Source organism: Methylocystis sp. (assembly GCF_021731785.1).
Classification (GTDB): domain Bacteria; phylum Pseudomonadota; class Alphaproteobacteria; order Rhizobiales; family Beijerinckiaceae; genus Methylocystis.
In genome coordinates this window covers 1-56,557 of the sequence record NZ_JAKFWS010000125.1, presented here as the reverse complement: position 1 = coordinate 56,557, position 56,557 = coordinate 1, and the positions used below count along the sequence as shown (strand labels likewise).

Sequence of the window (56,557 nt, the reverse complement as noted above, 5' to 3'; positions counted from 1 at the left end):
CCGTCATTGGCTTCGCGAGTCAGGCCCTCGGGGCCATTATCGACATCGAGAAGGATTGCGTCATAAATCGAGCGGCCAGACCGGATCAGGCATCCAACGTCTTCTTCCTCGATGCTGACGCGCGGATCCGTCAGGCTGGCGCCGAAGACTTCCGCCATCGGACCGCGCGCCCAGGCCACGACCGCAGGAATGAGTTCGGCGACAACGATCCGCGCTTTCACGCCAAGGACAGTGAGCGCGGAGCGCAGAGTGAAGCCCATCCCTAGCCCGCCGATCAGAACGCGCGGCTGTGGGCGCGCCTGAATTCTCTCGCAAGAGAGCGTGGCGAGCGCCTCCTCCGAACCACTGAGGCGACTGTTCATCAGTTCGATATTGCCCAACGTGATCGAGAATTCTGCGCCGCGACGCTTGAGGCGGAGGTCGCCCTCGCTGCCGGGTATCGGCGCTGTGTCGAGCAGGGTCCAGGGAATCACTAATAAGTCTCCGTTTCGTTGGGTAGCTCTTCATGCGCACGACATGCGGTGACCTAAATGCGCTAAATTCTGCAGTCCGCGCAGAGGCTGCAAAGCGCCAGAAATGGACCTTCCAGTCAGCGCCATAGCGGGACGTTCTAACCATTTTGATGGCAGATGTCAGAGCCGATTATCAATCGCCCATTTTGAGGACTCCGCTAAGCTGCGCTGATTTTGATAACATCGTCGTCCCACTCAAGACCTACTCCGGCTACAGCGGGTATATGCAGCTTGCCATCGGCGATATCATATGGCTGCTTCAGGATTGGATTGACCCAGTTCTGCCACTCGAGCCAATGTGACGTTTCGGAAACTCGCATGACGTGGGCGCCGACCTCTGGATAGAGGTGCGTAGAGATGGGCACCCCCGATGCCGCCGCAATGGCTGCCGATTTTAGCCAGCCGGTTACGCCCCCGATCCTCATGAAATCTGGCATTACGAGGTCGCACGCCTTCATTTGAATCGCACGGTGCAGATCCCGATGACCGTAGAAATTTTCTCCTATCTGCAACGGGGTTTTCAATTGCGAAGCGAGGCGCGCATATCCATCCAGATTGTCATAAACGATGGGTTCCTCGATCCAATCCAGGCCGAGAGCGTCGATCGATTGGCACCTCACTAGCGCTTCAGCAAGATCGAGCCCTTGATTGAAATCCGCCATCAAATGAACGTCGGCGCCGACCGCCGCGCGCACCGCCTCGATCGCCCGCAAATCCTGATCTGCGGTTGCGCGGCCTAGCCGGATCTTCAGTCCGGCAAATCCTCCTTCTTGGATTAGTCTCGCTGCTTCCTCCCCTAATTGCGCTGGATCAGTCAGCCAAAGACCGTTGCTGTTGTATGCCTTCACCGGCCCAACCGTGCCTCCAAGGAGCACGCACAACGGTAGATTCGCGGCCTTCGCCAAGGCGTCCCACGCCGCCATATCGAGCCCCGAAACGGCGATCATACTCAAACCTTGGTAGCCAACGAAATGGAGAGACTTGAGGGTTAGCTCGAATATCTCGGTCGGCGCGACGGTATGACCATCGAGAAGCTCGCCAAAATCCTCCAAGGCGGCAACGATGTATTTCATCGCCTTCGCGGTGTACGGTTCGAGGTAGCTTCGCCCAACGATTCCTTCGTTTGTGAACAGATCGATGAGGATCACAGGCCAGTCGGAGATCGTCGCTATTCTGGCGACGATCGGGCGTTCCAATTTGAGCAGTAAGGGTCGAGCCCTGATGCTCTTGATTGTCAGTCGATCAATCGCCATTCCAAGGGCTCACATTTCGGCGTATTGCGCTTCGCCGTTCCCGAACGACCAGTTCTCCTTGGGAACCTCGACGAGGCTGATGAAAACGTCCTCAACGCGAAGTCCCAGACGGGAATGAAGTTCTTTCGACACCGCTCGATAAAAGGATTTTTTCTGCTCGACCGACCGCCCTGCATTGAGCGTGATCTGGATGAACACGCAGTCCTGCGTGCGTTTGATTCCAAGGTAATTCTCGTCGGCAATGAGGTAGCGTTCTGGATGTTCGGCGATCACCTGGAAGCAGTCGTCCTTGGGAACCTTCAAGACCTCGATCATCGCGTGATAGACGACGTCGCCGATGGCGCGACAATATTCGACAGGTTTGCCTTCGATGAGATCGATACGCACGAGAGGCATTTGATCTCTCCTATTTTTGGCGATGCGAATCGGGCGCGCGCTTCAATGCGGATCGCTTCTTGGAAACGCCCCGATGGTTCGTCGGGAAGCACGCCCTCGCCGCAGGCGCGCTTGTCAGGCCGCGTCCTCGATCTGGTCCAGCAGTTGAACGAGACGCATCACCTGTTGCAGCAAAATTCCGCCGACACCAAGGGCAAACCATACGCCGGTGACGAAGCCCCAGTGAATCGGCGCCGCGAAGAACTCCTCCCGAAACCAGAAGGTGTGGCCCCACTCGTTAAATCCTACACTAACGAAGATCATGAACGGACCGACGACCGCAAGCGTCAGAGGGAGGGAAATCCCCTCGGCGTAAAGCGGCAGGCGCGTCCTCGCGTACAGCCACGCTGAGCCGCCCATCAGGATGTAGAAGGGAAAGTTGAAGTAGAATTCGATGATGTGGTTGGCGGTGAAAGGCGTGTCGCGGACCGAAACCTGATGCCAGGAATTGTCCTGCTCCGCAAAATAGCTGCCGGCCCAATAAACCGCGAATGTGTAGATACTGATCCACATCGTCAGCGTGAAGTAGCGCGTAATCTCCTCCTTTGGCGTAATCTTGTCAAGGTTTCGATCGCGGGTGAACCAAAGATAGCCCCACAGCGACGGGAACACGATCAACAGAAATGCGCCTTCGAGGTAGAGCAATCGCATCCAATGAACGTCGAACGCAGGATCGGAAGAGTCTAGGCCGGTCGAAATAGCATAAGCGCCCTGATACATTCTAAAACCGACGTAGATGACGGTCATCACGGCGAAGGTCAGGAGATACTTCGGCAGGTCTCTCAGATACCAGGGCAGATTGAAAGGCGCCCGCGGCGTGGTTCCGGAGATTGTTTGCGCGGTGATGTTCATGGCCGCTCCTTTGGCTGGCTTGAATTGTTTTCGCGCGCGCGACGCTCTTTGATCCGCCGCGCGCGATTGTCAGTAGAATTTCGGGATGACCGGAGCCGATACGCTGGAGACGTAGCGTTGGCCCGCGTTGTCATAGAGGAAGAGTAAGCCTCCCATCCGCGTATCCGCGTCGCGGATCAGGCCGTCGAGCCTCTCGCGCTGCCAAAGCGAATCCTCGGCCGTGATGCGGATCGTTCTCGTCTCGCCCGGCGCGATGGGATCGGCCGTGTCGACGCTCAGGCCTTCGCGTGCAGCCAAAGTGGCGCCTTCGCCCTGTGGCGGTTGGATAACCGCGGGGTTGAGGAAGCGCACATTCGCGGTCGCGAACTCGCCAACCCGGACGGGATGCTCGGAGCCGTTATGAAGCAGGGCGGTCATGATCATTGCACGAGCAGGCACATTGTATTCGGCGCGCTGAATCTTGACCTGCACCGCTCCAACGTCGACGGCAGGCGGAAGCGGATCGATCTGATCCATTGCGGCTTGCAGCGGGATGGCGTTTGGATATTTTAGATCCGTTACGAAGTTCGCGCCGAATACGATCATCGGAACTGCGAAGATGATCGCCGCCCCAATCATCCGGTCGAGCGGGGAGACAAGGCTCGCCTCCTGGCCGGCATGCAGCATTTTATAGCGTGGAATAAACAGCGGACGTCTGACCCACCAAAGCAGCCACGCCGAACCGAGCGCAATCCAGATGCCGTGCCAGGCGACGCCATTCGCGAGCCCGTATGTCTCCATGTCGATAACGCTGCCATCGAGCGTCTTGATCCGGTTGGTGAACGCGGACGCATCGCCCTCGACTTCCATCCATTGGCCCGGGCCCACGACGGAGCCCGCATCATGCAGATTGAAGAACGGATGAAGATGAAAGCGACCAGGCACCCTGGCCTTCATCACGATCTTGAAGTCATAGTCGCCGCCGAGCTTCAAAGCGGAGGAGCTGACGGACGATTGTCCGTTGAGGTAACGCTCGGTTCGAATGAAGACGGGCCCCGGAGCGGAGACATTCAAATATGTCGCGTCCGGTTGCGCCACCCCCCGCGGCCAGTCCGCGTTGACGTGGAACTTACCGGTGATGACAACCTCCTCATTGACATTGAGCTTTGCCTTCGACCATGCCACATCGTACCATTGGATCGTACGCATGCGGACGAAAGGTTCCAGGGCCTTTTCGCCATGGGCGAGCGCCGCTTCGGGAGCAAGCGCTCCGGCGCATAAGCCGAGGCAAACGGCACTGAAGAGCGTCTTGAGTAACTTTTTCATCTCGTTGTCTCTCCCTCAGATATTCTGGACGTATTTTGTCGTCGCAAATGCTTTTCCCAGATACCACCAGAGCGGATACATCAGGGTGCAAAGCAGCGCCGAACAAAACGCCGACAACGGCGTCGCATATTGGCCGTAGGTTCGCAGCGTTCCGCGCTCGATGATGCGAAGATATTCAGGCGTCCCCGCGCGGATGTATTGAAAGCCGAAGAGGTCGGCCACGGTGAGTTGCGCGCCGCCATACTCCACCGGCACATGAAACATGCCGAAAATCGGCCAGTTGGTCGGATAGAAAAGCAGGGCGAAGGCCATGCCGCCAAAGATGCTCGTGACAGTCAGACTGTTGCTCAACATTAAAATTGCGTCGAGGACGAGCGCGCTCGGCAACATCGTGGCTGGCAAGACTTCGTTTATCGGGAAAAAGTTCCACATGTGATAGGCGAAGAAGCGCGTGATCCATGTGCCGATCAGCAAGCATGAAATGCAAAGCGTCGCCCCAAACGGCAACCTGAAGTTTGGCCATAGAACTGCCTGTACCGCCGCGGGGAACGTGATCATCATCAGGGGCGTGATCAGGGGCCACCATTGCCGGTCTTTCCAGTCTTGCCAGAAGTCCCAGTCACCGACCGTCAGAGCGACGTGCAGGTGGAAGGAGCCAATGAAAAGGAACAACGCCAGCACCAGGATGAGATAATCATAGGCACGGCTCAGTCTCGCCTTTTCCCCTGTATAGGGTTGTGCTGGAAGGTCGAGGGATTTGCCTGTCATGCGGTCCTCCACGAAGCTTGGCTCTCTGTGCGCTCTTTCCCGACGGGGGCCAGATTGGCGAACGGCGAGACGGCGCAACTTTCGGGAAGTTAGGCGAGGCTCAGCGGCGCGTGAAATGGCGAGTTTTGATAGGCCTATGAATAGAAATCACAGGCGCACATCGTCGGGCTGGGCAAGAGAGGTGATGAGGCTAAACGGTGACTGAGCTGCATAATTTCGACCTCAACCTGCTCGTGGCGTTCGATCTCCTCATGGAGGAGAAGAACGTGTCGCGCGCCGCCGAACGCATGTTCGTCACGCAGTCGGCGATGAGCCATACCTTGCAGCGGCTAAGACAGCAGTTGGACGATCCGCTACTCGTCAAGACCCCTGCAGGCATGAAGCCGACAGATCGCGCGTTGTCCCTGGTCGACCCGGTGAAGGCCGTCCTGCGCGACGTCAAGCGCCTGATCCGCGCCCCCGAGGAATTTGATCCCTCGCAGAGCAGGCGGCGGTTTGTGATCGCCGCAACGGATTATATTGACCTGCTGGTGCTCCCTCCGCTCGTCGAGCGCATTGCTTTGGCGGCTCCGGGCATCGACATTCATGTCAAGCGGACCGAGTCGTCATTTCCCGAAGCAGACCTTGAGCACAACGATATCGATGTCGTCCTGGGTTTCGATGCGGTACTGAAGCCGCCTGCCTATTTGAGCAGAACGAAACTTTTCGACGACCGCATGGCCTGCGTCGTCGGCAGGCAGCATTCGGTCAGTAAGAACGGGCAGCTGACGCTCGAAGAATATGTCTCGTGCAAGCACATGCTGATCTCCCGCACCGGCACACGTGTTGGATTGATCGACGAGTGGCTCGCCGAGAGAGGGCTGACGCGCCGCATCGCGTTGATCGTGCCTCACTTCCTCTCGGCTCCGTTTATTGTGGCGAAGACCGACATGATCTTGTCCCTGCCGGAGCGAATTGCCAACGAGTTCGTCGGCCGGGCGCCTCTGAACATCCTGCCGCTCCCGATCGAATTGCCAGCCTATGATCTCGTTATGGTCTGGCACCCGCTCCGGAACCCAGACCCCGCCCATCGCTGGTTGCGTGATCAGATCGTGGAAGTTTGCCGGAAGTTGACATGCCCCTTGCGGCCCGTTTAGCGTCCCGTTAGCCCTGCGGCAAAAGCTTTTACCTCAACCAGAAGGTAGGGCGCCTTAGACAGCCTCTCTCCGCCATTCAAAGTCGCTGAGCGATGCAATTGGTTCACGACTGCATAGAGCTTGCCGCCAGGTCCGAAGCTGAAGGAGTCGACCCACGCTAGTTGATCGCTCTTTGCAATCTGCTGATAACTGCGGTCTGGTTTGATGACGCCGATCGCGTTCTCCGACAAATCGCCGAGGTAGATATTATTGTCCTTGTCGATGCTAACGCCGTCACATACGGGCTTCGTGCTGTAGCGCTCGACCCTGGAAGCGAGCGCATTAGCATCCAGTTCTTCATTTGCTAGGTCGGCAGCTGCAACACGGTAAAGACTGAGCCCATGCATGGGCCCGAAATACACCCACTCATTCTCCAAGTCCTCGGTGATCGGGTTGACGCCGATATGCGGTCTGCTCAAGCGCCCATTGGCGTCTTTCAGCTGGACAGGATGACCGTCTATGACGAGATCGACATTCTCGGGAACAACGCTTTGGTGACCTTCGAGCACCCGGCGCGCGGCGCCGGTTTCGATGTCGACAACGATCAGCGCCGCATTTTGACCACCCGCAGGATCTGCGATAAAAATCTTCTTGTGCCGCCCGTCAATCGTAAAGTCGTTAGCGAAGGCGTCTTTCGGAGCGATCGGCGGTGGCAGGTAAATCACGCGCGACAATCGATTCGACGTCGTGTCCCAGGCGACTAGTTTCGGCGTCACGCTGCTGCGCATGCCGTTATCGAGCAACCAGACGACGCCATCGTCACTGCGGAGGCCGAGCACCGAATCCAGCGACACGCTGCGAGGACGCGCCCTGTCATTCATCTCCGCGTTCGGAAACGGCACGGTGACGCGGTCAGGACGTAGTTCGACAACCGAAATTTGAGGCTCGTAAAATTGGTGCTGGCTCATCACTATCCGGCCAGTGCTCGTGATCGTCACGTTGCCGGGACCTTGCGTCAACCGCGCCACAATATCGAAGTTTTTGTCCATCGCGTCGACTGGACCGCTTGACAGAGCCGCTAGCACGAAAGTGAAAATAAGCTTTTTCTTCACGGTGGACTCCCCGGATCCTTCCCTAACCAGCGAAGATGCACGATCCAGAACTCCGGACTAAATGGCGATTGCTCATACAGGTATAATCGGTCTTGATTGCCTATATGACTTCCTGTCCTTGTCGTAAACTCCATCCGGCTGGCGTGAGGCGGCGAATCGGACCATGCTGCCTCCCATGGCCGATATCTTCAAACTGATCTGCTGTGCGGTCATCGGTCTGTTCCGATCAAGAGCGTCGCTTGAGGCAGAGATCCTCACGCTGCGCCAGCAGCTCAACGTGTTGCGCAGGAAATCGCCGAAGCGGCTCGCTTTCAGCAATGTCGATCGTCTGATTTTCGCCGGCCTCTATCAGATTACCCCACGCGTCTTGAATGCTTTGACGATCGTAGAGCCAGAGACCGTTATTCGTTGGCATCGCGCCGGCTTTCGCTTATTTTGGCGATGGAAGTCGCGCTGTCGCTGTGGCAGGCCGAGGGTGGCGCTGGAAATCCGCCAACTGATCCGCGACATGAGCCTCGCCAATCCACTGTGGGGCGCTCCCCGGATCCATGGCGAACTCCTCAAACTTGGAATCGACGTTGGCCAGACCTCGGTGGCCAAATATATGGCGAGGCGCAGGAGACCTCGCTCACAAGGCTGGAAGACGTTCCTGCGCAATCATGCCGATGGGATCACTTCAATCGACCTGTTTGTCGTTCCGACAATCTCATTTTGGCTGCTTTATGGCTTGCTGATTTTGCAGCACGGCCGACGCCAGATGTTATGGCTCGGAGTGACAACGCGCCCGACCGCCGAATGAATCGCCCGGCAACTCACCGAGGCTTGCGGTTGGGAAAGGACGCCGCACTATCTCATTCGCGATCGCGACGGCGTCTATGGCGAGATATTCACACGGCGTCTTCGCGCCATGGGGATCCGTGACCGGCCGACCGCGCCGCGATCGCCCTGGCAGAATGGACATTGCGAACGGCTGATCGGCTCGGTCCGACGCGAATGTCTTGACCATGTCGTCGTCTTTGGCGAGCAGCATCTGCGCCATGTGTTGCTTTCATATATGAAGTATTATAACGGCGCTCGGACACATCTCGCTTTGAACAAAGACGCGCCGGCATCGCGCGCCATTCAGGCCGTCGGGCGCATTCTTCCAACGCCAATTCTCGGCGGATTGCACCATCAATATGTTCGGATTTAATTTCCGATAAGGACACCATGTCGCACACTGACAATGATGCGCGCACACGCATACGGGAATTGAACGACGCTTTCCGTAAGAACTTCGATCCGGAACTCGGACAAGTCGTGCTGACGGCCGGCGTCAATTCCCTCTACCCAGCGATGTGAAGGCGTCGGCGGTTCGCAAGACCGCTACGTTCGACGCATTCACGCAGGATAACGATCCGCATGGCGAGCATGACTTCGGCAGCTTCGAACTCGCCGGGCGCACGTTCTTTTGGAAGATCGATTACTACGACCCAAACCTCGAATTCGGCTCGGAAGACCCGGGCGATCCGACAAAGACGACCCGCGTGCTGACCATCATGCTCGCGGACGAGTATTGAACCGGTCTCCCCTTCCGACCCGAGTCGCGAGACTCGGGTTAGGAGCTACCCACCCACCCGGCGGATGCGCGCGACCTTTTATCAAACTGCCACAAGCGTCCATGCTCTATACTCGCTGATTGATTCCACGGCGGCACGATCCGGTGCGAGAATGCCGCCACTACGCATGTCGGCGCTTGTCTCTCGCGACCCACCTACTGCCCTGTACAGGAGCTCATGATGGCGAAAGCAAAACAATCGGTTATCGAAATGGACTTCGTCTCCAGCTTCTCCGAGCACTCGGAGGGCGCTGAGAGAGAGGGCGGGGCAGACGCGACAACCGCCGAGACAAGCGAGGCTGCGCGCAAGCATGATGAATATGTCGGCCGGTATACCGAGTTGGCGTCCCGCGCCCAGTCACTATCGGATGAAATAGCCATAGAGCGATACAGCGAAAGTCGCCTCGACGAGAGCCGACGCAATCTCGACTGGAGCGTCGCCACTGACCGGCACGATCACTTCAAACTGGTGATGCCTCCCGCAGCGGCGCTTATGTTCTTGGACGCCGCCCGCCCCGACCTCGTCGAAGTCGTCGAGACCGGCGGTGTTACCGTTAAAGGGGGTCGCACCTCCCTCCGTCTCGAAAAGCCCAGAGACATCGATAAAGCCATCGAACTCATAAAGAAGCTTAGCGAGCCGAAGCCTGAGAAAGGTGGCGGCAAAAAGAAAAAGGCGAGCGCAAAGAAAGAGGCTAAGGCAACGAAACCGAAAAAGCTCGTTAAGAAGCGCTGACTATTACGCATGCTTTCGACGAGGAATAGTGTCTGGCCGAGAGTCTGTATTCAATCCGTCAACCGGCTCTCTCTCCGCTTCCCAGTGACCCACACATCTCATCGTCCACTGATGCATGTTACTCGATAATCACGATCAAGACGGCATGTCGTATATCCAACAGGCTTCCTGGCAGGCGGTCGCTGGATTCTCGCTTCCAGATGTTTGGCGAGGAACATCCGAAGCACCAAAATGAGGTCTGCGGCATGCTTTGACGCGCCCAAGTCAATCGCCATGCGAATGTCCGCGACAATCATCTTTCGCACGCCGATGGGCCCGCGCTTGAGATTCAAGAGGTAGCTCGATAGCAGCGATCGATGCTTCGCTGAGAGAACGGCCCCTGTGAAAAGTTCGTTCGTTTCGAGCGCCGCGAACGCTGCGCATTCTTCAAGGGTAATCATAGGAATGACTCCGCCTTGTCCACCCACGGCGGCCAAGCTGTTGTTGTTTCGTTTGATGCTGGTCTCGCGCCGCTCGGTATTCGCCGGCTGCGCCGCAAAGGAGAGCTGCGCGCGAGCACGGTGGAGAGCCATCGAGGAATGACCTTCCCTACCGAGACATTGTGAACTCGCGATGTCCTCGCTCACCCAATGTCATTAAAAATATTTAATTTCGATAGAATGGAACCTGCGATTTCCCCGTTAGGCACGCTCCTCTACCGCGCCGGCAAGCTGTTCTAATCGCCGTAGCGGACAGCATCAGCATTCGAGTGTCCTGACAGGCGGTACAATGTCCTGAGAGGGCTGCCCTTCGCGCTTCAGCGCGCCGATTTCCGGTTCGCTGACAGCGAGGAGCAGCCCAATGATCCGGTCTTTGACACGGAGGCGGCGATGAAGATTGCCGCCGTCTACGAGAACGTCACGCGATCCATTATCTGCGCTCGCTTTCGGAAGAAGCGAAACAGACGAAGGAAGCGCTCGAAGACATCGAATGACAAGAGCCCCGCGCCTGTCGGCTCGGGGCTTCCTTATCAACGCCATCAGCAGGCTACGGCGAACAGATAACGCCGTTACTTTGTTGCAGCGGCCTTCAACTTCGACAGTGGCCGGATTTTGACGCGAACGCTTGCGGGCTTTGCCGCCGCTTTGATCATTTCGCCCGTCGCGGGATTGCGAACCAAGGTCCCCGCCTTCCGCGCCGGCACCTTGCGAAGCGTCACTTTCAGAAGGCCCGGCAGGGTGAACTCGCCAACACCCCGCGGGTGGACCGACCCGAGAAAAACATTCTCCAGCGTGGCGTAGATGCCGACGGCGGTCTTGCGCGGGATGTCATTCTGCTCGGCAATCAGGTTGATCAGTGCCGACTTCGTATATGTCTCTTTGACCGGCCGAACGGCGGCAGGTTCAGCCTTGCTAACTTTCCTGCTCACCGCCTTCACAGTTTTTCCTCTAGCCATAAGATGTCCCTACTGGATAAGTGCCTGCATTATAACCCATCCGCACAAACGCGATTCCTAACGATTTCATTGGTGATTCGCAAACGCTGCACACCTGGTCGCCTCGCGCACTGTGCGGCGCTGGGTATGACTTAACAGGCTCCTCCCCCCTTCGGCGCACCAAGGCGGCGCGTCGCAATCTAGTTGGCAGGCGCGGCCACAGGTGTTCGGTGTTTTGCGGCGAGGTGATAGGCGAAGAACAAAAAACGCATTGCAGAGTCGAGAATGCAGAAGCGCAAAAAACCACCGTCTCTTTCATACATTTGCATCAGATCGGCTTCGTCGTACGTTGCGATCGCGCTGAGGTGCTTCAAAAGGTGAGACTTGTCCGGCCGCTGCCTTATCAGGTCAATCAAACGAACGTCCGCGAATCGTATGTCATGAGCATATGCGTTCCTGACACGCAGCAACGCTTCGATAAATCCAAGTTCCTCTGGAGGAAGGCCGGCGGCATCGAGCAATTTAAGTATGGACGGCCCGCACCGACTGATCTGCGGCGACTCGCTCGATCCATTGGTCGTAGATGCGTTGATGGACGGCGAGGCAGCCGAGATGGTCTTCACCGATCCCCCCTATAACGTGCCGATCGCCGGCCATGTCAGCGGCAAGGGCGCGATCAAGCATCGCGAGTTCGCGATGGCGGTCGGCGAAATGACAGGCGACGAGTTCACGGCCTTCCTCGCCGCCGCCTTCTTCAATCTCGCCAAAAATAGTCTCGACGGCTCGATCCACTTCATCTGCATGGACTGGCGGCATATGGGCGAAGTGCTGGCGGCGGGATCTGCGGCCTATTCCGAGTTCAAGAATCTCATCGTCTGGGCCAAGGACAATGGCGGGATGGGAACCTTCTATCGCTCCCGACATGAACTGGTCTTCGCCTTCAAGAAGGGGGCAGCGCCCCATATCAATAGTTTTGAGCTTGGCCAGCATGGCCGCTACCGCACCAATGTTTGGGAGTATAGGGGCGTCAACACGCTGAAAGCCGGTCCGCAGGATGAATTGGAGCTGCATCCGACGGTGAAGCCGGTCGCCATGATCGCCGACGCGATCAAGGACGTCTCGAAACGCCATGGCGTCGTGCTGGACCTCTTTGGCGGTTCCGGCTCAACGCTGATCGCCGCGCACAAGACGGGAAGGCGCGCGCGTCTATGCGAACTCGATCCCATCTATTGCGACCGGATCATCAAGCGGTGGGAAACCTACGCCAAGGATGACGCCGAACTGATCGCCTGCGGTCTTGGCGGGCGCGAGACGCGGCAGCTGGAGATAGACGAGAGGCGAGAGACGTCTTGTGGCGGCTCGCAAGCAGAAGAGTCTGGCCTTGCCGACATCACGCCTCCTCTCGCTGCACAAGAGCGCGCGCGCCTATCTGAGTCCGGCTTAGCTCATCCGCTTGCGGAATGATCGCCATGCCGCGTGCTCATAAGCAATTAAAGCTTCCTCATCCCGAACAGAGCGCCGCGTCCTATGACGTCGGCTGCGCCAAGCCGCCCGCGTCAACCAAGTTCAAGCCCGGCCAGTCCGGCAATCCGCGCGGACGTCCGAAGGGATCTCGCAACAAGCCGCCCAGACTCAATGAGGAGCGGCTCAAGGACATCATTATCGCGGAGGCCTATCGCGCCATCAAGATCAATGAGGGCGACAAGAAAGTCTCGATCCCGATGGCGCAGGCCATTGTTCGCTCGCTCGCCGTCAACGCCGCCAAGGGTCAGCACCGCGCTCAGCAGCTTTTCGCTGAGCTCCTCACAATGACGGAGCGGGCGAACAAGGCGCTTCACGACGAATATCTGCAAACGGTCATCGAATACAAAGTCGACTGGGAGCGCGAATTGGAGCGTCGCCGGACGTTCGACATCAATGCTCCCGACCCGATTCCGCATCCGGATGATATCGTCATCGAGTTGAAGACCGGCGAGGTCAAAATCAACGGCCCGATGACCAAGGAGGAGAAGGTGGTCTGGGACAGTCTTCGCCAACGCCTCGAAGACTGCCACGCCGAAATCGAGGAACTGCAAAAACTCGCCGCCGATCCAGAGTCAGAAAGCTACCGTCACATCATAGAAGGCGAAATCGCCTTCGAAACCAAACTGCGCGACAGAATTGCAAATACCGTCGGCGAGAAGCCACACGCATCTCGGCGAAGGCAATGAAAGATCCCTGACCATTCGATCTTTTCCAAAAATCGGCACGGACGCTTTCGCGAGAGCAATGTCTTACGCCATCTGTTCGAAGCCGTCGTCGAGCGCTGCATGGCCGAAGGGCTGGTCGGAGCCGATGGGTTCGCCATCGACGCCAGCCTGATTGCCGCGGACGCCAATAAGCAGCGTTCGGTTCCAAGCGACGAATGGAAGCCGCAGGAGATCAAGGATAAGGCCTGCCGAGCTGCGCGCGAGTACCTTGGGTAAGAGACCCAGGAAACTGCAGGATGGCGCTCCAGCACGCGTGCGATCTCGAACGCCGAAGCACAATGACGCTCCATGCGTAGCTCCAGCGTTTTTAACCCGCGCAACAACAGAAAGGCCGTCAGCGGCGCAATCGTCGCGCCGGTAAGATTCCGGAGACCGGTGCTCCGGATCGTGTCGATAAGACGCACTGGCCCAACGACGGCGCCCGCAATCAGATCGCCATGTCCGCCGAGATATTTTGTGGCAGAATGGACCACAAGATCCGCGCCAAGCGCGAGCGGCTGTTGCAGGGCGGGCGTCGAGAAAGTGTTGTCGACAACGGTAAGGGCGCCATGGCACTTTGCCATCGAAGCAACAGCGCCGATATCTATCAATGCGAGCGTCGGGTTGCTCGGCGTTTCGAAAAAGACGAGCTTGGGGTGATGCAGGGCAAACGCCTTGGCAAGCTGCTCGAGATTCGTGAAGTCAACGACGATGGACTTAATGCCGAAGCGCGGCAAACCGCGCGCGAAAAGTTCGAAACTGTTGCCATAGAGCGTTCGATTGAACAAGACACAGTCACCGCTCTCCAGCAAACTGAACATCGTCGCGCTTATGGCCGCCATGCCCGAGCCAACCGCTAGTCCGGCCTCGGCGCCTTCAAAACTGGCAAGGCGCACCTCGAAAAGGGCCTGCGTCGGATTGCGCGTGCGGCCGTAGACGTATCCGGGCGCTTCGCCCCTAAAGATCGCCTCGCCTTCTTCGGCGGTAGGAAAGGCGTAGGTCGAGGTCATGAAAACTGGCGGAACCAGTGCGCCCAAAAAGTCGCTGGCGTCATACCATTCGTGAATCGCCCGCGTCGCGAAACCAGGCTTTCGATTCTTCTGGTCTTCATCCATGTGACGTCGCGCTTTCGGCGCGCATTCGCACATCGACGATCGTAAAGCTGTCGCCGGATGCGATCACGGGGTTTATGTCGAGTTCGTCAAGCCAGTTCGCGGCGGCGAACCATTGCGAGATGTCGGCGATAAGTCGCGCGAATTGCGCGATGTTGATCGGCCGCGCCGCCCTGAAACCTTGGAAGAGCTTTCGGCCTTTGAGCCCCTCGACCATGGCTCGCGCCTCCTCTGCGTCAATGGGCGCAAGGCGAAGCGCGACGTCGTTCAGCGCTTCGATCCAGACCCCGCCGAGACCAGCAAGAATGATTGGCCCGAAGGAAGGATCACGGCGACCGCCGATGACTAGTTCGAGTCCGGGCGCCGCCTGCTGCTGCAAGAGTGCCGGCCCCCGTCCAAGCCTCTGCTCAAAATCGGCGAAGGCGTTCGCCACTGCGCTGCAGTCGCTAAGACCAACGCGCACGGCGCCCTTTTCGCTCTTATGCGTCATGCCCGGACGTTCAGCTTTCAGGACCACCGGAAAACCCATCTGTTCGGCTTTGGCGGCCGCGTCATCGGCGTCGGTGACCATCGTGAAGGGCGTGACCGGAAAGCCGGCCTGCGCCAGCAATAAAAATGCCTGCGGCGCCGATACCCAACCCCCCGCGTCGAACGCCGAAGGCGCCGGAACGGGATTCCGGATGGATGCTGGTCGCACCGCCGCCGGCCGCGCGAGCGCCGCGGCGAGCGCCGTCGCGGTTCCTGCCGGCCAGAGATGACAGGGAATGGCCGCATCGAGCAGGCGCGCGCGATTGCCGTCGGCCTCCTTTGGCGCGACCCAGCAAATATGAAGCGGCTTTGTCGATCCGGCGGCGCGCGCCCTACACAAAGCCTCGATGATCGCGCCGCCGACTTCGGGCATCAGCGCGGAGCGTTGCAGCAGCACCGGAACGACGGCGTCGACTTCGCCACTTTTCATCAGCGCTTCGACCAAAGCGCCATACATTTGTGAGAACCGCGCCCAGTCGGTCGTCACGTCGACAGGGTTTATGGCAGATCCGTGTGGCGGCAACACATTTGCGAACGTCTCCTGAAGCGCCGGCGAGAGCGCCGGAACCGCCAGCCCTTGCGCCTCCAGCAGATCCGTCAGCTCAACGCCCGTGCCGCCAGAATTGGTGATGATCGCCACATTCTTGCCGCGCAGCGGCGGCTGGCGATCGAGCGAAGCCGCCACCTCCAGCAACGACAGCCCGTCTTCCACAATATGAGCGCCCGCCTGGCGCAAGGCAGCGATGGCGACGGCCGCATCGCCCGAAAGCGCCGCCGTATGACTCGCGGCCGCGCGCTGGCCCGACGCGCTCCGTCCCGTCTTCAGCGCGACGACCGGCTTTGTGGGCGTTATCGACGCAATCGCGTCGAAGAGCCTCCGACCATCGCTGATCGACTCGAGCAGCAACGCAATCGTTTGCGTATCAGGGTCGCGACCAAGAAAGGCCAAAAGGTCCGCTTCATCGACATCGGTCTTGTTGCCAAGCGCGACGATCTTCGAGAAGCCCATCCCTTCGTCCACCGACCGCGAATAGGCGGCCATTCCATAGGCGCCGCTCTGGGTAATGAGCGAAACGCCGCCTTTCTTGGGAAGTCCGATCGAGAGCGAAGCATTGAGTCCGCAACTCGTGCTGATGGCGCCAAAGCAGTTGGGGCCAACAACTCGAACGTCCAGCGCACGCGCTGTTTCGATGGTCCGTCGCTGCAACTCGGCTCCTTCAGCGCCGGTTTCAGCAAATCCACCGCTTATGATGACGGCGACAGGAATCTTCGCTCTACCGCAATCCTCGATGACGGCGGGGACGGTGGCGGGCGGCGTCACGACGATGGCAAGATCAATTTGCGTCGGCGCCGCATCGAGACGCGGAAAAGCGGGAAGTCCAAGAAGCTCGGTCGCGCTCGGGTGAATGCCAATCACTTCTCCGTGGAATCGTGACTGGGCTGAAGTGAGATTGCGCAATAAGAGCGCGCCCGCTTTGCCCGGAGTCGCCGAAGCGCCGACGACCGCCACGCGCCGTGGATTGAAAAGCGCTTCCTGCCAGTTGCTCATGATGGCTCCGCACCAGATGTGAAAAGCGCTGGCGCACCGCCAGTGTGCAGGAAGAGAATGTCATCGATGCCCGCATACTCGCCGCGCAGACACAGGCGCCGATAGCCCGCCATGGCCTTGCCGGTATAGACAGGGTCGAGAAAGATCGCCTCGGCGCGCGCTGTCGCCTCAATCGCTTCCTGTCCTTCACAAGACGGAACACCATAGCCTTCGCCGATAAAGCCTTCATGAACACGAAACGGCGCGCGATCAGTGTCGATCGTAGCGCCGATCAGTTCCGCGCCCGCCGCCGCGAGCAGGCGCGCGCGCGTCACGACTTCTGAAGCCGGACGGCTGACCGTGAGGGCTTCGATACGCCAGGATGCGGAAAAGAGCGCCGTGCCGAGCAACCATCCCGCCAGCGTCGCGCCGCCGCCGACGGCCATGATCACGCATTTCGGCGAAACGCCGAGAGCGGCGCATTGATCGAGCGTTTCGCGCACCGCGAGCGCGTGTGCGAGCGCGGCGAGCGGACAGGCGCCGCCGCGTGGGATAACATAAGGACGTGCGCCGCCGCCGCGCACCTCTGCCGCCGCCTGCTCCAGACCAATGTCAACCGAGGCGCGATCGGCGTCGCCGGTGAAGCGGATGTCAGCGCCAAGCATGGCGGCGAGGCGATGATTGCCTTCCGCGCGCCGAGGCGGCGCGCCCCAATATACGCTGATACATTTGAGGTCCGCGCGCGCGGCGATGGCAGCGGTTGCACGCACGTGATTGGATAAAATCCCCGCGCCGGTCACCAGTGTATCGGCTCTCTTTTGGAGGGCGTCGGCGATGACGAGATCGAGCGCGCGCACCTTGTTGCCGCCAAAAGCCGTCGGCACGAGATCGTCGCGCTTGAACCAGAGTCCTGGTCCACCGAGCGCCGCCGACAGGCGAGGCGCGGCATGCAAAGGCGTCGGCTCGACGATAAGCGAAAGACGCGGCAAGGCGTCAAGACGCGCGATCCGGTTGCTCATGGCGACGCTCGGCGTTCGAGCAGGCGATCGACAAGCGCGACGCACTGACCGATCTGCGCATATGGATCGAGCAGCCGCGCAATCTCATCTTCAAGAAGATGGATTCGGATATCTTGGTCGCGCGTCACCGCATCGGCAAAGGACAGACCCTCCCGGCGCGCCGTTGCAGCAAGCATCATGATCATTCGATGGGCGGCCGGTTTGCCGACCTTTCGCGCGAGCGCCAGCATGACGCCCTCCGAAAGCGCGAAGCCGCCATTCGCCATCAGATTAGCGCGCATCCGCTCTGCATCGACTTCAAGATTTTCGAGCAACGCGGCGAGGACGGACATCGCCTTGCCGGCAGCCATGGTTAATTCGGGAACCGCATGCCATTCGACCTTCCAGGCGCGGCCATCGCGCTCATGATCATGAACAAGGCTTTCGTGCAGCAGCCCCGCATTTGCACGCACGACGCGCGCCAACGTTCCAAGATGCTCCGCCGATTCCGGATTGCGCTTATGCGGCATCGTGATGCTGCCAATGCCCTGCGCAAGCGGCGCTTCGCGCAGTTCACCGATTTCGTCGCGCTGCAGATTGTAGACTTCATGGCCAATGCGATCCGCCGTGGCCGACATAAGGGCGAGCAACTGTGCCCATTCTGCATAGAGATCGCGGCTCGCGGTCCAGGACATGTCCGGAACGCGTAGGCCGAGGCGGTCGAAGAAGCTCTGCTGCAAGGCGAGCGCCTGCGATCCAAGCGCGGAGAGACTGCCGACGCCACCGCAAAGCTGACCGACGTCCATTCGCTCGGTGGCTTCGTTAAGGCGCACGCGATGGCGGCGCAATTCGGCGAGCCAGCTCCCGACCTTGAAGCCGAAGGTGATCGGCAAGCCTTGCTGCCCGTGCGTCCGTCCAGCCATGATCGTATTTCGATGGCGCTGGCAAAGCGCTTCACAGGCCGCGATTGAACGTTCGAGATCGGCGACGAGCAGCAGTCGCGCGTCGCGCAACGCCAGCATGAGCCAACTATCGGTAATGTCTTGCACCGTCGCGCCAAAATAGAACCACTCGGCGCCGGACGATCGGCAACGACGCGCGATTGCTGCGATCAGTCCCGAAGTCGAATGAGCCGTCGCTTCGTAGCCCTCTCGGCATTCAGCCAAAAAGGCGTCGTCGATGCGCAGCGACTTACAGGTTGCCTTTATATCAAGCGCCGCTTCCCGCGGGATCACGTCACGCTCGCCCTGCAATTCTGCGAGCAGCGAAAGAATTTCCACCCATCGCTGCGTTCGCGGAATGTCGTCGAAGAGCGCGCGCATCGCTGGCGTCGCCCACGCACCGCCATAGATTGCCGATCCGAGCGACCACCCCGTCATGCGGCGCCCCCAATAAAAGCTCGTGCTTCGGCAAGGAGCGCATCAATCGCACCCTTTCGGCGCATACGTAGCTTTGTGACCTGTTCGCGGCGCTCGCGGGCCGCGGCAGCAAGTTGATCAGCCATCGCCACGACCTCGTCCGGCGCCGCGCAACCGATGTCCGTTCGCGCTGCAATGCAGCCATTCAGATCGAGCGCAGACGTAAGGATGTCAGCGGACTTTGCGATGCTGAGTTCGACGCCTGTGATCTTCAAAGCCGCAACCAAATCTCCCGCCGTCGCGTCCGCGAGAAAGCGCTGCTGCGCCTCCAGTTCCGCGACAAGCCGGCCGACCGCGCCATGAGCGCGGCGATAATCAATACCGGCTTCGGCTGTCAGCCTTTCGGCGAGATCGCCGGCGCATACCGAACGATCAGCGAGCGCCATAAGGGCGCGCGCCTTGTTGAACTCAAGGCCATCGACACATTCGGCAACAAGCCGAGCGGCTTGCCCAGCGGCGAGCAACGCATCCGGACCTGCGCCATAGACAAACAGACGATTGTCCATCTGACCTGAAGGCGTGCGCCCTGCCGCGGTGACCCCAGCCTGAACGCCGATAAGATGATTGGCGGTCGCACGCACATAGGCAAGCGCAAATGGATTGCGCTTTTGCGGCATAATCTTGCTCGCGCGCGAGTGTGAGTCTGCAAGTCGGATGAACCCGAACTCTGCGCTCGCGAAAATCATCAAATCTTCGGCAAGACGGTCAAGGTTGATGGTTGCGGCGACCGCGATCGCGCAGGCCTCGATGGAAAGATCGTGCATCCACATGGCGTCGCGCGCATGGCGCACCGGCGCGCAGAAACCCAGACGCTTCGCCAGCGACAAGCGGTCATGGCGGATCGTCGAGCCGTTGGAACTGCCAATGCCCGCCGGACACTGGTCGGCGCGCGCATGGAGCCCGAGAACGCGCTCGATGTCGCGCAGCATCGGCCAAGCGAAGCCCTGAAGGTAATGTCCGAATGTCGTTGGCTGCGCCGACTGCAGATAAGTGTAATCTGGCATCAAGCTGCCTTTATGGCACAATGACAGCGCTCGTAGCGCATCGACCGCCGTTGTTAGTGCATCGCAGAGATCACAGAGCGCGTCGCAGAGCTTCAAATGGTAGGCGGTCGTTAGCGCTTCGCGCCGGGCGCGGGCAACGCCGAGCCAGCCAACGGCCGCCGTTCTGCTTGCAAGCCAGGCCTCGCGGTTGGTGTAGAGATCTCCCAATTCCGGCTTAGGCTCGAAATCTTTGGCGCTCTGCAACTCCAACAATGTGGCAAGTAGATCGCGGGCCGCGGCTCGAGGAACGACGCCGTTCCCGGCAAGGCACAGCGTGTGCGCGACATCGATCCAGCCGATCGCCTCGGCAAGCTCCTTTTGCGCCACAAGTTCTTGCGCGAAAGCCGAAGCGACAAGACGGTCTGACGGCGATTGTGAAAGGCGTTCGCCAATCTCCAGCACCGCTAAGCGCGCGTCATCGGTCATTCGTCGCTCGCGACCAAATTGGCCGGCCCGCCGCTTTCGATACTCGCTGGATCCCAGACGCCAGCGTCGCGGGAATGTTTTGCGACGGCAGCAAAAGTTTCAAAGCGCAGACCGCAGCGCAGCGCCTCCAATGCGAGGCATTCCTGCGGCGGGATGTTGCCGAGGCTGACATTGGCGCCGAAACGGCAGACGAGATAGGACTGCTGGTCGCGCAGCGGCGCTTCCCAGATAAGGCGAGACGCAACATCCCCCACCCGTTGTGTCAATTCATCGAGGAACGACGAACGGATGTCGCCGCAGCGATCATAAATTCCAACGCCCTGCCCACTCTCCCGGCCTTCGACGATCACCCAGGAAGCGCCCCAGTCGAGGTCCTGTAAAACCTGTACGGCAAGCTCTTCAGCGCTCAGCTGCCGCGCGGGATCCTTCCGCCCAACCTCCGTGATGGGCTGCAAGCCAGCATTTCTGGCGCAGTCGATCATCCGCCGGCGGCGTTCGCCCGGGAGATCGATCGTGCCCTCAGAAATTTCCGCGGCGCCAAATCCGAGTTCGGCCGCGCGCTTCATGAAGACGCGACAATGCTCCTGCACCACGGCCGCTTCAAGCAGAGTGCCGCCGGGATATGCAAGGATATTGTGCTCGCGCAGCAGCGCGAGTTTTGCTTCCAGTGCGGCGCGCGGCATCAACGCCGTGGTGCCGAAGCCGAATTTCCACTGATCAATATGCTGGCTTGCAAGATCGAGAGTGTCGCGCATGGCCGAAAGACCGAGGCCCGTGTCCATCACCATTGTCACGCCGGTTGTCCTCGGCCTTCGCAGGCGCCGGCTCACGATCGCGTCGAGCGACCATACGCCTTTCCATGCTGAATCGACGCCGCTCATGGCTTCTCCTTCACCGCCTGAGCGAGGGCGCGCAGCGCTCGTTCCACCATCGGCAAATCCGCACCCCATGGCACGATCATCATTTCTCCGTCCCGTTCGATATCGAATTCGAGCAGGCAGCATTTGAGAATTGTGGGCTCGTTCCGGCTTCCGGCGATTACGCGCGGGCACATTTCAATGCGCGGCGGCTCGTCGCCGTAATAATGCCGGTGGAACTGCAGGCTTCGCTCGCAGCCGATCAGCGTCCAGTTTTCGCGGGTCGGCGGGCGCTCATCGAGATAGTGAACGGGCGCCCCCAGATCATCGAGACCGCCTGAGCGGCAAGGAACAAGATAAGCGGCCGGCGATTGATTGCGCGTCAGCTCTTTCAGCTCGATCCGTTCAAGAACCGCGATGATCGGCGGCAAATCGGCGTAACCGAGCACATGCGTCACCAGATCGAACAGTTTCGGCGGCTCCGGCGGCGCGACTTCGACCACCTTCACGACAAGCGGCTGCGGGCGGTGAATGAAATTGACGTGGTCGAATTTGCCTTCGCAAATGAGCGTTTTGTCGGCGCCGATCCCATTTCGCAGCGCGAGTGAAGCAAGCGCCGAGCGATTGCCGCAGTCCGTTTCCGGATCTCGCACGTAAACGCATGCGTCGGGCAGCGCGAGCACTTCGATCTGTCTGATCGGCGAAAAAAGCGGCTGGCGATCTTCGGAAGACACCGCGACAACCGCATATGCGCCGTTCGACGACCGAAGAACGACAAATTCTGTGCGACGATAGGCTTCCCGATCGAGAAAATGCGTGACAATCGCACTTTCCGTCATTGCACCGTCATAAGGCTGTACGCTCACGCCGCGATAGGGCAGCGGAACCAGATTGACCTCATTGCGAAGCATGAGAGGAGCTTTTTCCAGCATCACGCCGGCTCCTTCCGCGTATCCACAATATCGAAGCGGCGCACGAGGTCGGCGGGCCTGATTTCCTTTTCGTGTATCTTGAGCGGATCGAGCAAGCGAATAAGTTTAACTTCCGCACGCGTGGGCGGCGCAATTGTTTCGACGCAATTGACGACCCGAAGCGCAAAGCCGGTGCTCTCCTGCACATCTCCAAGGCTTGTATCCGGATAAAGCGCGGCGAGTCGCATATGACCTTCGGCGTCGAAATCGAACAGGCCGAGCTCCGTCACCAGATATTCAGGACCATTTCCTTGATGACCGTAATCTTGACGCGGTCGACCGTCCGCATCGCGATGACCAAGATTGGTGATGAAGTCGCAGCTTTCGACCAGACGAAAGCGCCGGCGGCCCTTTGCATCCCTCTCGGCGCGATGCGCCGGCGTCCAGAGCGTCACGCGCTGGGCGTCGCAGGAAAGATTGCCGCCGCCGCCGCCGCCCGGCAATTTCATCGCCGTGCGCGGCGTGCCCAACGTCGTGACATTACAGTTGCCCCAGCGATCGATCTGAAGGCCGGAGAGGAACATGCGGCCCATGCGCCCGGCTGCAGCGAGATCGAAGAGCTCTTCGATGTCGAGCGATGATGAGGCGCCGCAATCCATGACCCAATCATTGGTCGTCGGGGTCAGGAAGCGCGGCGCTGGATCGACGCCGTAAGTTGCCCCCGCAATGAGAACCATGCGCCGCGCTTGGCTGCGTTTGGCGACATGCATGGCGAGTTGCGCCAGCGGCGAACCGAAGCCGTGAAAGACAAGCTCGCCGTCGCCAATCGTTCGCGCCATCGCCGCAATCATCATTTCCCCGAGGGTGCAGCTTGCGATCATGCGACCGCCTCATCGAGATAAAGGCGCATCCATGCGTCATCGCCATCGGCCCATGACGCAAGACGCGCGCGCGTAGCATCGCCGCCAATGGATTCGATATAAGCTTCGTGGCTCGAAACGCCATAAACGAAGGCGTCGAGATATTGCGTCTTGAAATCGGCGGCGCTTTCTCGCGCGGCGGCGTGATAGAGCGCCGTGTGCCGGCGGTCGTATGCGTAGAAGGGATAACAGGCGGTCGGATGAGCACCCATCGGCGTACCGCTCAACGCGGTAACATAAAAGTACGGAATGACCGCGCCTTGCATAGCCCGCAACGCCTCTGTCGAGACGATTTTCTCGACGGTCGCCAGCACGACCCTCGAGGCTCGGGCAAAAAGCAGATCCGCGACAGGTGGTCCCTGTATGATAAGGTTGCCGCGTTCATCTCCATATTGTGCGTGGATCAGCGCGACATCCGGCTCGAGCGCTGGAACAAGCAGCAGCTCCTCCCCCGTGAACGGACAGGTCATGCGCTTGTATTCGGGATGTAGCGCCGTGAAGCTCGTGCCGCGCAGCGAGCGTATCGGCATGAAGGGCAGACCCTGGATCGCTGCGCGCAACTGCTGCACCAGAGTGTAGCAACAACTGTCATTCACTTCGACGGCACCGGACTCGAGTGCACGCCGATAATTCGGCGCAAGGCCGAAATCCTGCTCGAAGCCGACATAGCTCTCGCAAGAACGCGAAAGCGCGCCCCCCGCGCAAAGGAGATCGATATCGATTCCATGCGCGGAGCCGACGACCGTCAGGCCGCTTAGCCCCTTTCGTAACAATGCGCGTAGCAGGGCCATGGGCTCGCGCGACGAGAGCCCGCCGCCGACCGCGACGATGGCGTCGTTGGAGACCATGGCCGCAAGCTCATCGAGACTTCGGCGCTTGTTCGTCTCCGTGTAGATCGGGCGTGAGGTTGACGGCATCAGGCGCTCCCGGGGCAACGGCCACGGATCATATCCGCGGCCTTTTCTGCGATCATGATGACTGGGGCGTTGGTGTTGCCGCTCACAATGGTCGGCATGACAGAGGCATCGACGATCCGCAGTCCAGATACGCCATGCACGCGAAGTTCCGGGTCCACCACCGCCATGTCGTCAACGCCCATCTTGCAGGTTCCGACAGGGTGCCAGGTGGTGGAGGCCGTGCGACGAACGAAAGACGCTATTTCCGAGTCGCTCCGCAAATGCGCGCGCGGCGCGATTTCGGAGCCGCGAATGTCGTCGAAGGCGCTAGCGTAAAGGAGTTGGAGATTGCACCGCACGCCCGCAACGGCGCAACGCATATCATCGGGGTCGCTGAGATAGTTGAAATCGATCACCGGCCGGTCGAGCGGATCCGCGGACGCGAGCGACACGCTGCCCCGACTGCGCGGACGATTGATATAGGCGGTGAATGTCAGTCCGTGCCGGTTTGTCGGCCCAGCTTCCGGATAGTCAGACGCGAGATGTGCGAGGAAGAACAGCTGCAGTTCAGGCCGGGCTTCCTCGAACTTCACGAACGCGCCGGCTTCGAGGAAATTTGAAGCCATCGGGCCGCTGCGGTCGCTTTCATATTGCTGGCGCGCTACCCGTTTCTGTGCGTCGTCGAGCCCACCAAAAGTTAGCGGCTGCGTGATTTCGCATCTCACGCGCGCGTGGAGATGATCCTGAAGATTTTTTCCGACCCCGGGCAAATCAAAGCTTACTTCGAACCCGTGCCTTTCGAGTTCAGCTCCGGGGCCAACGCCCGAGAGCATGAGCAATTGTGGAGAGCGCAGCGCGCCCGCGGAAAGGATGATTTCGCTTTCAGCGCGCGCAGTTTCCGCGGAACCCTTGCGTATAAAGTCGACGCCGACAGCGCGGCGCCCGTCGAATCGCAACCTCGTTACATGGGCGTGAGTAAGAATCGTAAGGTTCGCGCGCTGGCGCGCCGGTTTCAGGAATGCGTCGGCGGCGCTGCAGCGCGCGCCATTGGCGAGCGTCCCCTGCAGTGGCCCACATCCTTCCTGCGTCTCCCCGTTGAAATCTGGATTGAAAGCAAGACCAACTTCTCGTCCCGCCGCCAGATAGCGGTCGACGAGCGCGTTCGGATGATGGCTCGAGACGACGAGCGGTCCGTCCTTGCGGTGGAAGCGATCGGAAAATTCCCTGTTCCCTTCCGATTTGCGGAAATAGGGCAGCACTTCTTCGTATGACCAGCCCGCTGCACCCTCTGCCGCCCATTCATCGTAATCGCCGCGGTTGCCGCGGATATAGATCATGTAGTTGATGGCGCTCGATCCGCCGAGCACGCGGCCCTGCGGCACGAAGATGCGACGCCCCTGCAAGCCCGATTGCGGCAACGATCGATCGCCCCAGTCAAACGGACTGTCTTGCAAGCTGCCATAAAGCGCCGGCGTGCAGATCGACGGCGCGCCACCCTCGCCGCCCGCCTCCAGCAGCAGTACGTTGCAATTGGGGTCTTCGCTCAACCTGCTCGCCAGCACGCATCCGGCCGATCCCGCGCCAACGATGATGTAGTCGAAGACAGATGCGTCCATTGCTCGGGCTTACCCACCAGTCGGGGTTGTGTTTGCGTTCATCCGTCGATCACGGAACATGTCGGCCTGGCGGCGCCCGCCGCGCCGCAGCACAAGCAGCCTGATCCGTGCTGTTCTTCCCACGGGTGTGTCTCGATATTTTCCGTATTGGGACGGGCGCGCCGGCCATTACAGCCGCCGCAGGCCCATTCGCTCGGCATCTGGCAGCCATCGAGAACCAGAGTCCTGGCGACATTCCCGCAATCGGGACAGGAAATGACGTAAATCGGCATCACGCAGTCTCGCCTGATGGGAGGCGCGGCGGAGAGCCACCGCGCCGCAAATCGGATTACTCCGCCGCGATGGCTTGTCCGGCTTGCGCGCGCACCAGCTTCACGCCTTCGACCAACGCATGGAGCTTGTCCTGCGCGATGTAGCGTTGGAGTAGGATGAGACCGCAATCGGTTGTGACGCCAAGGCGCTCAGCCGGGATCACCTTCAGCAGATTGTTGATCCGGTCCGCCACCTGTGTGGCCGTTTCGGTAATTGTGCTCTTCACGTCGATGACGCCCGCCCAGAAGTCGACATTGTCTGGCAGCGGAAACTCCTTGAACGCGTCAAGGCCCGACATGTCGTCGATGCGTCGTCCGCAATTTTCGAGATTCAGCACGTTGAAATTAGCTTCATAGGCCTTGGGGACAATGGCTCGGGTGGCGGCCGGCGCCTTTGCGTTGTCCTTGCGCTTGGCGAGATCATAAATCTCGCCGGGCTTCCCCGTGTCATCAGCATAATAGGCCGGCGTGCCGCCCCAATTACCCCAACAGACATGGACGACGATGCGCGCATTCTTGACGCCTTCAACCGCCGTGTTGAACGCCTCGATGGCCCAGTCTTCGAAGAAATAGGGCCAAGTAAATTCATCAAGCTGGATGAAATCCACGCCCAGCGCATCGACCTCGCGAATATCGTCATTCATCGCTTTGGCGATTGCGAGCGCGCGGTCGCGCGAACTTTTGTAAAAGAGGTCGTTGGTGCACTGCGCAAGGACCTGCACGCCCGTGTATTGAACCTTTGTCGGCTTGCTCGTGGCGCGCTTCAGGGCGCGCGCCTGCTCCACCATGATGGAGCCGTGGCGCTTGATCTCCTGCTCGACCGTGCCCGTATGGAGGCGACTATAAATTGGAAACCCGAGATGACCTCCGCGCAGGTTGTATCCGAGCCGCCGGAAATAGTGGTAAACTGCTGTGTCCGCATAGTTGTCGCCGTGCACCCGGCCGTCGGAAATGATGTCGAGGCCGGCGCGCTCCTGATCGAGAGCGATAGCGCCGATCGCATCTTCCAGTGCTTCGCGACTGATCGAATCCGGCGGTTCGCGGTCGCCCTCAAAACTTCTGGCGAAGGAAGCATCCCACCATCTGGGATTAGGATAATTGCCAACCATGCTGGTCGGAATGAGAATCTCCTGCCCGGCAATCTTCATGGTCCATTCCCTCTGTTATCGTTCTGAACTTCGGCTGGACCGCATCCCCTCCAGACGAAACCTATTATAGCTTAACATATTGATATGCAAAGGGCATGCGGAGCGGCACTTTGGGAGCGTTGATGCCAGCGACTTTCTTCGGTGTATTTGGTTGCCGAAGCTATGGCGCTGGACAAGTTTGAAAACACTTCCGCAGGGGGAACGCGATGCCGACAGGTCCCTCCTTTCTGTCGATCTCGCAATGGGGCGAATTGATCGAGGAAGCGCTAGCGCATCCACAGGCCGTCGGCCCTATCCGCAACATTCGCGACGACGACGCGCGCGTCTTCGACGCGATTTTCATCGGCGGCGGCGCCGCAGGGCGGTTTGGCGCGGCATATATGCGCGCAATGGGCGGCAGGCCGCTCATCGTCGACTGCTGGCCGTTCCTTGGCGGCTCCTGTCCGCATAATGCCTGCGTTCCGCATCATCTGTTTTCTGATTGCGCCGCCGAACTGATGCTGGCGCGGACATTTGCCGGCGAACTGTGGTTTCCTGAGCTCAAGGGAAAAATCACCAGCATCAAGGAAGTGGTCGACCTTTTTCGCAAGGGACGCACCGGTCCGCATGCGGTGATGAACTATCAAAGCAAAGAACAGCTCGACATCGAATTTCTCCTTAATGCGCCCGCGCGCATTGTAGACGCGAAAACGGTGGAAGCCGCTGGCGAAATTTTTAGCGCGCGCGCACTGGTGCTCGCCTGTGGAGCCGAGGCGGCGCCATTGGATGCCCCAGGGGCGCATCTTGCCGGCGTTCACACTTATGAAAGCATCGTCGAAACGTTGGGCCGCGACCCTGGGCCGACCATCGTCGTGATCGGGGGCGGCAAGACGGCGATCGAGTACGGCTGCTTCTTCAACGCGACCGGCCGGCGAGTCGTGATGCTTGTGCGCCATCGTCCGCTCGAATTGATCCCCGATGCCGAGACAAGAGCTTATGGGCTCGATCGCATGCGCGAACAGGGCATCGAAATCATCGAAGGCGCGACTGTCGTCGAGATCGCTGGCGATGCGTCAGGACGAGTTGCCGGTGTGATTGCGGAGACAGCTGCGGGACGATTGGAGGTAGCAACCGATTTCGTCTTTCACGCGCTCGGCGAGCGACCACGCTCGCATATGGCGGTCGAGGCTCTTGGCGTCGACCTGGATGCAAAGGGCGCCGTCATCGTGGATGATTCATTGCGGACGTCGGTTCCCGGCGTCTACGCTGTCGGCGATCTGATCGGCGCGCCCATGGAGATGTTCAAAGCGCGCAAGAGCGGGGCCTATGCCGCCCGCGCCATTATGGGCGAGACGGTCAGCTATAGGCCGAGCGACTGGCCGGATTTTCTCCATACGCATTACGAAGTGAGCTGGCTCGGCCTTGGAGAAGATGCGGCGCGGGCGCGCTACAGGAATGTCGTCGTGCTGAAGCTGCCGCCTGACACGCCGGACGGCCTCAATGTCGGGCTGCCGGCAGGCGACCGCACGATGCTTTACGCCATGGCGCGCCCGCATATGTCGGGCTTTCAGAAATTGATCCTGGACGGCGACACGCGTCGGGTTATCGGCGCGCATCACATCGGCTACGGCGCCAAGGACGCATTTCAATATCTGAATGCGCTCGTCAAACGTGGCCTCACCATCGACGAACTCGGCGATCTCGACGAGCTTTTCCTGAATCCGACCTACTTCATCCAGTTGGCGCGGCTCAGGGCGGGACAAACCAGTCTAACAAGCATGTAGGAACAGCCATGACGGGGCGGGTTGCAGGCAAGACGATTATTGTCACAGGAGGCGCAGGCGGCCTTGGCTTGGCGATCACGCGGCTCATTGCGAAAGAAGGCGCGGCGGTGGGCGTCATCGACATTGACGGCGAATGCGCGGTAGAGGCGGCCAAAGGACTAACCGACGAAAGCGTCAATGCGATGGGCGTCGGCGCCGATGTCGCGGATGGAGATGCGATTTCGCGCGCCATACGCCAAATCGAAGAAATGCTGGGGCCGATCCATGGGCTCGTCAACAATGCTGGCGTCGCCGCCCTTGGCTCCGTTCATGAAACCGAAGAGCAGTCGTGGCGGCGCCTGATGGACATCAATGTCAACGGCGTGTTCCTCACATGCAAAGCCGTATTGCCCAGCATGGTCGCGCGCGGTCACGGCGTCATCGTCAATATAGCTTCAATTGCAGGATTGGTCGGCATCCCCAACATGGCCGCCTACTGCGCGTCCAAGGGCGCCATCATCAGTCTGACGCGGCAAATGGCGGTCGACTATGCGAAATCTGGTGTTCGTGTCAACGCGATCGCTCCGGGCACGATAGCGTCGACCGAGATGGGCCAGAGGCTGCTTCAGAGCGACGTAACCCCCGAGGCGCAGGCCCGTAGGCTGGCAAAATATCCGATGGGTCGTTATGCGACCGTCGATGAAATTGCTCAAGCGGCGCTGTTCTTGCTGAGCGATGAGGCTTCCTTTGCAACAGGTAGTGTTCTTACCGTCGATGGAGGTATGACCGCATTGTGATTGAGATCAGACTTTAATCGGCCGGCGCCCGCGTCTGCTTGAAGAAAGTTGGCTGTCCAAGGTTGACGTCGGTATCTATGACGAACTCCCGGAGCGGGCCGAACTCTGGAACTGTCGGGTCAAAGCTCACGTGAAGCCGCAGATCGATTGACGGTACGAGCGCGCGGACTTCTTCGACGTCAGCCCCTTTTAGGTGCGCGCGATGCACCGCGCAGAATTTGTCGTAGCAAGCGCTCGAAAAGTCCTCGATCTCAAACGTGTTGCGTTCCGAGAGGAATTTGCGGATGACGTCGGAGAGCGAGGTCTTTCCGCAGTTGTTGCGTCCGACTATGACCGTGGTCACGTCTTCAAGCTGCAGGGAAATATCGTGCAGTAAGCGAAAGTTTTTTATTTTAGTTGTTTTTAGTTTCAACGGCCACCCCGTCTAAAATGTATCATTGGGTGGCAATCTATACTCATGAGGCAGCTAGCGGAAGTATGGAATTGCAGTGGCAAGCCACGCGGTCTCAGCCGCCCCCGTCGTTCGCCTGCGCTCGGTGCCCACCTAGGCGCGAAAAGTCAGCAAAGGGTCAAAATTTCCCACTGCTGAATCCGTTCGGCAAAGTCGGCCTGGCACCGGTTTAAGACTTTGTAGCCGCGACGGCGGAAACCTTTTGACCGCACTTTAAAATCAATTTCGCGGAAGGGCCTGCGCTTTTCTTAACTTTCAGAACGGAGAATTTAAGCCCGACTCCGCCAACACTGCCGGCGTGCTCGCCAACGCTTGATTGCGATCACGTGTCGCGTCATTCTTGTCTACGGGGCGCGGCTCCACGCTGAAATGCGTTTCCGCAAACAAGGAATTTGGCCTTGACGCTCGAAATTTTCCTGAAGCTTGGCGACATCAAGGGCGAGTCGACCGACGACAGGCACAAGGACGAAATCCTCGTGCTGTCCTGGGACTGGGGCATTACGCAGACGATCGTTCATCAAGGGGGCGGCGGCTCGGGTGCCGGCAAGGCGCAATTTCGCAATCTTCGTTTCGCGCACCGGATCGACACGGCGTCTCCGCAGATCATGCTGGCCTGCGCGAGCGGCAAACATATCAAGGATGCGACGTTCACCGTGCGCCGGCAAGGCGCGGCGCGCCTCGACGCAATCATCCTTCGGCTCGCCGACGTGCTTGTCGTCGGCGTCGACCTCGCAGTCAATGAAGCCAATGGCGAACTTTTCGAAGCCGTTACGCTGGATTTTGCGAAAATCCAATTCGATTACATGCCGCAATTGCCGAACGGGTCGCAGGGAACGCCAGTAAAATTTGGCTGGGATATCGCTGGGAATCGGCCGGTATAGGATGGCGTCCGCGTCGCATTTCGCGACTTGCCAGTGCGGGCGGCCTGCGATGCCGCGCCAACCGATGTTCAACCTTCAATGAACGCTTGTGACGGCGCGGTAGCGCGACTAGACCGTCAGAATGGCAGAGACGGTCAGATTCTGCGCTTTGTTACAGCGCGGGACGAAAGGTGCATATATTTCGATTGCCATTTTTAAGCGCTGAGGACGGGAGGGTCGGCTCCGATGGAGGCGATCATGACGACTTCCTCAATTGAGCTTGGCCATCCCCATCTTGCTTGGAACAAAGGCCGACTGCTCGGTCAGAAGCGTCCCCTACGGCCAAAGGACGTCTGGGCCATTCGCATTCGCATACAACTCGAAGGGCGCAAGCGCGATCTCGCCATGTTCAACCTCGCGATCGATAGCAAACTAAGAGGGTGCGACCTCGTTCAATTGCAGACTACCGATGTCTGTCTTGGAGACCGCGTTCGGGATCGTGCGGTCGTGATTCAAAAGAAAACAAAACGGCCCGTTCAATTCGAACTGACGGACCAAACTCGCTCGTCAGTCCAGGATTGGCTCGATCATCGCTGCAAAATCGGTTCTGGCTACGTGTTCCATAGCCGGCTTTCGAAACGGCCACACATCTCCACAAGGCAATATGCGCGCATTGTAAAGAAATGGGTGGCCAGCGCCGGCCTCGACAGTTCGGCTTATGGCACTCATTCCATGCGCCGGATAAAGGCAGCGCTGATATACAAGAAGACCGGCAATCTTCGAGCGGTCCAGCTGCTGTTGGGCCATACGAAACTGGAAAGCACGGTCCGATATCTCGGGATCGGAGTCGACGATGCTCTTAACATTTCTGAGCAAGTCCAGCTTTGATGGGAGCCGGCGTCGCGGCTCGGCCACGAGCCGAGACCGCGACGCGACGCTTCAACGAGGGTCTCGAGCGCGCCATTTCTAGACCTTCGTACAGGTTCCATGATGGCGGGTTGTGCGACACACACACCCCCTATCACGCCCCGTCAGCAATGGCCGTGGCTTTGCTGTTTCATTTCAGCGAATTCCACTGACGAACACCGAGTTGAGTGAAGATACCGACTCTTATCTTGTTTTATGTCTGGCAATAGCATCTGGTCGCTTCCCACATGCTTTACTTCAATCCCCAGTGGAAAACTTTTCTCTATTTCTTTGCAGCCCCCCCAGCGCCGAAAATCGGATGCGTCAGCAAAACATGTTCCTGTTCGACTTCAAGTGGGGCTTGAGGCGCGACGGAATCGACGCTAAATCGGTCCCTTTCCGTTTAATGACGTTCCGCGTCGCCGCCGAGGCCTCTTGGAATGCAGTCTCAAAAACGTTCGTCTTTGATGCCGCGACTGCGTGCGCCAACGAGCGTTTCTCTGCGACAAACAGGCTCCTTGCGAACGAACGTGACGATAGCGATATCCTTTTTTGACATCCACGTGTCGTCGGGGTGTCTGAGACGATGAGAGTGCAACATGAAAACCATCTTCATGGCAGTCGCCGCCATGCTTTTTGCGTCCAGCGCTTGGGCGCATGACGGGGTCGCTTTGGAAAAGGACTTCTGCACGGTTCAGGCAGGTCCCTACGCGGTCCATTTCAGCGCATATCAGCGCTATGGTGAGGAACAGGAAGCCTGTGACGACATCTTCAAAACTGGTGCGACAGTCTTTGGGTTAACGCCTGTAGACGCCAACGCGCGCGATCTGCCGCTTGGACTGAAACTGGTCGATGAGAAGGGAGGTATTGTCTTCGCCGTCGAGCCAAAGCCGAATACTAACGGCATCCTAACCGTCGAGCGCGACGTCGCTGCTGCGGGTAGATATAAGGTCGTCGTGACTGTTGTAGACAAGACGGGGCGTGCGTTCACGGGCGAGAAGGCGGTGACAATTGGGCTGGCGACGTTCTGGAATCAGATCGACTACATCCTCTACGCCATCGGGTTCGTGGGCCTTATGGCCGCCCTGCGCTGGGCCTTAACTCATAACCGCGAACCCGGGCTTCACCCCGCTGAATGACTGAATTGATCTGCGAGGCGCTGAGCTCACCGAGTCTGTCGAAGGAGAGGTGCCTCGCACGCGCTCGCCCCCGGGGGAGGGCGAATGTTCAAGTGCAACGGCGCGCAACCAGCCGTCCTCCTCTATCTTCAGTCGAAATGAAGTTAAAAAGGAAAACTTACAGCTTCCAGCGTAGCTGGAAAAAGTCGGGTTTGGACGTCAGTCTTTCCGAGCGGGCGGGCATTCGGCGACCGTCCCGACGATATCGAGCGCCTTCAAGGCGGCGCCATAGCGCCCGAGGTTCGTTTTGAGAGTGCGATCAGCTAGTAACCGGGCAAACACTCGCCCACGGGCCGCCTGAGGCCGATTAGACGCCATGCGCGCGATGCCAGGGAGACCGGCAACCGCGTCTAAAACAGCGTGACGTACGCCACGGTGACCGGGCCGGTAGTGCCCCCCGGCCGGCGCATGTTGACCTGGATGTAATAGAAAAATTTGCGGTGATCGAAGGTCAGCGTCTCATTCGTCGGGCTCACATTCTTTTGGTGGTCCCTGTACCCTTGCGGGGATACGACTGGAGGGACGAATGCATTGCTATCAGTCTCGGCAATCGTCTCGGGAGCGGAGTCGACGCCCTCGGTAATCCCGTTGAAAACATATCTCTTTTGTCTCAATGCGGTCACGACTTGCGAACCTTCATTGAGCGCTCCGTCATCCTTGTATCTTACCGTCATCAGGGTGATCCGGCTGAGCGTTTGCGGGATGGGACAGGTCAGGATGATCTCACCTGTACCTCCGTCCCGGAAGGACGCTTCAGCGGCCGAATTGAACAGGACCGACTGAGCAGACGTCTGGCCCGTCGGAACGCAGGACGCCATCGCCACGCCATAGAAATCCTCAAGTGCAGCGGCCGACAATGTAGTCGTAGTCGCCAGGACAAGCGTCAGCGTGAGTGCAAATATGGCCTTGAGATTCATCGCGCATACTCCTTTGACGATAGGATTTTGATGAGAATAGGGTTTCAAAACGACCTTTTCTATTGATCATAGCTATAGCGCAGTGAGGGATTTCAAGTCCTTTTTGGCCGTTGCATGAACGGCCAAAAGTTTGGCGTTGAGGTCAACGGTTGCCTATGACTTAACCGGAGTGATAATAACCGTTCAGGGTCAAAATTTCCCGATGCCAAGTCCGTTCGGCAAAGTCGGCGTGGCGCCACAAGCGGACGCTGCAGGGTCGATTTGAGTTGTCGTTCTCGCTTAGCGAGACTTCGAGAAACGTGGCGCCATTCGGCCCAGAGTGCGATCACGAAAAACGAAGTGATGGATCAATGCCGAACTGGCATGGATCGTGGCGAGGATGATAAGTCCATTCGCTAGAGCCTCATGAATTTCCTTCATGTTGTGCGCAAAGCCTTTGTCTCTTATCCATGGCGACGCGATATCGACAATCCCAAGTAAGGAAAGCGCGTCTCCATCCGCGAATTGCGTCGCGACGCCAAAGACGATCACAGCGGCCAGCAACGCATATAGCGCAACATGGACGACCTTGGCGGCAATATCGCCCAGGCTTCCCAAGGGCGTCGATTCCGGAGGCGGCGGCGGGTCGATGAGACGCCAGCCGATACGAACGATCAATAGGATGGCGATCAACTCACCTGCAAAAACATGAACAAATTCTCCGAGATCCCGGGTGCTCCCCCGAGGAAGATCTTCGCCCACGGTCCCAAGGACCCAAGCGAGGCCCACAAGGAGCACCGAAAGCCAATGAACTAGTTGCACGGCTGCGCCATAGCCATGCTGAGAATTGCGCCATTGCATTGAGGGCCTCCCCCGATCGTTCCGCAGAACTCTATCAAACGACTTGGTCCTCACCTCGGCAAATTTGAGTCGAATGGTGACAGTCGATACGGCAAATTGTGTCAGCAATCGGCGAATGGGAGATGCCGCCAACAGCACAAGAGACGTATCAGTCGAATGTTCCCGCAAAGCGCTAAGAGCGGCCGTCCCCCGGGGAACGAGTCCACGACCAATTACAAGACACGATCGCTGCGATTGAGTGCTCCCGAGCGCAACCGGACGCTCGGTGAGCGCCAGCCTTGAGAAGCATGGTCGCCGAGTCATCATGACGGCGACGAAGACACTTATTTTTTTGTGGGCCGATGCGCGCCGCTGGGCATGATCCGAATCGTTGTGGTCATGCCCGGCTTGAGCCGGAGATTCCGATTTGTCGTGGTGATGACAACATCATAGTTCGCGTTGGCTTCGCTCGGTTTCGGGTTAAGCGAAATTTGCGTTAGTCTTCCGACAAACGGATGGCTCAAATCCGTTTCGAGGCTTACCGACACCGCGTCACCCAGTCGTAGCGCGTAGGCCACTCGCGAATCGGCGGTGACATTGATTTTCAAAGTGCCGGGATCCGCAGCGACGCGAAACAAGGGCTCCGTCTGCGCGGCGACGACCGATTGGCCAACCGCCACGTTCCGGGCGACGACCGTCCCCGCGATCGGCGAAACGATGGAGGTGTGCTCAAGATTGCTCTGAGCGGCGGCGAACGCCGCTTGGGCTAAATCGGCAGCAGCTTCTGCGTCGGTGACCTCGGCTCGCATTTGCTCGAGTGCATTTTGCGAGACTTTTAGCGCGCTGAGCGCGATAGCTTTGCGCTTAAAGAGGCCCTGATTTCGCTCATACTTAGCTCGCGCACGGGCCAGGCGGGCCCTGGATTTCTCCAGCCGTCCGTTGGCCAAGCTGAGATCAACATTGCCGCGTTCAACAATGAACCGGTATGGGCGCGCGTCGATTTGCGCACAAACTTGTCCGGCCTTCACGATCGACCCGACATCGCAAAACACGACGTCTATGACGCCAGAGGTGAGGACGCCGATGGCCGACGAGTCGCTGGTGATGTGCGCGGTCATGATCTCGCTCCACGCGCTCTCGGGCTCCGGAGCGCCTTGGCGAAGGCGAGCAAAGTAATCCCAGCTCAGATAAACGCCGGCGGCGGCGAAGGCGAGGATGACGAGCACGCCTGCGGACATTCGCCAACGTCGTCCGCCATCGGAGGCGAGTTCGAGCGCTCGTTCGAACGCCGTTGCGCCACGGTTCTCGTGGGTATTCGGCCCTTTGTCAGGCGCCTGCGACTCGATATCCAATTGCGCTGCGGCGTCCTCGTAGATGTCCTCTTCTTGCGCGTTGTGTATATGCACGAGGGACTCTATTGACTCGATGATGCGTTGGGCGTCGCGGACCAGATAGGGCTCAACGTCGCTCGGCCGTAGCCCATCCGATAGGCGGCCCAAAAGTCTGGCCTGATGCAAGATTTCGCGGTGCGCGCGACTCATGGCGCTCAACCCATGGCCCTTCTTGAGGTAGCTCGACACGCGCGGATAGATCGTCGCCTCGTCCTCGCGTTCGTGCCGGGCGATCACTGTTTCGATGATCCGATTGGCCTCCAGAATGTAGTCCACCGCCTCGGCCTCGGCCCCTTGTGCGTCATCCAGCGCATCGGCTATCTGACGCAAGCGTTCGAGACTTGGCGCTAATCTCTCGTGATCCTCGCGAAGAATCGCCGCAGCCGCCTCCGACATCGGCGGGTGACCGAGAGCGTGGGGCGGCGCAAGCGCGCGCAGCGCGTTGAGAATTACCGCTACGTCGATCGCCTCCTGTAAGAGCGCTCCCGCGACCGGCGTCACATAGCCGAAAGCGGCTGCGATCATCGTCACGCCCGAGAGCGCCATCCCCGCGATGATGCTCTGCATTGCGATGGCCCGCGTGCGCCGGGCAATCGCAACCGCGTCAGCGACGCGATCGAGACGATCGACGAGAATGACCGCGTCCGCCGCCTCCGAAGAGGCGCTCGCGCCGCGCGCGCCCATGGCCAAGCCCACATCGGCCGCGGCCAGGGCCGGGGCGTCGTTGATGCCATCGCCGACCATCAAGGTTGGAGCGAGTCGCCGTTCCATGACGACCGCGTCAACCTTGTCGGAAGGAACGCGTTCGGCGAGCACCGCATCGAGATCGAGGGCAGCCCCGATCGTTTCGGCGGGTTCGGCGCGATCGCCGGTCACCATGACGATTCTGGATACGCCCGCCCGCCGCAACGCCTGAATCGCTCGCGGCGTCTCACTGCGCAACTCGTCGGCGAACAGAAAAACGGCGATCACGCGCCCGTCGACGGCCACGAATACCGTCAGCGCCGAACGCCAGGACGCGCGCCGCGCCGCCCGGCGTGCCCATTCCTCCAATCGCCCTTCGCCATGGGCGAATTGGAGGGAGCCGACGCTGACTTTGCGACCCTCTATGACGCCCTCCAATCCAGATCCCAGCACCTCGCGAACGTCCTGAGGGGCCTGGAGCGAAAGCCCTTTGCCGCGAGCCGCGGAGACGATTGTCGCTCCTAGAATATGATGCGAAGCTTGCTCAATCGAAGCCGCAAGCCGCAACGCTTCGTCGGGCGCCACTCCGGGAGCGGCCTCGACGGCGACGAGGCGGGCGCCGCCGACCGTCAGAGTCCCTGTCTTGTCGAACATGACGGTGTGGATGCGCGCTAGCGTCTCGAGGCGGGCCCCCGCCCTTTACAAGGACGCCTCGGCGCGCCGCTTGCGAGGTTCCTCCTATGAAAGCGACCGGCGCAGCAAGGATCAGCGGGCATGGCGTCGCCGCAACGAGCACCGCGAGCGCGCGGACGGCGTCGCCCGATAGCCACCAGGCGGCTCCGGCAATACAAAGCGTGGCAGGCAGAAGCAGCAGCGCGTAACGATCCGCCATGCGGATAAACGGGGCCTTGGCGGTCTGCGCCGCGGTCACCATGCGGACAATGCCGGAATAGGCGCTAGCGGGAGACGTTGCTGAAGGCGATCGCGCGTTCGCGCGGATGGATGGAGACGATCCTTTCGGATAAGACCGCATCGTTCGACAACATCGCTGCCCACGAAGGTCTCGCCGAGCGTCATGTCCGCCGCTTGGCCGTCCTTGCGTTCCTGTCGCCGAAAGTCGTTCAGGCGATCGCCGACGGCGCCGTTCCTTCGGGTGTGACAGTCTCCAGCCTGACACAAGCTCTGCCTCATGCTTGGGCGGATCAAGAGCGAATGCTCGGCCTCGGCTAAAATCCCCAGTCTGACCTTGTCCAACGGTAATTGGCTGCGCGCCGCGCCGTCTCATTCCCCCATTGCGTCCGGATCCGGAACCGATGACATAATGAAAGGATCTCGTTCGTCGACCGAACGGCGTTGAAGCGAACCAGCCTGCGCGTGAAGCGAACCAGTCTCTGGTGGCGTCAACCAAGGAATCCCGGACATTGTAAAATCGACGACTGAGACTGTGGCCGGAATCACGCCATTGAGACCGGGATTTCCGGCTCAAGAAAGTCTCTGAGACGCCGATCCCTGTGCAAACGCCCCGGAAATCCGGGCTTTTTCCCAAAGACAGCGTCCAGTCTGAACTTCCGGGAATGCATGGCTGGGGCGGGAGGATTCGAACCTCCGCATGGCGGAATCAAAATCCGCTGCCTTACCGCTTGGCGACGCCCCAACGCGCAGGTGAGGCGATAGCGCGCCCCGCCGCGACAATCAACTGGCCGGGCGGCGCGCTCAAACGGCGATGGCTCCGGCGCTCGCCGCGGCGCGCCGCAGCGCCGCGATATTGTCGGCATAGCAGACCTGTCCGCCGCGGAAAGCGGCCGAGCCCGCGACAAGCACGTCGGCGCCGGCTTCGACGATCTGCGGCGCCGTCAGCGGCGTCACGCCGCCGTCGACCTCGAGGCGGATAGCGCGTCGTCCGATCATTTCGCGTATGGCGCGAATCTTGTCGAGTTGCGAGGGGATGAAGCTCTGGCCGCCAAAACCTGGGTTGACACTCATCACCAGAATAAGATCGATGTCGTCGAGCACATATTGCAGCGCGCTTTCATGCGTCGCCGGATTGAGCGACACGCCCGCTTTCTTGCCGAGCGCGCGGATCGCCTGCAGCGAGCGATGCAGATGCGGCCCGTTCTCGGCATGCACCGTGATCACGTCGGCGCCGGCTTCGGCGAAGGCGGCAATATAGGGGTCGGCCGGAGAAATCATCAGATGCGCGTCGAGCGTGAGCGTCGTCACCGGCCGCAGCGCGGCGACGACGGCAGGCCCGAAAGTGATGTTGGGCACGAAATGCCCGTCCATCACGTCGAGGTGAATCCAATCGGCGCCGGCCTCGGCCATCGCCCGCGTCTCTTCCCCCAGCCGCGCGAAATCGGCCGAGAGAATGGAGGGGGCGATGAGTATGTCGGGCATGGCGGCTGCTTGATTGGGTTCCCCGATCATTAGCATGATGGGAAGGCGCGGCGCGACGAAAAACGGGCGTGGCGATATTCTGGGGCGATACAGTGAATCGCAAAGCGGAAGCAGCGGCTTAGTGGGGCGCTCCAATGACCGATCCGAGACAGTCGCAGATCGCCAGCTGGCGCGACAACGCCGAACGTTGGACGGCGGCGGTGCGCGGTCAAACGATCGCCAGCCGGCGCGATGCGACCGACGCAGCTATCCTCTCGGCGGCGCGCGCCGGTCGGCTCGGAAAGGCGCTCGACGTCGGTTGCGGCGAGGGATGGCTTTGCCGGGAATTGCGCCGAGATTGCGTTGAGATCATCGGCGTCGACGCTTCGAGCGAACTCGTCTCGCGCGCCCGTGAGGAAGGCGGGGCGAATTACCTCGTTCTGAGCTACGCGGAATTGACGGAAAAGCCTGCGAGGGCCGGAAAGGATTTCGATACGATCATCTGCAATTTTTCGTTGCTTGACGACGGCGCTGAGACTTTGCTCAGTGCGCTCGCGACGATCTCGACATCCAAAGCCCGGTTGCTCATACAAACGCTTCATCCGATCGGTCTGACGCCCTATGAGGACGGATGGCGCGTCGAGCGCTTTGACGGATTTGACGACGCCGGCTGGGCGCCCATGCCTTACTACGCTCGAACGCTCGCCTCCTGGGTCGATGCGCTTGCCCCAAAGTGGGCGTTGAAGAAAATCATCGAGCCCAAAGCGCCGTCGGCGGAAACGCCCGCCTCTCTGCTGCTGGTGGCGGAGCGCCGCTGAAGCGCTTGGCCCTCGCCCCGAGCGGATGCGAGCCTATTCCGCCGCCTTCTTGCTCGCGAATTGCGGATCGAGCGCGCCGCTGGCGTAGCGCTTGGCCATTTCCGAAAGCGGGATCGGCTTGATTTTCGAGGCTTGCCCCGCCGTGCCAAACTCCTCATAGCGCTGCTTGCAGACGGCGCGCATCGCCTCCATCGCGGGCTTCAAATATTTGCGCGGATCGAACTCGCCCTTGTTCTTGCCGAGAACGCCGCGGATCGCCGCCGTCATGGCGATGCGGTTGTCGGTGTCGATGTTGATCTTGCGCACGCCATATTTGATGCCGTGCTGGATCTCGGCGACCGGCACGCCCCAGGTTTGCGGCATCTCGCCGCCGGCGGCGTTGAAAGCGTCCTGCAAGTCCTGCGGCACCGACGACGACCCGTGCATGACGAGATGCGTGCCGGGCAAGCGACGGTGAATTTCCTCGACGACCTTCATCGCCAGAATGGCGCCGTCGGGCTTGCGCGAGAATTTGTAGGCGCCGTGCGACGTGCCCATGGCGATCGCCAAAGCGTCAACTTTGGTGCGCGCGACGAAATCCTCGGCCTGAGCCGGATCGGTCAGAAGCTGGTCATGCGAAAGCTTGCCCTCGGCGCCGTGCCCGTCTTCCTTTTCGCCCATGCCGCTCTCGAGCGAGCCAAGCACGCCGAGTTCGCCTTCGACGGAAGCGCCGACCCAGTGCGCCATGTCGACGACATTGCGGGTGACGCGCACATTGTAGTCGTAGTCGGCGGGGGTCTTGCCGTCGGCCTGGAGCGAGCCGTCCATCATCACCGAGGTGAAGCCGAAGCGGATCGCGCTGGCGCAAGTCGCTTCGGCGTTGCCGTGGTCGAGATGCATGACGAGCGGAATGTCCGGCCAGATCGCGGCGAGCGCCTCAATCATCTTGGCGAGCATGACGTCATTCGCGTAGGCGCGCGCGCCCCGCGAGGCCTGGATGATGACCGGCGCGTCGACCGCCGCGGCCGCCTCCATCACCGCGAGGCCCTGCTCCATATTGTTGATGTTGAACGCCGGAACCCCGTAATCGTGCTCGGCGGCGTGATCGAGCAACTGCCGCAGGGTGATGAGTGCCATTGTCGCTTCCTCTATTCCCGCTTTGGCCGGCTCCGCGCCCGCGCCGTCGCTTCGCGGGTTGGAGGGCCTATCGCATTACCCAGTTACCGGAGTCTGCATGAGCCGGCGCTGTTGCGGATTTATCACGTCCAGTCAAAATCCGCGCAACTTTATGATGGCCGATGGTTTCTATATGGGCGCGGCGCTCAAAAAGTCTTTTTTCGCTGCTGTTTGTGATCCGTTTGTATGGGGAGCTGATTTCCTAATCTGCGGCACATCTCAAGGAAATGTTTGCTGCATAGAGAGGCCACGTCATGAATAAATCCATTTTAGCAACGGCCGCGCTCGCAGCGTCGGCCGCAACGGCGCTTGCCTCCGACCTCCCCTCCCTGAAGGCGCCGCCGCCAGTTTATGTTCCGCCGTCCGTCATCTGGACCGGTTTCTATGTCGGCCTCAACGCCGGCTATGCTTTCTCAAACAATAACAATAATTTGGTGACGTCAGCTCCGCTGCTGCCCGGCGCCGGCATCTTCACCTGGGCGTTGAGCGCGAACGCCGGTCTGCCCGCGCAAAACAATGGATTCATCGGCGGCGGGCAGGCGGGCTACAATTGGCAATTCGCGCGCAATTTCCTCGTCGGCGTGGAGACGGACATTCAAGGCGTCGCCGCCAGCGGCGGCTCTAAGACGGCTTTGACGGCCGTGCCCTTCGCCGCCACGGTATTCTTCACCGCCTATGATGCGCGTCGGAATCTTGACTATCTCGGGACTGTTCGCGGCAGAGTCGGCTTTCTCTTCACGCCGACGCTGTTGATCTACGGCACTGGCGGTCTCGCCTATGGCGGGATTCGCAACGACCTCCGCCTCTTCCAGTTTTCAACGACCACGCCCTTCGGCGTCGGCGCGAGCAGCTATGGCGACACGCGCGTCGGCTGGACCGCGGGCGGCGGCCTCGAGTGGATGTTCTGGCCGAACTGGAGCGCGAAAGTCGAGTATCTTTATTACGATCTCGGCCGCGTGACGAATGCGTTCGCTTTAATCCGCGTCCCGCCGGGAATCGGCCTTTACGCCGCGACGCAGTCGGCCGATCGGTTCAACGGCAATATCGTGCGGGCGGGGGTGAATTACCACTTCAACTGGGGCGCGACGCCGATCCTCGCGTCTTACTGACGGACCGCAGGCAGCCTGGCCCTGACGTTCGGGCGCCTTGCCGGTCTCCGGCGGGGCGCTTTGGCGACTGGGCTGGGCGCCCGTGTCGCCATTGCGCCGCTCTATCTTGCGGTTTTCACATGCGCGATGGCGGCCGCCGCCACGGCTTCGGGCGTGATCCCGAAATGCTTGTAGAGCTCCGCCGCGGGCCCGCTGGCGCCAAAGCCGCCCATGCCGATAAAGTCGCCGCGCTCGCCGATCCACCGATCCCAGCCAAGCCGCGCCGCGGCCTCGACCGCGACGCGCGGGGCGCCGCCCAGCACTTCGGCGCGATAGGCCTCGGACTGCGACTCGAACAGCTCCCAGCAGGGCATGGAGACGACGGCGGCCTTTATTCCTTGCGCGCCTAGAATGTCGGCCGCCGCGAGGGCGATTTCAACCTCCGATCCCGTGGCGAGCAGCGTCGCGTCGCGCTTGCCCGCCGCTTCGCGCAGCACATAGGCGCCTTTGGCGGAAAGGTTGTCGCCGACGGGCCGCTCGAGTGTCGGCAGGTTCTGCCGCGACAGGCTCAGGACGGAAGGCGTGTGGCGGCTGGCGAGCGCCAGCTCCCAGCATTCGGCGGTCTCGATGGCGTCGGCCGGACGGAATACATTGAGATTGGGCATCGCGCGCAACGCCGCCAGATGTTCGATCGGCTGATGGGTCGGCCCGTCTTCGCCAAGACCGATCGAATCATGGGTGAGCACATAGATGACGCGCAGGCCCATCAGCGCCGAGAGGCGGATAGCGGCGCGCGCATAATCGGAGAACACGAGAAAAGTGCCGCCATAGGGAACGAAGCCGCCATGAAGCGCGACGCCGTTCATCGCCGCCGCCATGCCGAATTCCCGCACGCCATAGTGAATATACCGGCCGGAAAAATCATCCGGGGCGACCTCGCCCATGCCCTTGGTGATTGTGAAGTTTGAATGGGTTAGATCGGCCGAGCCGCCGATCGTCGCCTGCGTCGCGGCGTTGATGACGCCGAGCGCCATTTCCGAGGATTTGCGCGTGGCGAGTTTCGGCTTTTCTAGGGCAAGCGTCGCGCGAAACTCGGCGAGCGGCTTGGCGACCTCCGCCGCGACGTCGGCTTTCATGAAGGCCTCGAAAGCGGCGCCTTTGGGCGAAGCGGCGCGTCGCGCTTCCCAGGCTTCGCGCGCCTTTGCGCCGCGGCGTCCCGCCGCGCGCCAGGCCTCCAGAACGTCCTCCGGCAGTTCGAAAGGCGCATGCGGCCAATCAAGCGCCTCTCGCGCCCCATCGACCTCGGCGGCGCCAAGCGGCGCGCCATGGCAGCTCTCCTTGCCCTGCTTGGTCGGCGCGCCATAGCCGATGAGCGTGCGGCAGCCGATGAGCGAAGGCCGAGGATCCGCCTGCGCGGCGGCGATCGCTTGGGCGACGGCCTCGGGGTCGTGCCCGTCGATATGGGCGACATGCCATCCGGCGGCGGCGAAACGCGCGATCTGGTCCATCGAGGTCGCAAGACTCGTCGGTCCGTCGATCGAGATGGAATTGTCGTCCCAGAACAGGATGAGCTTTGCGAGCTTCAGATGTCCGGCGAGATCGATCGCCTCATGGCTGACGCCTTCCATCAGGCAGCCGTCGCCAGCGAGCACATAGGTGAAATGGTCGACGAGATCGTCGCCAAAGCGCGCCGCCGAGAGGCGCTCGGCGATCGCCATGCCGACCGCGGTCGCAAGCCCCTGGCCGAGCGGACCCGTCGTCGTCTCGATGCCGGCGGCGTGGCCATATTCGGGGTGGCCCGCCGTCGGCGAACCGAGCTGGCGGAAATTTTCGAGCTCCTTGCGGCCCATTCCCGGATAGCCGAGCAGATAGAGCAGCGCGTAAAGCAGCATCGACCCGTGGCCGGCGGAAAGCACGAAACGGTCGCGGTCCGACCAGTCCGGCCGACTGGCGTCGAACTTCATGAAGCGCTGGAAAAGCACGGCGGCGACGTCAGCCATGCCCATCGGCATGCCGGGGTGGCCGGATTTGGCCTTTTCGACCGCATCCATCGCCAGGGCGCGAATGGCGTTGGCGTAGCGCCGCTGTTCGGACTCCGCGCCCGCCACCGCTGAAGTTTGTTTGGCCGCCGTCAGTATAGTGTCGTTCACGTCACGCCTTTCCTGCGTCTGACCAGTTCGAGAATCCTCGGAGTGAGGATCAGCTGCATTGCGAGATCGAGCTTATTGCCAGGGATGACAATCGAATTGGCGCGCGACATCCAGCTTCCCGCGATCATCGCCACAAGATAGGGGAAGTCCACCCCCCGCGGATCACGAAAGCGAATGACGACGATCGATTCGTCCGGCGTCGGAATCGAACGGGCGACAAAGGGATTCGACGTGTCGACCGTCGGCGCGCGCTGGAAATTTATGTCGGTTTCCGAGAACTGGGGACAGATATAATACACATAATCGTGCATGCGCCGCAGGATCGTCTCGGTGACGGCTTCGGTCGTGTAGCCGCGCGAATGCCGGTCGCGATGGAGTTTTTGTGTCCACTCCAGATTGATGACCGGGACGACGCCGATCTTGAGATCGGCATAGCGCGCGACATTGACCTCGTCGGTGACGACAGCGCCGTGCAACCCCTCGTAGAACAGCACGTCGGTATGGGCGGGAAGCTCTTCCCAAGGCGTAAAGGTCCCGGGCGGGACGTCAAGCCTCGCCGCCTCGTTCTCGTCATGCGCGTAATGGCGATAGCGGCCGGAGCCGGTCTCGCCATATTCGCGAAACAGGGTCTCCAGCTCCGGCAGCAGATTGGCCTCGGGCCCAAAATGGCTGAAATTGTGCTTGCCGGCCCCATGCGCCTCCGCCAGCTTCGCCTTCATCTCCTCGCGGTCATAGCGATGGAAGCTGTCGCCTTCGACATAGGCGACCTCGATGCGCTCGCGGCGGAAAATCTGTTCGAACGTCGCCTTGACCGAACTGGTGCCGGCGCCGGACGAGCCGGTGATGGAGATGATCGGATGTCTGACCGACATGGGCGCTAACCGGAATGCTTCGGGCAAGCGAACGCGCGGCCTGCGGCATCGGCCGCCGACCGGCGGGGCTCCGCCGGCTTCTCGCATGGCGGGCCCGCAAAGGAAAGGCTCCTGCTCTTGAAGGTTTGCCCAACGGCAAGGCCGCCGCCGCCGCGACGGGTCGAGGCGCGCGCGACGCAGGCGCCGCTTCGCCGCGCCGCCTTGACTTGCGAGGGGACGGCAAACTATATCGCAAATTCTTCCAGACCGCTCAGGCGGCTCGGGGCGGAGTAGCTCAGTCGGCTAGAGCAGAGGAATCATAATCCTTGTGTCGGGGGTTCGAGTCCCTCCTCCGCTACCATCTTACCCCACACTCCGCGGACCCGGTTGGGGTAGGCCTGCTCACCGAGCAGCGCTGTTAAGCGGCCAGATACCTCAACCTGAACGCCGCCGGCGCGGGAGCCCTCTCGGAACACGGTGACCGTCTCGACCAAGTCGCGGATGGCCTCCGCACATTCCGTATCGCTGTCTCTGATTCCGCCTGCCAAGGCGGCTTGAAGACGTGTCAGCTGATCCTCGTAGCGGGCGAGCATGGCCGGATGCAGGGCGACGGCCTCCGTGGAGGGAGCCGCCTCCGCAAGTTCCGCGGCGACCTTTTTGCGCTCGCCGTCCAAAAGAGTCGACTTGGGACCCAGAACGGCCGGGTCTCCCTGACCCTTCGCGATGGCGTCGACCAGACGGTCAATCTCACGGTTAAGGTCACCGAGCCGTCGCTCGAGCCGCAGACGCTTGCGATCCGCCTCGGCGGCGAGCCGTTTGCGTTCGGCGTGGTAAGTTCGAACGTATTCGGCGATGACTTCGGGGTGGCGGAGTTCGGCGGTCAGTCCATTGAGGACCGCCGCTTCAACGGTGTCGAGATAGAAGGTCTTGGGATCAGGGCATATGCCACTTTCCGTCGCGGACGAGCATCGGATGCGAATGCGTCCAGATGAGTCCTTGCCGTTGCTTGCCATCCCGGCGCCGCACGCCCCGCATTTCAACAATCCCGATAAGATATGACGGGGCCGACGTTGCTGATTTGGATGCGTGACGCTGCGCGCCTTCTTTCGCTTCTGGGCGGCTTCAAAAAGCTCTCGGCTGATTATTGCTAAGTCAGGAACATCAGTCGCTTGCCAATCGCTCTCGGCGTTTGGGCGCGAAATTCGTTTTCCCGTGTCCGGATCCTTCACCATGCGGACCTTGTTCCAAACGAGCCGGCCCGCGTAAAGCTCGTTGTTCAAAATCCCGTTTCCGCGCTGCATGTTCCCGTTGATCGTAGAAGCGTTCCACGCCCTACCACGAGGCGGGGTAATCCGCTCTGCATTGAGATCGTGAGCTATGTCGCGCGGCGTGTGCCCATCGACGTAGTCGCGAAAAATTCGACGAACGATTTCCGCTTCTGCCTCGACGATTGAGCGTTTCCCTGGATCGCCGGCCACGGGCGCGTAACCATAGGTGAGGCCGCCGGCGTTAAGGCCTTTGCCGACACGTCCCGCCTGCCCCCTTCGCACCTTGTGCGCATTGTCCTCGCGGTAGAGCTGTCCGACGAGTCCGCGAAGACCAACCAGAACAGTATTGACCACGCCCTCGTGAACTGCGCGGATTTCAACGCCCAGAAAGGACAGACGCTTGTGGATGCCGGCAAGGTCCTCCATGTCGCGGGAAAGACGGTCCAAAGCCTCAACGACGATTACGTCAAACGAGCGCTCACGCGCTTTGTCCATGAGTGCGAGCAGACCATCACGTCCGAGGATGGACCCGCCAGAGCGTGCGCGGTCGTCAAAGATTGCGACGACATCGAGGCTTTCGCGCTCGGCGTATTTTCGGCAAAGACTGACCTGATCTTCTATCGATCGTTCATCCTGAAGATCGGTCGAGAAGCGGGCGTAGATCGCGGCACGTTTCATTTGCTCGGGCCCTGTCAGCGCACTCGCGTGCATGATCTTCTCGCGCGGCTTGGCGAGCGAGAGCGCGCGCAAGACGAAGAATCGCGCTATCCGGTTCGACTTGCAAGGCCGGTTTTTCTAATTGACTTGCGCCAGTTTGGTGAAGATGTGGACGAGGAAAATCCAGCCGCGAATCCTTGTCCTTCGGAGGACATGAGTGCTTGTTCGCGCCGCTCTTGAAGACGGCAACAGCGTCCGGAGGTCTCTTGGGCCGTGTGTTCCTTCCGGCTTTGTCCATATTCCGACCATGGCTGCGCAATCCCGTTGTTGAAAGTCGATCGCGCTGCGTGTCGAAGAAAAGGATATCTTCTCGCGCAAATCGGATGCCGGTGCTTCCAATTTGTCTGTAAGACTCAGAGAGATGATAACGGGGGGATAGAAGGAAACGGGGGAGCGCTACCGTCGATCCCCCCGACTGAACTTGTTGACCTTTGCGCTTCCGTTGGCATTGGGCCAGTCAAATAGGTCAGGTCGGGATACGCAAACTTTTTCTCCGTAGCCCCCTGTACTCGATGAACGGATCCGGCAATATCTGGGACGATGCGGCGGTGAAGAGCTTTTTCTCCTCGCTGAAGACCGAGCGGATCGGGAAAAAAATTATCGCACGCGTGACGAGCTCGGGCAGGCGTCTTCGACTATGTCGAGCGGTTCTACAACCCCTTTCGCAGACATTTCTCCTTTGCTCCGCGGGCTTTCACCAACCCCCTCGCTGCTATGAGGAGATCAATCTCCTTGGGAAACGATAATTTGAACGTAGCGCCGCCGCCCATGGTCTCAGTAACGACAATGCCGCCCCCGTGCGCTTCCATTATTTCCCTCGCGATCGGAAGTCCCAGCCCAGTGCCAGGGGTAGCGGCATCCTTTCGCCAGAAGGGTTCGAAAACTTTATCGCGGTGCTCGTCAGCAACGCCCTCGCCATGGTCTTCCACGGTTATCTCGCGTCCGGGACCTACTCGAACGATCACCGTTCCGCCGATCGGTTCGGCGCGTAAGGCGTTATCAATCAAATTTCTCAGAATGCCTTCAATTCCCGGTCGGTCTACCGATACGAGTTGATTAGGTGCTATGGATTGAAATTCTATTCCTTTTCCGCATTTTATCGCCAGCAACGCATGATCGTCGACGACTCCCTGTGTCAACTCAATCAAATCGACTTCCCTTCTCAGGGCGGGATTGTCTCTTCCATGCCGCGCGAAGGCAAGTAATTGCTCGACGATGTTCCGCAGTCGCTTGACGTCACGTAAGAGATGATCCTTGAAGCCCGGCTTTTCTGGACTCTCAATGCGCGCGTTGAGAATCGTTAGCGGGGTTCGCAGTTCATGCGCGGCGTTGGCGATAAATCGGCGCTGCCGGGAGACGCCCGCGTCAAGACGCGACAAAGCTTCGTTGATCGTATCCACCAGTGGCGCAAGTTCGGCAGGGATGCCTTCAAGCGGAATTCTCTGGTCCAGCGACCAGGTGTCGATGTTGTGTACGCGGGTGACGACATTCCCAATTGGCGCAAGACCACGTTTCAAGGTCAGCCAGCCAATTGCGACAGCGGCGATAATTGACCAGCCATAGACAGCGCCGATGTTGATGACGTCATTGTAAAGATGGAAAGCAAAATCCCACCACTCGAATACATAGCCATATGTCGCCACGAGCACGAGGCCGAACGGGGTTTTTTCCGCGTGATACCGTCCGCTCAGTTGGCCATTGAGCAGGCCCCGAATCTTGAATAGCGCCATCTCATTGGTGAGTATCCCTCCGTGCCCGCTCAGGGCATTTGAAAGTTCCGGCGAGGACCCACGCAAGGGCGCGCTTGTTTCTGGGTCGAAAGCTGCGAATTGTATTGTGGGATGCTTCGCCATGAGCGATTGAAGCGATGCGTTTGGATTGATGTAAATCGAACCGTCCGGCGCCTGTGCTAGTGATCGATTTACAGCCGTTCGAACCCGAATTTCCGCCAATGCGTTCCAAGTCGTCAGCGAGGCTTCATTCCCCTCGATGACGCCCCATGTGTGATTGATCGCGAGGATCGCGACGAAGCAGAGAAATTGGCCAACAAGCAGGTAAAGCGACAGTCTCAGCGTCAAGGAGGATGATTGCTTCACGATACATCTTCGGTCAAAAGATAGCCGCGTCCCCGCACGAGGTGGATCACGACCTTGGAGTCGGGCTCTAGCAGTCTCTTCCGCAGGCGCGAGACCAGTGTATCGAGCGCGCCCGGAAGAACGGCTTCTTCAAACCCATAGACTTCCTGAAGAAGGACATTTCTGGGCGCGACCTGGTTGACCCGCCGAACCAGCGCCTCGAGCAAACAGAACTCGCGGCGGTTCGCTACGAACGGCCTTTCCCCAATGGTCAATTGGCCGGTGCCATGGTCGAAGGCAATTGCGCCGATCCGAATCGGCGGCAGCGCAGTCGCGCTCGTTTGTCGGAGACGCGCTCTTATCCTGGCGACGAGTTCTGCGCGGTCATAAGGCTTTGCGACGTAGTCGTCTGCGCCGGCGTCAAGTCCATTGGCTTTTTCGAGCGGCGCGTCACGCGCAGTCAAGACAATGATCCGCATGTTTGATCGTAGCCCGCGGATTTGCGGGATCGCGGCGAGTCCGTCTCCATCAGGCAGTCGCCGATCAAGCAGAACGAGTTCGTATGCGAAGGATTTGAGCGCCGTGAGGGCGTCCGCGATCGTTATAACGCGATCGCATTCTAGCCCGGAGTCCTGGAGTTGTTCAGTAAGAAGCTGCGCGATTTCGGGCTCATCCTCGACGATCAATATCCGCATAGGCCACCCTGCCAAAGACGTCATGCAGCGTCTGTCCTATCGATCCGGCCGTTTTGGTGAACGACTGTCGATAGGTTCAGAGCATGTGAAGTATGCGTCACATTCCCGCACATGTGGCGCGATTGCAACAGCAGTAGGAAATGATGGGCTGACAGATTCCCGTAAGGTTCCGACAGAAGGCGGAAAGCTCGGCAGTGCTATCTCTACCGACGCAACAAGAGAAGTCTCCAGCTCTGGCCATCGGAGCCTGAGACTTCCAAGAACAAGCGGCGGGACTGCAATGCGGCACTATTTTCTTCTGACCTCGGCGAGCGTAGCGGCGCTCACTCTCTCTCATGCGGCTTTCGCCCAGCAAAGCCTCCCGACGATCGACGTTGGCAGGGCGAGAGTAGATCGCAATGCATCTTCAGACCAGGGGGACGGCTCGGGCCACGCGCCCGAACAGGGAGCCGGCCAGACGTCCTCATCGTCCGAGGCGTCGGCGCAGGAGCGCGAGAAAACGTCATATCGACGCGAGACCGCGACAACCGCGACCAAAATGAACACCCCCATCATGGACACGCCCGTATCCATACAGGTCGTGCCGCAGCAGGTCATTCTGGACCAGCAGGCGACGACTCTTGCACGAGCGGTCGACAATGTTAGCGGCGTTCGATCCTTCGATGCATCCTATGTCGGCGGGAACGATCGGTTTCAAATCCGGGGCTTTGATACGAATTTCGTCTATGTCGACGGCTTGAGAATTCAAAATGCCCTGCCCGGAACGTCGTCGCTCATCAATGTCGATCGCGTCGAGGTGCTGAAAGGGCCGGCCGCGATTCTCTATGGACGAGCCGACCCCGGCGGCATCGTCAATATCGTTACAAAGAAACCTCTTGCGTATCGACAAACCTCGGTCAGTCAGGCGTTCGGATCCTATGGCTTCTACCGCACGACGCTCGACACCACGGGTCCGATGACAAAAGATGAGACGATTCTATATCGGGTCACGGCCGAAGCCGATCTGGACCACACTTTCCGAGAGACCGATTACTACCGCAATTATTTCATCTCGCCTGTCGTTCAGTGGAATATTTCGAACGCGACGCAAATCACGGTCAATCTCCAATACAGCCATCAAGCCATTCCCTTCGACGCGGGTCAGATCGCCTATACGAGATACAACCCTCTATCGGCTTTTTTCGGCGAAGGACCGGTTGCCTTTCTGCCGCGTGGTCGGACTTTCAACGAAGCAAATTCGAGCAGCCGCGTAGACTACCTGAAATTCGGCTACAACTGGTCGCACAACATCAACAACGATTGGACTCTCACCAATCGCTTCGAGGGACTTCAATACGAGGATCATTCATTTCTTGTCGTGCCAACTGGGTTCAACGCCCAGAACCCGACACTGCTCAATCGAAGTGCGATCGCTAACAATGACGCGCGTCACAGCGTTACGACGAATCTCGATTTGACCGGGAAATTCGATATGCTTGGGGTTGGGCACACGGTTTTGATCGGGGGCGACTATCTACTGGATAGATCGTTCAATTCATTTTTTGGGTTCTCGCGGTTCCCGCAGTCAGCTGTGAATTATAACTTCCCAGTGTATACGTTCGCACCTACATATAACTGGTTGTATAAGAACTCAAATGCCGGCCTGACCGCGCTCGCCCGCCAGCAATGGCTCGGCTTCTACGTTCAGGACCAGATGCGCCTGCCCTATAATTTCTTTCTTTTGGCCGGCGCTCGCTATGATCGAGCGGTCAGTAACAGCAATCCTTTCGACGGAAAGGGCGAGCGCCTGGCGAATAACTCACAACGCGTGACGCCGCGCGTTGGTCTCTTATGGCGCCCAATCGAAGTATTCAGCGTCTACGGCAGTTATACGGAGAATTTCGGCGCCGCAGGCGGCCGCGCCGGTCCGGCGGCGCAACAGCAAATCCTGCCGTCTCAGACCGCCACCCAGTGGGAAGTTGGCGCGAAAACGGAGCTCTTCGATAAGCGACTAACCGGAACCCTGGCATTGTACGACCTGCGAAAGACCAACATTGCGGTCCCTGATCCGGATCCGGTGCGGGCGTCGCAGGGATACAGGATCATCAATGGCGAGGTGCGAAATCGAGGTATAGAGCTCGATGTCTCGGGTGAAATTCTACCAGGCTGGAGAATCATCGGCGGCTATTCCTATATCTATTCCGTCGTCACTAAAGACAGCGGCGTCATCAGGGATCCTTTAGGAACGACTGTAAGCGTCAACGGTTTCCAGGGCTTCACGCCGCCGGACGTCTCACGTCACATGGGCAGCGTTTTCACGACCTACGAGATGCAGGACGGAGACTTGAAGGGCTTGAAATTTGGCGGCGGGGTGAATGGGCGCACCAAGGCCTATGGCGACAGCCTCAACTCTTTCCATGTCCCGAGCTACGCCATCTTCAATCTGATGGCTTCCTATGCCTGGAACTTCAGCGGCTACAAGCTGACGGGGCAAATGAACGTCGATAATCTCGCCGACACGCGATATTACCCGTCTGGCTTCAGGGGCCCTCTGCAGGTGAGCGTCGGCGCCCCGCGCACGATCAAGGCCCAACTGCGGGTGGACTTTTGAGTGTGAGCCGCGCCTTCTGCGTGAGCGCGCATCGGTGGGCGGGCCTGACGACGGCGGGGTTTCTCGTCATCGTTGGACTGACTGGAAGCGTGCTGGCGTTTAGGGATGATTTGGATGTCTTGCTCAACCCCGACCTGCTAACCGTCGCCCCGCGCGAGACGCCGATGCTCGATCCCTTGACGTTGAGGGATCGAGCGCTGCGCCTGCATCCAGGCGCACGAATCGACGAGGCTCCGCTTCACCTGGATGGCGGGCGATCCTACGAGATTCGCGTTCGGCCGAAAGACAGCGACGGAACGGAACGATTGCTCTTCCTTTATCTCGATCCCTATACGGGCGAGCGGATCGGGGAGAGGGCGTGGGATCGCAACGCGTTTGGAAGACGAGGCGCCCTTTTCTTCATCTATCGGCTGCATTATGCGCTGGCGGCGCCTGCATCCTTCGGCGCGTTGGGACGCTATGTTCTCGGCGCGGTCGCGCTGATTTGGACGGTCGATTGCTTCGTCGCGTTTTTTCTGACGCTTCCTGTTGCGCGCCGTAAGGAGACGAAAGGCGGCGGCAAATCTTGCTGGCGGCGCTGGCGCTCCGCCTGGCTGATAAAGTTGGCGGGAGGCTTCTACCGTATCAACTTTGATGTGCACCGCGCTTCCGGCCTATGGACTTGGGCGCTCCTCTTTGTCTTCGCGTGGTCGGGCGTCATGTTCAACCTCAATGAGGTCTATGCGCCTGTCACGCGCGCGTTGCTTGGGTTATCGCAGCCCTTGGCGGGTCTCCCCTCGCCCGCCGCACGCACCAGCGAGCCTAGCCTTTCATGTCGGGCGGCGCACGCCAGGGGCCGCATTCTGATCTCTGAGCTGGCGGCGCGCGAAAGTTTTGAGATCAAGAACGAACAGGCGTTGGTCCTCGATCGAGGACACGCTTTCTATAAGTATTCTGTCCGCAGCTCCAGAGACATTGGCGAGCATGCGCAAACCACCGTTTTCTTTGACGCGAATGACGGCTCTCTTCGGCTCGCCTCTTTGCCGTCGAGCGATCACGAACTCGCGGGCGACAAAGTCTCGAGATGGTTGCGCGCACTGCACACAGCCTCCGTCTTTGGTCGGCCCATGCATATCCTTGTCTCCGTCATGGGCCTGCTCGTTGCGGTTCTCTCGATCAGCGGAGTCTACATCTGGTGGCGGAAGCGGGCGGCGCGATTTACGCATGCCGGGCGCCTGTTGAAGGCAAGCACCGCCGCGGAGACCGCTTCTCGAGCATTGCTGTAAGAGGAAGGCTCTGTGCAATGGATCACAATAGCCAAGGCCGTAGGATTGATCGCCTGCGCCGCGCTGCCGAAACCCAATACCGCGCCGGGGTCAACCCCTTTCAAAACGTCGCTGACGTCTCGCGCGCCCTGCAGAGCGACGCCTCGACGACCAAGGAAGCCGCCGAAGCCTTTGCGCGCGCCGATCTCGAAAAAGTCCGTTCCCAGCAAAGCGCAGCGCCGTCTCAGCGCTCCCCGTCGTCGACGCGCAGCGCACTTATCTTGCCATAAGAATACAAGCCGAAGCTAACCAGCTCACCAATTCCGTCGCGCTCTTCACGGCGATCGGAGATGCGACGGTTTGATCCCGCAACATGTTGCGTCGAGCGTCGAGAAGTCTAGCGCGATCAATCAGCCCAAACCCGCGACGCCGTTCGATCTTGCGCGAATGTGGTAGCGGGTTCGTGGGAATTCTGCATACAATGGAGGAGTAGGAATTTACGATAACCAACTGAATTACTGAGATAAACAACAAACATGGTAGCGGAGGTCCGTTACCGCCGATCCCCCCGACTGAATTCACAGGCCTTTTTGCTTTCAATGACAACGAAGACCAAAGGTGAGCGCAACTCTTTAGTAATTCAGAGTCGTTCCGGCGATATGGAACATCACAAACACATAAGCGATCATCAGTGCGCTGGCCGCCAGAGCACATTGATGGAGCCAAATCCAAAGTCCGCCGACACGTCTTCGCCATAAATCGAAAGCGGCGAAAACGGCTACGCCCGCGCCCAGCACGCCAAGCCAGGCCAGCGCATAGATGGCGAGTAGAACGGGATCGAATTCATCGTCGAGTTGGCCGGGATCCACCTTCGCGAAAATGAAAGCAGCGCCCGCGATCACGATCATATCTAGCAACAAAAAGAACTGCACCGCGATTTGGAGGCGACGGTCCCGCGCGCCATGGCGAGAAGGCAGCTTGCGCCAATGCCGCCATAGAGCGATGGCGGGGTAAGCGAGAAGAGTAGCCAGCATCAACGACGAGCTTGCGAGTACCGCCGGGACGATCCAGCGCGCGTTGAGGAACCAGGGAACTCGCAATAGTCGGAGGGCTGGGGCGGCGAAATATGGGTCTACGTCGTCCACGGCCTCAAGCAGGCGACCAGTCGAGTTCTCATAGACGTTCTCCCCGATACGCTTCAATTGCTCGCCGGAGCCGAACGGCCAGGACGCGGATGAAAAGCTCAGGCTTCCGTCGGAGTTCTCGGTGACGAGGCGTTGCGCCAAAAGCGCCGAAATTCGGAAGAAGGTCGAGTCGGAACGTCGGCTCGACTGGTAGACGCCAACGAGGCGCGAGGGCCGCACACGAGTGGACGTAGGATAGCTAGGCGAAGCCGGCAGAAAATGTTCGACGATCGCCTTCACCGGGTCTGGTACGACCTTCTGATCGCTGTATCCGTCGCGCGAGACGAACACGCCAAGGCCATGTTCGCGGAAAATTTCGAGGTCGCTGAAGAACGCTTGAGTCGCGCCCCCGTGGCCGATCGCCTCGACTCCTCCGATGCGCCGACCGAAAAATACGAGGCCGAGCCAACCTGCCTCAGTCCGATCACTCGGCGTCAACATCTCCTCAAGCCGGGCGCGCGGGAGAATTTGCGCGCCGTCAAGTTGGCCTCCGTTGAGCAGGGCGCGCATGAAACGCTCCATGTCCTCACCCGTTGCCGAGAGAGCGCCAGCTGGAGAGGCGTGTATGGTTTCAAAATCGTTTAGCGGCGGCCGGCCGGCCCCGCGATATCCCCTAGCCATAAGCGGCGCCAACCGCTCGGGCAAGGGCTGGCGGAAAGTTGAATGATCCATACGCAGCGGCTTGAGAATGTGCCGCTCGACATATTCGGGGTAAGCTTCGCCGGAAACGCGCTCTACAACGTAGCCCGCGAGAGCGACGCCGTAATTGGAATATGCAGGAACACTGCCTGCCGGAAAAAGCCGGAGTGGAAGCGACTTCGCAACCCAGAGTCCAAGCTCCATCGGCTTAGGCCCACTAGAATACAGGTTCTTTATGTGATCCTCGAAGCCTGCGCTATGCGTGAGAAGGCGACGAAGCGTCACCGCCTCCCCGCCTGGCGGCGTCGAAATCGGGAACCCGATATAGTCGGAAACATCCCGGTCGAGGTCCACTTTACCCTGATCAACCAGTTGCATCACCGCGATGCCGGCGAAGAGCTTTGAGATTGATCCAGGACGCAAAAGCGTTCGGTCGGGAGTAAATAATCGCTTCGTCTCCGAATCGGCAAATCCGTAGCCTTTAGCGAAGATCGGGCCGTCGCGACGCGTAACGACCACGACCGCGCCAGTCCCTCCATGGGCGAGCCATTCATTCATGATCGGGTCGACGACTCTCGCCATCTCTTCGCCTTCGAAATTCGCTGGCTGTGCGCTCGTCACCGTCAGCAATTCAACGCCTAGGCTCAGAGTCGCAAGCATTGAAAATGAACACGCGAATCTTGTCAAAGAATTGAACCGCATCGTCGTGCTTCCTTCACGCAGTTTGGCGCAGCGGCATTGCAACCGATCTCCGGATTTGAACTATGAAGGAACGTGATCCCGTGTTGATCTGCGCCTCTGTGTTTCTATCCGCCGACCTCCGGGTGTCGTGGAATCACGACCCTCATGGTCGTTCCGCCTCCGGGTGTTTCATGAATTGAAATTGCGCCGTTGTGGCATTCAATGATCTCCCTTGTGATTGCAAGTCC

General features: G+C 59.7%; 52 protein-coding genes, 2 tRNA genes and 5 pseudogenes (1 of these 59 cut by a window edge). 23 read left to right on the top strand and 36 right to left on the bottom strand.

Features of this window, described 5'->3' with window-relative positions:
• The 6 genes from QZ964_RS17660 to amoA all read right to left on the bottom strand — a co-directional run.
• A protein-coding gene (locus QZ964_RS17660; protein WP_292533148.1) for a spermidine synthase crosses the window boundary here: on the bottom strand, window positions 1–473 show its 5' portion. The gene continues 241 nt to the left of window position 1, outside the view; 473 of the gene's 714 nt are visible here — the first part of the coding sequence; it begins with the start codon at window positions 471–473; its stop codon lies off the left edge, out of view.
• 197 nt (window positions 474–670) lie between these two features.
• Complete coding sequence (locus tag QZ964_RS17655) at window positions 671–1,765, bottom strand: enolase C-terminal domain-like protein (protein WP_292533147.1); 1,095 nt, start codon at window positions 1,763–1,765, stop codon at window positions 671–673.
• Window positions 1,766–1,774: 9 nt separating this feature from the next.
• Entirely contained in the window at window positions 1,775–2,161 is a 387-nt protein-coding gene (locus QZ964_RS17650) for a tautomerase family protein (RefSeq protein ID WP_292533146.1), read from the bottom strand.
• 114 nt (window positions 2,162–2,275) lie between these two features.
• A complete protein-coding gene (gene amoC, locus QZ964_RS17645; protein WP_292533145.1) occupies window positions 2,276–3,052 on the bottom strand; it encodes a bacterial ammonia monooxygenase, subunit AmoC in 777 nt (258 codons plus the stop codon).
• A 69-nt stretch (window positions 3,053–3,121) separates the two neighbouring features.
• Window positions 3,122–4,357 carry a bacterial ammonia monooxygenase, subunit AmoB gene (gene amoB, locus QZ964_RS17640; protein WP_292533143.1) on the bottom strand — a complete coding sequence of 412 codons (1,236 nt, stop codon included), beginning with the start codon at window positions 4,355–4,357 and terminating at the stop codon, window positions 3,122–3,124.
• Window positions 4,358–4,372: 15 nt separating this feature from the next.
• A complete protein-coding gene (amoA, locus tag QZ964_RS17635; RefSeq protein ID WP_292533141.1) occupies window positions 4,373–5,125 on the bottom strand; it encodes a bacterial ammonia monooxygenase, subunit AmoA in 753 nt (250 codons plus the stop codon).
• Window positions 5,126–5,322: 197 nt separating this feature from the next.
• Between amoA and QZ964_RS17630 the strand changes: the two genes are divergently transcribed.
• Complete coding sequence (locus tag QZ964_RS17630; protein WP_292533140.1) at window positions 5,323–6,261, top strand: LysR family transcriptional regulator; 939 nt, start codon at window positions 5,323–5,325, stop codon at window positions 6,259–6,261.
• Here the strand turns inward: QZ964_RS17630 and QZ964_RS17625 are convergent.
• The gene (locus QZ964_RS17625) at window positions 6,258–7,352 is read right to left on the bottom strand and encodes an L-dopachrome tautomerase-related protein (protein WP_292533139.1); all 1,095 of its coding nucleotides are present in this window, start codon (window positions 7,350–7,352) and stop codon (window positions 6,258–6,260) included. The two genes, QZ964_RS17630 and QZ964_RS17625, sit on opposite strands and share 4 nt — an antisense overlap.
• 163 nt (window positions 7,353–7,515) lie before the next feature.
• Between QZ964_RS17625 and QZ964_RS17620 the strand changes: the two genes are divergently transcribed.
• From QZ964_RS17620 to QZ964_RS17600, 5 genes are all read left to right on the top strand, one after another.
• On the top strand, window positions 7,516–8,151 hold the full coding sequence (locus tag QZ964_RS17620) for a hypothetical protein (protein WP_292533137.1): 636 nt from the start codon (window positions 7,516–7,518) through the stop codon (window positions 8,149–8,151).
• Window positions 8,152–8,259: 108 nt separating this feature from the next.
• Complete coding sequence (locus QZ964_RS17615; RefSeq protein WP_292533136.1) at window positions 8,260–8,544, top strand: integrase core domain-containing protein; 285 nt, start codon at window positions 8,260–8,262, stop codon at window positions 8,542–8,544.
• A 17-nt stretch (window positions 8,545–8,561) separates the two neighbouring features.
• On the top strand, window positions 8,562–8,693 hold the full coding sequence (locus QZ964_RS17610) for a hypothetical protein (RefSeq protein ID WP_292533134.1): 132 nt from the start codon (window positions 8,562–8,564) through the stop codon (window positions 8,691–8,693).
• On the top strand, window positions 8,690–8,911 hold the full coding sequence (locus QZ964_RS17605; RefSeq protein ID WP_292533133.1) for a DUF3768 domain-containing protein: 222 nt from the start codon (window positions 8,690–8,692) through the stop codon (window positions 8,909–8,911). The genes QZ964_RS17610 and QZ964_RS17605 overlap by 4 nt, the downstream gene beginning before the upstream one ends.
• A 219-nt stretch (window positions 8,912–9,130) precedes the next feature.
• Window positions 9,131–9,682, top strand: a complete 552-nt coding sequence (locus QZ964_RS17600; protein ID WP_292533132.1) for a hypothetical protein — start codon at window positions 9,131–9,133, stop codon at window positions 9,680–9,682.
• A gap of 98 nt (window positions 9,683–9,780) precedes the next feature.
• On the opposite strand, the gene QZ964_RS17595 is transcribed toward QZ964_RS17600, so the two are convergent.
• From QZ964_RS17595 to QZ964_RS17585, 3 genes are all read right to left on the bottom strand, one after another.
• The gene (locus tag QZ964_RS17595; RefSeq protein WP_292533130.1) at window positions 9,781–10,308 is read right to left on the bottom strand and encodes a hypothetical protein; all 528 of its coding nucleotides are present in this window, start codon (window positions 10,306–10,308) and stop codon (window positions 9,781–9,783) included.
• A gap of 422 nt (window positions 10,309–10,730) precedes the next feature.
• On the bottom strand, window positions 10,731–11,117 hold the full coding sequence (locus tag QZ964_RS17590; protein WP_292533128.1) for an HU family DNA-binding protein: 387 nt from the start codon (window positions 11,115–11,117) through the stop codon (window positions 10,731–10,733).
• 179 nt (window positions 11,118–11,296) lie between these two features.
• Window positions 11,297–11,617: a hypothetical protein gene (locus QZ964_RS17585; protein ID WP_292533127.1), complete on the bottom strand. Its 321-nt coding sequence runs from the start codon at window positions 11,615–11,617 to the stop codon at window positions 11,297–11,299.
• A gap of 7 nt (window positions 11,618–11,624) precedes the next feature.
• Here QZ964_RS17585 and QZ964_RS17580 point away from each other — a divergent pair, with 7 nt between their 5' ends.
• From QZ964_RS17580 to QZ964_RS17570, 3 genes and pseudogenes are all read left to right on the top strand, one after another.
• Window positions 11,625–12,560 (top strand): site-specific DNA-methyltransferase, encoded by a 936-nt coding sequence (locus QZ964_RS17580; protein WP_292533125.1) that lies wholly within the window; start codon window positions 11,625–11,627, stop codon window positions 12,558–12,560.
• 5 nt (window positions 12,561–12,565) lie between these two features.
• Window positions 12,566–13,306 (top strand): DUF5681 domain-containing protein, encoded by a 741-nt coding sequence (locus QZ964_RS17575; RefSeq protein ID WP_292533124.1) that lies wholly within the window; start codon window positions 12,566–12,568, stop codon window positions 13,304–13,306.
• Window positions 13,307–13,309: 3 nt separating this feature from the next.
• Window positions 13,310–13,480: pseudogene (locus tag QZ964_RS17570) on the top strand (transposase); the annotation flags it as partial.
• Between the two features lie 125 nt (window positions 13,481–13,605).
• Here the strand turns inward: QZ964_RS17570 and QZ964_RS21635 are convergent.
• The 11 genes and pseudogenes from QZ964_RS21635 to QZ964_RS17515 all read right to left on the bottom strand — a co-directional run.
• A pseudogene (locus QZ964_RS21635) lies at window positions 13,606–14,439 on the bottom strand (PLP-dependent aspartate aminotransferase family protein); the annotation flags it as partial.
• A complete protein-coding gene (locus QZ964_RS17560; RefSeq protein ID WP_292533121.1) occupies window positions 14,432–16,513 on the bottom strand; it encodes an acetate--CoA ligase family protein in 2,082 nt (693 codons plus the stop codon). The pseudogene QZ964_RS21635 and the gene QZ964_RS17560, both read right to left, overlap by 8 nt.
• On the bottom strand, window positions 16,510–17,511 hold the full coding sequence (locus tag QZ964_RS17555; RefSeq protein ID WP_292533120.1) for a 1-aminocyclopropane-1-carboxylate deaminase/D-cysteine desulfhydrase: 1,002 nt from the start codon (window positions 17,509–17,511) through the stop codon (window positions 16,510–16,512). The genes QZ964_RS17560 and QZ964_RS17555 overlap by 4 nt, the downstream gene beginning before the upstream one ends.
• Complete coding sequence (locus QZ964_RS17550; RefSeq protein WP_292533119.1) at window positions 17,508–18,869, bottom strand: adenylosuccinate lyase family protein; 1,362 nt, start codon at window positions 18,867–18,869, stop codon at window positions 17,508–17,510. Before QZ964_RS17550 ends, QZ964_RS17555 begins: the two co-directional genes overlap by 4 nt.
• Window positions 18,866–20,377 (bottom strand): argininosuccinate lyase, encoded by a 1,512-nt coding sequence (locus QZ964_RS17545; protein ID WP_292533118.1) that lies wholly within the window; start codon window positions 20,375–20,377, stop codon window positions 18,866–18,868. The genes QZ964_RS17550 and QZ964_RS17545 overlap by 4 nt, the downstream gene beginning before the upstream one ends.
• Window positions 20,374–21,258 carry a phosphosulfolactate synthase gene (locus QZ964_RS17540; protein ID WP_292533116.1) on the bottom strand — a complete coding sequence of 295 codons (885 nt, stop codon included), beginning with the start codon at window positions 21,256–21,258 and terminating at the stop codon, window positions 20,374–20,376. Before QZ964_RS17540 ends, QZ964_RS17545 begins: the two co-directional genes overlap by 4 nt.
• Window positions 21,255–22,166, bottom strand: coding sequence for a hypothetical protein (locus QZ964_RS17535; RefSeq protein ID WP_292533115.1), 912 nt, complete (start codon window positions 22,164–22,166; stop codon window positions 21,255–21,257). The genes QZ964_RS17540 and QZ964_RS17535 overlap by 4 nt, the downstream gene beginning before the upstream one ends.
• The gene (locus QZ964_RS17530) at window positions 22,166–23,026 is read right to left on the bottom strand and encodes a CoA-transferase (RefSeq protein WP_292533113.1); all 861 of its coding nucleotides are present in this window, start codon (window positions 23,024–23,026) and stop codon (window positions 22,166–22,168) included. The genes QZ964_RS17535 and QZ964_RS17530 overlap by 1 nt, the downstream gene beginning before the upstream one ends.
• Window positions 23,023–23,982: a CoA transferase subunit A gene (locus QZ964_RS17525; protein ID WP_292533112.1), complete on the bottom strand. Its 960-nt coding sequence runs from the start codon at window positions 23,980–23,982 to the stop codon at window positions 23,023–23,025. Before QZ964_RS17525 ends, QZ964_RS17530 begins: the two co-directional genes overlap by 4 nt.
• Complete coding sequence (locus tag QZ964_RS17520) at window positions 23,982–25,577, bottom strand: GMC family oxidoreductase (protein WP_292533110.1); 1,596 nt, start codon at window positions 25,575–25,577, stop codon at window positions 23,982–23,984. Before QZ964_RS17520 ends, QZ964_RS17525 begins: the two co-directional genes overlap by 1 nt.
• Window positions 25,578–25,905: 328 nt before the next feature.
• The gene (locus QZ964_RS17515; RefSeq protein WP_292533108.1) at window positions 25,906–27,036 is read right to left on the bottom strand and encodes a cobalamin-independent methionine synthase II family protein; all 1,131 of its coding nucleotides are present in this window, start codon (window positions 27,034–27,036) and stop codon (window positions 25,906–25,908) included.
• A 206-nt stretch (window positions 27,037–27,242) separates the two neighbouring features.
• On the opposite strand from QZ964_RS17515, the gene QZ964_RS17510 reads away from it, so the two are divergent.
• Window positions 27,243–28,799 (top strand): FAD-dependent oxidoreductase, encoded by a 1,557-nt coding sequence (locus QZ964_RS17510; RefSeq protein WP_292533107.1) that lies wholly within the window; start codon window positions 27,243–27,245, stop codon window positions 28,797–28,799.
• 8 nt (window positions 28,800–28,807) lie between these two features.
• Window positions 28,808–29,575 carry an SDR family NAD(P)-dependent oxidoreductase gene (locus QZ964_RS17505; RefSeq protein WP_292533106.1) on the top strand — a complete coding sequence of 256 codons (768 nt, stop codon included), beginning with the start codon at window positions 28,808–28,810 and terminating at the stop codon, window positions 29,573–29,575.
• A gap of 13 nt (window positions 29,576–29,588) precedes the next feature.
• Here the strand turns inward: QZ964_RS17505 and QZ964_RS17500 are convergent, their stop codons facing one another.
• Window positions 29,589–29,987 carry an AAA family ATPase gene (locus QZ964_RS17500; RefSeq protein ID WP_292533105.1) on the bottom strand — a complete coding sequence of 133 codons (399 nt, stop codon included), beginning with the start codon at window positions 29,985–29,987 and terminating at the stop codon, window positions 29,589–29,591.
• A gap of 437 nt (window positions 29,988–30,424) precedes the next feature.
• On the opposite strand from QZ964_RS17500, the gene QZ964_RS17495 reads away from it, so the two are divergent.
• From QZ964_RS17495 to QZ964_RS17480, 4 genes are all read left to right on the top strand, one after another.
• Window positions 30,425–30,907 carry a type VI secretion system tube protein Hcp gene (locus tag QZ964_RS17495; RefSeq protein WP_292533104.1) on the top strand — a complete coding sequence of 161 codons (483 nt, stop codon included), beginning with the start codon at window positions 30,425–30,427 and terminating at the stop codon, window positions 30,905–30,907.
• Between the two features lie 225 nt (window positions 30,908–31,132).
• On the top strand, window positions 31,133–31,774 hold the full coding sequence (locus QZ964_RS17490) for a tyrosine-type recombinase/integrase (protein WP_292533102.1): 642 nt from the start codon (window positions 31,133–31,135) through the stop codon (window positions 31,772–31,774).
• Window positions 31,775–31,976: 202 nt separating this feature from the next.
• Complete coding sequence (locus tag QZ964_RS17485; protein ID WP_292533100.1) at window positions 31,977–32,348, top strand: hypothetical protein; 372 nt, start codon at window positions 31,977–31,979, stop codon at window positions 32,346–32,348.
• Between the two features lie 43 nt (window positions 32,349–32,391).
• Window positions 32,392–32,931, top strand: coding sequence for a hypothetical protein (locus tag QZ964_RS17480; RefSeq protein WP_292533099.1), 540 nt, complete (start codon window positions 32,392–32,394; stop codon window positions 32,929–32,931).
• A gap of 389 nt (window positions 32,932–33,320) precedes the next feature.
• Here QZ964_RS17480 and QZ964_RS17475 read toward each other — a convergent pair whose 3' ends face one another.
• From QZ964_RS17475 to QZ964_RS17460, 4 genes and pseudogenes are all read right to left on the bottom strand, one after another.
• A complete protein-coding gene (locus QZ964_RS17475; protein WP_292533097.1) occupies window positions 33,321–33,887 on the bottom strand; it encodes a hypothetical protein in 567 nt (188 codons plus the stop codon).
• 279 nt (window positions 33,888–34,166) lie between these two features.
• The gene (locus QZ964_RS17470) at window positions 34,167–34,865 is read right to left on the bottom strand and encodes a cytochrome b/b6 domain-containing protein (RefSeq protein ID WP_292533095.1); all 699 of its coding nucleotides are present in this window, start codon (window positions 34,863–34,865) and stop codon (window positions 34,167–34,169) included.
• Between the two features lie 185 nt (window positions 34,866–35,050).
• A pseudogene (locus QZ964_RS17465) lies at window positions 35,051–35,791 on the bottom strand (efflux RND transporter periplasmic adaptor subunit); the annotation flags it as partial.
• A gap of 267 nt (window positions 35,792–36,058) precedes the next feature.
• Window positions 36,059–37,763 (bottom strand): annotated as a pseudogene (locus QZ964_RS17460) (heavy metal translocating P-type ATPase); the annotation flags it as partial.
• On the opposite strand from QZ964_RS17460, the gene QZ964_RS17455 reads away from it, so the two are divergent.
• Window positions 37,751–38,011 (top strand): hypothetical protein, encoded by a 261-nt coding sequence (locus QZ964_RS17455; protein WP_292533159.1) that lies wholly within the window; start codon window positions 37,751–37,753, stop codon window positions 38,009–38,011. The pseudogene QZ964_RS17460 and the gene QZ964_RS17455 overlap by 13 nt on opposite strands.
• A gap of 349 nt (window positions 38,012–38,360) precedes the next feature.
• On the opposite strand, the gene QZ964_RS17450 is transcribed toward QZ964_RS17455, so the two are convergent.
• Together QZ964_RS17450 and rpe are read right to left on the bottom strand one after the other, a co-directional pair.
• Window positions 38,361–38,435: transfer RNA gene (locus QZ964_RS17450), tRNA-Gln, on the bottom strand.
• A 59-nt stretch (window positions 38,436–38,494) separates the two neighbouring features.
• Complete coding sequence (rpe, locus tag QZ964_RS17445) at window positions 38,495–39,175, bottom strand: ribulose-phosphate 3-epimerase (protein WP_292533093.1); 681 nt, start codon at window positions 39,173–39,175, stop codon at window positions 38,495–38,497.
• Between the two features lie 134 nt (window positions 39,176–39,309).
• Here rpe and QZ964_RS17440 point away from each other — a divergent pair, with 134 nt between their 5' ends.
• Window positions 39,310–39,972 carry a bifunctional 2-polyprenyl-6-hydroxyphenol methylase/3-demethylubiquinol 3-O-methyltransferase UbiG gene (locus QZ964_RS17440; protein ID WP_292533092.1) on the top strand — a complete coding sequence of 221 codons (663 nt, stop codon included), beginning with the start codon at window positions 39,310–39,312 and terminating at the stop codon, window positions 39,970–39,972.
• Window positions 39,973–40,005: 33 nt separating this feature from the next.
• Here QZ964_RS17440 and fba read toward each other — a convergent pair whose 3' ends face one another.
• Window positions 40,006–41,088 carry a class II fructose-bisphosphate aldolase gene (fba, locus tag QZ964_RS17435; RefSeq protein WP_292533091.1) on the bottom strand — a complete coding sequence of 361 codons (1,083 nt, stop codon included), beginning with the start codon at window positions 41,086–41,088 and terminating at the stop codon, window positions 40,006–40,008.
• 293 nt (window positions 41,089–41,381) lie between these two features.
• Here fba and QZ964_RS17430 point away from each other — a divergent pair, with 293 nt between their 5' ends.
• On the top strand, window positions 41,382–42,236 hold the full coding sequence (locus tag QZ964_RS17430) for an outer membrane beta-barrel protein (protein ID WP_292533090.1): 855 nt from the start codon (window positions 41,382–41,384) through the stop codon (window positions 42,234–42,236).
• A 101-nt stretch (window positions 42,237–42,337) separates the two neighbouring features.
• Here QZ964_RS17430 and tkt read toward each other — a convergent pair whose 3' ends face one another.
• Entirely contained in the window at window positions 42,338–44,350 is a 2,013-nt protein-coding gene (gene tkt / locus QZ964_RS17425; RefSeq protein ID WP_292533154.1) for a transketolase, read from the bottom strand.
• Window positions 44,351–44,361: 11 nt separating this feature from the next.
• On the bottom strand, window positions 44,362–45,237 hold the full coding sequence (locus QZ964_RS17420) for a phosphoribulokinase (protein WP_292533088.1): 876 nt from the start codon (window positions 45,235–45,237) through the stop codon (window positions 44,362–44,364).
• Window positions 45,238–45,500: 263 nt separating this feature from the next.
• On the opposite strand from QZ964_RS17420, the gene QZ964_RS17415 reads away from it, so the two are divergent.
• A tRNA-Met gene (locus tag QZ964_RS17415) sits at window positions 45,501–45,577 on the top strand.
• On the opposite strand, the gene QZ964_RS17410 is transcribed toward QZ964_RS17415, so the two are convergent.
• Complete coding sequence (locus QZ964_RS17410) at window positions 45,534–47,162, bottom strand: recombinase family protein (protein ID WP_292533152.1); 1,629 nt, start codon at window positions 47,160–47,162, stop codon at window positions 45,534–45,536. The two genes, QZ964_RS17415 and QZ964_RS17410, sit on opposite strands and share 44 nt — an antisense overlap.
• Before the next feature lie 548 nt (window positions 47,163–47,710).
• Between QZ964_RS17410 and QZ964_RS17405 the strand changes: the two are divergent.
• A pseudogene (locus QZ964_RS17405) lies at window positions 47,711–47,873 on the top strand (IS3 family transposase); the annotation flags it as partial.
• On the opposite strand, the gene QZ964_RS17400 reads toward QZ964_RS17405, so the two are convergent.
• Together QZ964_RS17400 and QZ964_RS17395 are read right to left on the bottom strand one after the other, a co-directional pair.
• Entirely contained in the window at window positions 47,852–48,931 is a 1,080-nt protein-coding gene (locus QZ964_RS17400; protein WP_292533151.1) for a HAMP domain-containing sensor histidine kinase, read from the bottom strand. The pseudogene QZ964_RS17405 and the gene QZ964_RS17400 overlap by 22 nt on opposite strands.
• Before the next feature lie 362 nt (window positions 48,932–49,293).
• Window positions 49,294–49,971: a response regulator transcription factor gene (locus QZ964_RS17395; RefSeq protein WP_292533086.1), complete on the bottom strand. Its 678-nt coding sequence runs from the start codon at window positions 49,969–49,971 to the stop codon at window positions 49,294–49,296.
• 22 nt (window positions 49,972–49,993) lie between these two features.
• Here QZ964_RS17395 and QZ964_RS17390 point away from each other — a divergent pair, with 22 nt between their 5' ends.
• From QZ964_RS17390 to QZ964_RS17380, 3 genes are read left to right on the top strand one after another with little or no spacing between them, the layout of a single operon-like run.
• Window positions 49,994–52,561 carry a TonB-dependent siderophore receptor gene (locus QZ964_RS17390; RefSeq protein WP_292533085.1) on the top strand — a complete coding sequence of 856 codons (2,568 nt, stop codon included), beginning with the start codon at window positions 49,994–49,996 and terminating at the stop codon, window positions 52,559–52,561.
• A gap of 2 nt (window positions 52,562–52,563) precedes the next feature.
• Window positions 52,564–53,826 (top strand): PepSY domain-containing protein, encoded by a 1,263-nt coding sequence (locus tag QZ964_RS17385; protein WP_292533083.1) that lies wholly within the window; start codon window positions 52,564–52,566, stop codon window positions 53,824–53,826.
• 17 nt (window positions 53,827–53,843) lie between these two features.
• Window positions 53,844–54,095 (top strand): hypothetical protein, encoded by a 252-nt coding sequence (locus tag QZ964_RS17380; RefSeq protein ID WP_292533082.1) that lies wholly within the window; start codon window positions 53,844–53,846, stop codon window positions 54,093–54,095.
• Window positions 54,096–54,437: 342 nt separating this feature from the next.
• Here QZ964_RS17380 and QZ964_RS17375 read toward each other — a convergent pair whose 3' ends face one another.
• Together QZ964_RS17375 and QZ964_RS21630 are read right to left on the bottom strand one after the other, a co-directional pair.
• The gene (locus QZ964_RS17375) at window positions 54,438–56,288 is read right to left on the bottom strand and encodes a serine hydrolase (RefSeq protein ID WP_292533080.1); all 1,851 of its coding nucleotides are present in this window, start codon (window positions 56,286–56,288) and stop codon (window positions 54,438–54,440) included.
• 146 nt (window positions 56,289–56,434) lie between these two features.
• Complete coding sequence (locus QZ964_RS21630; protein ID WP_367119299.1) at window positions 56,435–56,548, bottom strand: hypothetical protein; 114 nt, start codon at window positions 56,546–56,548, stop codon at window positions 56,435–56,437.
• Window positions 56,549–56,557 lie beyond the last annotated feature (9 nt).

Bases quoted from the DNA above. Each gene is read 5' to 3' on its own strand.
- QZ964_RS17655 (WP_292533147.1), bottom strand. From the start codon at position 1,765: ATGGCGATTGATCGACTGACAATCAAGAGCATCAGGGCTCGACCCTTA.
- QZ964_RS17650 (WP_292533146.1), bottom strand. From the start codon at position 2,161: ATGCCTCTCGTGCGTATCGATCTCATCGAAGGCAAACCTGTCGAATAT.
- amoC (WP_292533145.1), bottom strand. From the start codon at position 3,052: ATGAACATCACCGCGCAAACAATCTCCGGAACCACGCCGCGGGCGCCT.
- amoB (WP_292533143.1), bottom strand. From the start codon at position 4,357: ATGAAAAAGTTACTCAAGACGCTCTTCAGTGCCGTTTGCCTCGGCTTA.
- amoA (WP_292533141.1), bottom strand. From the start codon at position 5,125: ATGACAGGCAAATCCCTCGACCTTCCAGCACAACCCTATACAGGGGAA.
- QZ964_RS17620 (WP_292533137.1), top strand. From the start codon at position 7,516: ATGCTGCCTCCCATGGCCGATATCTTCAAACTGATCTGCTGTGCGGTC.
- QZ964_RS17615 (WP_292533136.1), top strand. From the start codon at position 8,260: ATGGGGATCCGTGACCGGCCGACCGCGCCGCGATCGCCCTGGCAGAAT.
- QZ964_RS17610 (WP_292533134.1), top strand. From the start codon at position 8,562: ATGTCGCACACTGACAATGATGCGCGCACACGCATACGGGAATTGAAC.
- QZ964_RS17600 (WP_292533132.1), top strand. From the start codon at position 9,131: ATGGCGAAAGCAAAACAATCGGTTATCGAAATGGACTTCGTCTCCAGC.
- QZ964_RS17590 (WP_292533128.1), bottom strand. From the start codon at position 11,117: ATGGCTAGAGGAAAAACTGTGAAGGCGGTGAGCAGGAAAGTTAGCAAG.
- QZ964_RS17580 (WP_292533125.1), top strand. From the start codon at position 11,625: ATGGACGGCCCGCACCGACTGATCTGCGGCGACTCGCTCGATCCATTG.
- QZ964_RS17575 (WP_292533124.1), top strand. From the start codon at position 12,566: ATGCCGCGTGCTCATAAGCAATTAAAGCTTCCTCATCCCGAACAGAGC.
- QZ964_RS17560 (WP_292533121.1), bottom strand. From the start codon at position 16,513: ATGAGCAACTGGCAGGAAGCGCTTTTCAATCCACGGCGCGTGGCGGTC.
- QZ964_RS17555 (WP_292533120.1), bottom strand. From the start codon at position 17,511: ATGAGCAACCGGATCGCGCGTCTTGACGCCTTGCCGCGTCTTTCGCTT.
- QZ964_RS17550 (WP_292533119.1), bottom strand. From the start codon at position 18,869: ATGACGGGGTGGTCGCTCGGATCGGCAATCTATGGCGGTGCGTGGGCG.
- QZ964_RS17545 (WP_292533118.1), bottom strand. From the start codon at position 20,377: ATGACCGATGACGCGCGCTTAGCGGTGCTGGAGATTGGCGAACGCCTT.
- QZ964_RS17540 (WP_292533116.1), bottom strand. From the start codon at position 21,258: ATGAGCGGCGTCGATTCAGCATGGAAAGGCGTATGGTCGCTCGACGCG.
- QZ964_RS17535 (WP_292533115.1), bottom strand. From the start codon at position 22,166: ATGCTGGAAAAAGCTCCTCTCATGCTTCGCAATGAGGTCAATCTGGTT.
- QZ964_RS17530 (WP_292533113.1), bottom strand. From the start codon at position 23,026: ATGATCGCAAGCTGCACCCTCGGGGAAATGATGATTGCGGCGATGGCG.
- QZ964_RS17525 (WP_292533112.1), bottom strand. From the start codon at position 23,982: ATGCCGTCAACCTCACGCCCGATCTACACGGAGACGAACAAGCGCCGA.
- QZ964_RS17520 (WP_292533110.1), bottom strand. From the start codon at position 25,577: ATGGACGCATCTGTCTTCGACTACATCATCGTTGGCGCGGGATCGGCC.
- QZ964_RS17515 (WP_292533108.1), bottom strand. From the start codon at position 27,036: ATGAAGATTGCCGGGCAGGAGATTCTCATTCCGACCAGCATGGTTGGC.
- QZ964_RS17510 (WP_292533107.1), top strand. From the start codon at position 27,243: ATGCCGACAGGTCCCTCCTTTCTGTCGATCTCGCAATGGGGCGAATTG.
- QZ964_RS17505 (WP_292533106.1), top strand. From the start codon at position 28,808: ATGACGGGGCGGGTTGCAGGCAAGACGATTATTGTCACAGGAGGCGCA.
- QZ964_RS17490 (WP_292533102.1), top strand. From the start codon at position 31,133: ATGGAGGCGATCATGACGACTTCCTCAATTGAGCTTGGCCATCCCCAT.
- QZ964_RS17480 (WP_292533099.1), top strand. From the start codon at position 32,392: ATGAAAACCATCTTCATGGCAGTCGCCGCCATGCTTTTTGCGTCCAGC.
- QZ964_RS17475 (WP_292533097.1), bottom strand. From the start codon at position 33,887: ATGAATCTCAAGGCCATATTTGCACTCACGCTGACGCTTGTCCTGGCG.
- rpe (WP_292533093.1), bottom strand. From the start codon at position 39,175: ATGCCCGACATACTCATCGCCCCCTCCATTCTCTCGGCCGATTTCGCG.
- QZ964_RS17440 (WP_292533092.1), top strand. From the start codon at position 39,310: ATGACCGATCCGAGACAGTCGCAGATCGCCAGCTGGCGCGACAACGCC.
- fba (WP_292533091.1), bottom strand. From the start codon at position 41,088: ATGGCACTCATCACCCTGCGGCAGTTGCTCGATCACGCCGCCGAGCAC.
- QZ964_RS17430 (WP_292533090.1), top strand. From the start codon at position 41,382: ATGAATAAATCCATTTTAGCAACGGCCGCGCTCGCAGCGTCGGCCGCA.
- QZ964_RS17420 (WP_292533088.1), bottom strand. From the start codon at position 45,237: ATGTCGGTCAGACATCCGATCATCTCCATCACCGGCTCGTCCGGCGCC.
- QZ964_RS17410 (WP_292533152.1), bottom strand. From the start codon at position 47,162: ATGAAACGTGCCGCGATCTACGCCCGCTTCTCGACCGATCTTCAGGAT.
- QZ964_RS17400 (WP_292533151.1), bottom strand. From the start codon at position 48,931: ATGGCGCTATTCAAGATTCGGGGCCTGCTCAATGGCCAACTGAGCGGA.
- QZ964_RS17395 (WP_292533086.1), bottom strand. From the start codon at position 49,971: ATGCGGATATTGATCGTCGAGGATGAGCCCGAAATCGCGCAGCTTCTT.
- QZ964_RS17390 (WP_292533085.1), top strand. From the start codon at position 49,994: ATGCAGCGTCTGTCCTATCGATCCGGCCGTTTTGGTGAACGACTGTCG.
- QZ964_RS17380 (WP_292533082.1), top strand. From the start codon at position 53,844: ATGGATCACAATAGCCAAGGCCGTAGGATTGATCGCCTGCGCCGCGCT.
- QZ964_RS17375 (WP_292533080.1), bottom strand. From the start codon at position 56,288: ATGCTTGCGACTCTGAGCCTAGGCGTTGAATTGCTGACGGTGACGAGC.